A 55,683-nucleotide genomic window follows, 5' to 3' on the forward strand; every position below is an offset into this window, starting at 1 on the left:
TTCGGGGTGTTCGCGGCGGTCGGCGCGGCGGGGTCGGCGGTCGGGCTGATCGCGGGCGGGCTGCTGACCGAGTACGTCGGCTGGCGGTGGTGCCTGTACGTCAACGTGCCCGTGGCGGTCCTCGCGGTGTGCGGGGCGGCGCTGGTGCCGGCGGACCGTCCGGTGGCCCGGGGGCGGCTGGACGCGGCGGGCGCGCTGCTCAGCCTCGCGGGGTTCGCCGCGGTGGTGTACGCGTTCGACCGGGCCGAGCCGTTCGGGTGGGGGTCGTCGGAGGTGCTCGCGCCGCTGGCGGGCGGGGTGCTGCTGCTGGCGGCGTTCGTCGCGGTCGAGGTGCGCGCGCCCGAGCCGCTGCTGCCGATGCGGGTGCTCGTCCACCGGGTGCGGGCGGGCGCGTTCCTGGCGATCACCCTGATGTTCGTGGCGGTGTTCGGGTTCTACCTGTTCATGAGCTACTACGCGCAAGGCGTGCTCGGCTACTCGCCCGTCGAGACCGGGCTGACGCTGATCATCAACGCGCTGGCGGCGCTGGCCGGGTCGATGCTGGTCGCGGGGAGGCTGCACGGGCGGGTCGCGCCGGGGGTGCTGATCGTGCCGGGCCTGCTGGCGGCGGCGGCCGGGATGCTCCTGCTGACGGGCCTGACGGCGGGCACCGCGGACGTCTTCGTCCGGTACCTGGTGCCGTCGATGGTCCTGACCGGGCTGGGGCTCGGGTGCGTCATCACGCCGACCGCCGCGCTGGCGACCGAGGGGATGCGGGGGCACGACGTCGGGGCCGCGTCGGCGGCGTACAACGCGGCCCAGCAGCTGGGGGCCGCGCTGGGGACGGCGCTGCTGAACACGCTGGCGGCGAGCGCCGGGGCGGCGTACCGCGCCGCGCACCGGGGCGCCGTGCCGGACGCGGCGGTGGTGCACGGCTACACGACGGCGCTGGCCGTCGCGGGGGGTGTGCTGCTGGCCGCGGCGTGCCTGAGCGTGCCGCTCGTCCGGCGCTGATCAGGGGCGGAGGCCCGCGAGGCCGAAGTCCAGGAGGCGTGCGGCCTGGGCGGGGGTGCTCTGCTCGCCCGCCCAGGCCGCCGCCGTCACGAGCGCGAACACGTCCTCGGCGGTGACGTCCGGACGGACGGCGCCGGACGCGCGGGCCCGCGCGACGAGCTCGTCGCCGGCGGCGAGGACGGCCTTGCAGGCGGCGTGCAGCTCGGACGTCTCGTCCTCGACGGCTTCCATGAGGGACGCGCCGAGCCCCCGGTAGCTGGCCGCGTGGTCCATGGCCGCGCGCGCCCAGGCGGCGAGGCCCTCGAAGGGCGGGGCGGCGAGCTGGTCGGCGCCGGTGGCGGCGAGGGCCCGCATCCGGTCGCCCATGAGCGCCTCCAGGAGCGCCCGGCGGTTGGGGAAGTGGCCGTAGAGGGTGCCGTTGGCGACCCCGGCCCGGCGGGCGATCTCCTCCAGGGAGAAGTCGGCCCCGTGCTCGGCGAACGCCGCCCGCGCCTCGGCGAGGAGGCGTTCGCGGTTGCGGCGCGCGTCCGCGCGCATGCGGCGGGGCGGTGGGGCGTGCGCGGTCATGGTCGAAGCCTACGGGTAGCGAAGTCGAGACTGTCTCGATATGTTTCTCGAGACAGTCTCATCTTATGGAGGTGCCATGTCGGCGACACTCGGACCCGTGCTGGTGATCGGGGCCACCGGACGGCAGGGCGGTGCCGCCGCGCGGCACCTGCTGGCCGACGGCCGGGCGGTGCGCGTGCTGGTGCGCGATCCCGCCTCGGCCGCCGCCCGCGCGCTGGCCGCGGCGGGCGCCGAACCGGTCCGGGGCGACCTGGACGACCCGGCGAGCCTCGCGGCGGCGATGGCGGGCGCGCACGGCGCGTTCGTCGTCACGCCGGACGACCGGGACGGCGGGCGCGAGATCCGGCGGGGCCGCGCGGCGGTGGACGCGGCCGCCGAGGCGGGCGTGTCCCACCTGGTGTTCGCATCCGTGGGCGGCGCCGAGCGGAGCACCGGCATCCCCTACTGGGAGAGCAAGTGGGCCATCGAGCAGCACATCGCCGAGGTCGGGACGCCCGCGACCGTCCTGCGGCCCGTACGGTTCATGGAGAACCACACGATCCCCGGGCTGCCGGTCGGCGGCATCACCCCCGGCGGCGTCCTGCGCCACCTGTTCGACCCGGACGTGCCCGTGCAGCTCATCGCCGTGACCGACATCGGCGCCTTCGCCGCCCTCGCGTTCGCCGACCCGGACGAGTACGCCGGCCGGGCCCTCGAACTGGCGGGCGACGAGCTGACGGCCGCGGAGACCGTGGAGCTGATCGGCGAGCGGCTCGGACGCGCGATCACCTACGAGCAGGTCGCGGACGTGGAGAAGGAGCTGGGCCCGGACGCCGTGAAGGCGTTCTCCGCCCAGCGCGGCATCTGGCGGGCGGACATCGCCGACCTGCGGCGGCGCCGCCCCGCCCTGCTGGACTTCCCGGCCTGGCTGGACGGCGGCGGCGCCGAGGCCGTCGCGGCCGTCCTCGACCCCGTGTAGCGCGGAAAGGCTGACGCAGGCTGTCAGGTTTCCAGGGAAGCATGAAGGCATGCGCGAAACGCAAGAAGAACTCGACGGGCTGCAGGCACTGCTCGACTCCTCGCTCTCCCGCTCCACCTCGCACCTCCGCTCAATCGTCGCCGAGCGGACGATGTCCGCGGAGCGGCTCACGCGGGTGCTCACCGGGATGTGCACGCTCGCGCTGTCCACCGTGACCGCGAAGGGCGAACCGCGGATCAGCGCGGTGGACGGGCATTTCCTGCACGGCCGGTGGCACTTCGGGACGGCGCGGGACGCCGCGAAGGCCCGCCACCTCCGGGATCGTCCGGCGGCCAGCGCGGCGCACATGCGCGGTGAGGACCTCGGCGTGTTCACGCACGGCACCGTGGAAATCCTCAACCCGCTGGGCGAGGAGCCCCCGGCGGACTGGCCCTACCTCCTGGCGTACTTCAAGGAGACGTACGGCGACGACGCCTTCGACTGGGAGAACGAGGTCGTCTACTACCGGCTGCACCCGCACTGGATGACCGTCTACGCGCCCGACCCCGCCAAGCTCACCGAAGGGTGACCGGACGCGGACGCGGCCGCGGGGGCGAACCCCGCGGCCGCGTCCGGTCGCCGTGCGTCAGTCCTGGCCCGGCGGGAAGCCCGGGATGCTCGGGCCGCCCGGGGTGGGCTGCGAGGGAGTCGGGTCCGGCTCCTTCGCGATGAAGATCGTGACCGTGTCGCCGGGGGCCACGGTCGCGTTCGCGCCGGGCGACTGCTGGTAGACGAACCCGACCGAGACGGGCTTGTCCGGCGGCGCCACGCCCTCCTGGACCTCGACCTTCAGCCCCAGCTCCTCGAGCTTGGCCTCGGCGGCGCGCTTGCTGCTGTTGAAGAGGTCCGGCATCTTGATCGTGCTCGGGCCGTTCGACACGTACACCGTGACGTCCGACTTCACCGGCGCCTGCGCGCCGGCGGCCGGGTCGGTGCGGATGACGTTGCCGCGCGGCACGTCGTCGCTGTTGGCGACCCGCCGCTCGGGGTCGAGCTGGAGGTCCTTGAGCGCGCTCTCCGCCGCCGACGCCGGCTGCCCGGCCAGGTCGGGGATCGTGACCTGCTTCGGCGGCTCCTTGCCGTCGGAGATGACGAGGTTGACCGTGGAGCCCTCCTCGACCTGCGTGCCGGGCTTCGGGTCCGTCGCCATGACGGCGCCCTTGTCGACGTCGTCGCTGAACTCCTTGGTCGTCTCGCCGACCTTCAGGTTCGCCTTGGTGAGAGCGGCCTGGGCGTCCTCGGCGGACATCCCGACGATGCTCTGCGGCACCGCGACCTGGACCGGCTCCTCCTCGCCGCCACCGCTCATGAACCAGCCGATGAGGGCCGCGCCGCCGATGAACACGACGGCGAGCGCCGCCCACAGGGCGACCTTCTTGCCGGTGCCGCCCCGCTCGCCCCGGTCGTCGTCGTAGTGGACGGGCGGGAGGTACGGGTCGCCGTACCCGTCGTCCACCGGCCGCTGCATCTGGGTGTGCGGCGGACCGGGCGGGTAGGCGCCCATCACCTGGGTGCCCTGCGGCGGCTGCGCCCCCATCATCATGGTGGACGCCGCCGTCGACGCGACGGGCTGACCCTGCAGGACCCGCTGGAGCTCCTGCCGGAACTCCGTCGCGTTCTGGTACCGGTTGTCCGCCTCCTTCGCCATCGCCTTCAGAACGATCGCGTCGGCCCACTGCGGGATCTGCGGGTCGATCTGGGACGGCGGGACGGGCTCCTCCCGCACGTGCTGGTAGGCGATCGCGACCGGGGAGTCGCCGGTGAACGGCGGCCGTCCGGTCAGCAGCTCGTACAGCACGCAGCCGGTGGAGTAGATGTCGCTGCGGGTGTCGACGCGCTCGCCGCGGGCCTGCTCGGGCGACAGGTACTGGGCGGTGCCGATCACCTGGGCGGTCTGCGTCATGGTGGCCGCGGAGTCGGCCATCGCGCGGGCGATGCCGAAGTCCATGACCTTGACCTCGTGGCTGCGGGTCAGCATCACGTTGGCCGGCTTGATGTCGCGGTGCACGATCCCGCCGCGGTGGCTGTAGTCCAGCGCGCGAAGGATCCCGTCGGTCACTTCGAGGGCCTTCTCCGGCACGAGCGCCGTGTTCTCCCGCAGGAGGTCGCGCAGGGTGCTTCCGTCCACGTACTCCATGACGATGTACGGGATCGGGGTGTCGCCGATGACGTCCTCGCCCGTGTCGTACACGGCGATGACCGAGGGGTGGTTCAGGGACGCGGCGGACTGCGCCTCGCGCCGGAACCGGGCCTGGAACGTGGGGTCGCGCGCCAGGTCGGACCGGAGGGTCTTCACGGCGACGGTGCGGTCGAGACGCAGGTCCCGGGCACGGTAGACCTCGGCCATACCGCCACGCCCGATCACCGAATCGAGTTCGTAGCGGCCGCCGAGCAGCCGAGGTTGACTCATATGTGCACTTTCCCTCGTACGTCTACACCTTAGTTCCCCGAACCTAGCCCGCCGCTCTGGGTGGCGGAGGGATCTGGGGTCGGAGTTGACGGACTCGTGGTGACGTCCGTCGGCGACGGTGTCGGCTCGGTGTCGGTGGGAGTCGCACCGGGCGTCGTGGTGGTCGGCTTGCTGGTCGGTGACGCGCCGCCCGCGCCCGGGGTCGACCGGGACGGCGCAGGCGTCGTCGGACGGATCCTATGCGTCTCGTGTCGGTTCGTGACAGTGGGCACGGGTCTGCGGTCCTCGGTCGTCGGCTGGGGGGTCGTCGGCGTCGGGACGGCGGACGGTTCGACCTCGTCCTCGCCGGCCGGGACGAACGTCGACGTCTCGGACGGGGAGCGCCCGTCCCCGGCGGAGTCGGCGCCGCGGCCGATCCAGAACGTGCCGAGCACGACGGCGCCGACGAGGAGCACGGCGGCGATCGAGCTGAACGCCAGTGCCGTGCGACGCTGCCCGGGCACTGTCCCGTCGGAGAGGTTATCTGGACCACCGCGAGGGTCAAATCCCGACATAGGTGCCGTATGGCGCTTCGGGGTCGCGGTCGGGCGCCCGCGTGCGGGGCCTCCGCGCCGCGCACGGGCCGGTCCGCGCGCGCGGGAGCCGCGCCGCTTCCCGCCCGTCCGGGACGCCCTGCGCCCGCCGGACGCCACGGGGGTCTCGGGCGTCCCGCGGTTCCCGGGCGCCGCGGACGCGGCGGACGCGGCGGACGTCCGGGCGGCCGGGGCCGTGCCGAACACGCTGGTGGCGCCGTCGGGGCGGGGAGCGCCGGCCGCCCCCGCCGTCCTGGTCGCCCCGGTCGCCCCGGTCGTCCCGGGCGTCGCGGGGGCGCCCGGCATTCCGGGCAGGTCGGTGCGGAGGGTCCGCCCGGTGCTGAGCGACGCCCGGATCCGCAGCGCCCGGTCCGCGACCGCCGTCGCGCTCGGCGGCCGCTCCTCCGGGTGCTTCGCCAGCATCTCCATGATGAGCGCGCGCGCCGGCTCCGGGACGCGCGCGGGCAGCGGCCGGGGCGCGTCCCGGACGTGCTTCAGCGCGACCTCGACCGGCGTGGCGCCGTCGAACGGCGGCGCCCCCACCAGGCACTCGTACGCCACCACGCCCAGCGAGTACAGGTCGGCGGCCGGGGTCAGCTCGCCCGCCGACGCCTGCTCCGGCGAGATGTAGTGCGCGGTGCCCATGACCATGCCGGTCTGCGTCTGCGACGCCTCCGCGAGCCGCCGCGCGATCCCGAAGTCGGTCAGCTTCAGCTCCCCGCGCGGGGAGACCATCAGGTTCGCCGGCTTCACGTCGCGGTGCACGATGTCCGCGTCGTGCGCCGCCGCGAGCGCCCGTCCCGCCTGCACCAGCAGGTCGAGGACGGCCTCCAGCGGGAGCCCGCCGTCCCGGGCGAGGATCTCGTCGAGCGGCTCGCCCTGCACCAGCTCCATCACCAGGTACGTGCGGCCGTGCTGGTGGCCGAAGTCGAACGCCTGCGCGATCCCGTCGTGCCGCAGCGCCGCGGCGAACCGCCCCTCGGCCTCGAACCGCCACCGGGCCCGCGCGTCGTCGTCCAGCTCGACGCGCAGCAGCTTCACCGCGACGTCCCGGCCGAGCTGCTCGTCCCGGGCGCGCCAGACCTCGCCCATCCCGCCGGTCGCCAGCCGCTCCAGCAGCCGGTACCGGTCGTTCAGGACGAGGCCCGCGCTCACTGCTTCAGCACCTGCGCCATGATCTGCGCGGCGATCGGCCCGGCGGCGGTGCCGCCGGAGCCGGCGCCCTCGGTCATGACGGCGAACGCGTACTTCGGGTCCTCCATGGGGCTGAACCCGACGAACCAGCGGGCGTTGGGGAAGGGGGTCTGCTCGGCGGTACCGGTCTTACCGGCGATGTTGCGGCCCTGCAGGTTCGTCGCGGTGCCCTCGGTGACGACGCCGCGCATCCAGTCCTGCAGCTCCTTCGCGTCGTCCTTCGACATCGGCTTCTTGTACTCCTGCGGGTCGGCGCTGTAGACCTCGCTCTGGTCCTGCGCGCGGCCCTTCTCCACCAGGTACGGCTTCATGATGACGCCGTCGTTGGCGACCGCGGCCGCGACCATCGCCATCTGCAGCGGCGTGGACCGCACGTTCTCCTGCCCGATGCCGGAGCGGGCCGTCGCGTCCTGCCCGGTCTTGATGACGTTGCCCTCGGCGTCGGTGACCTCCACCGGGACCGAGCTCTCGGCGGCGAAGAAGTTCGGCTCGACCTCGACCCGGTCGCCGAACCCGAACTTCTCGCTGCCGTCGTGCAGCTTCTGGATGGTGAGCTCCATCGCCATCCGGCCGAACGAGCTGTTGCAGGACTCGACGAACGCGGCCCGCAGCGGCGCGCGGCCGCCGCAGGCGCCGTGCTCGTGGGAGTCCGGCAGCGGGATGTTCGACTCCGGCAGGATCAGGTCGCTCGTGTCGACGGGGGTGTTCCTGTCCATCCCGTCCGCCAGGCCCAGCGCCGCCATCAGGACCTTGAACGACGAACCGGGCGGGAACGTCTGGCTGATCGCGTTGTCGACCAGCGGCCGCTGGACGCCCTCGCCCTTCGCGAGCTGCTCCAGCCGCTTCGCGCCCTCGTCCGAGCGCGGGTCGTTCGCCACCTCGTTCGGGTCGAACGACGGGAACGACGCCGCCACCTTGATCGCGCCCGTCTCCACGTCCATGACGACCGCGCCGCCGCGGCGGCCCGGCGCCGTCGCCCGCTTCAGCTGCTCGTAGGCGGTGCGCTGCGCCCGCGGGTCGATCGACAGCTCCAGGTCGGCGCCCTCGGCCTCCTTGCCGATGAACGTGTCGAACCAGCGCTGGTTCGTGATCCTGCTGTCGTCGCCGGACAGCAGCGCCGAGTACGCGTTCTCCACCCCCGTGGCGCCGCCGCGGAAGTAGCCGGTGACCGGCGCGAAGATGGCCCCGTCCTTGTAGACGCGGCCGTACTCCTCCTCGTCGATCTCCTTGGACGACACCAGCACCTCGCCGCCCGCGCTGATCTGCCCGCGCGGCGTCTTGAAGATGTCGGAGTACAGGCGCGGGTTGTTCGCGTCGGTGCGCAGATCCTCGGCCTGGCTGCCCTGCATGTAGTTGACCTGCGCCATCAGGCCGAAGATCAGCAGCAACGCGAAGATCGCCACGCGCCGGATCGGCTTGTCCATGTTCATGGGAGGCGGATCACCTCGTGCTCACGATCTGGGTCATGCCCTCGTCCTGGATCGCCTGCGGGGCGGGCTTGCGGGCGTCATGGCTCATCCGTACCAGGATCGCGATCAGGATCCAGTTCGCCATCAGCGACGAACCGCCCTGCGACAGGAACGGCGTCGTCAGACCCGTCAGCGGGATCAGCTTCGTGACACCCCCGACGATGACGAACACCTGGAGCGCGAGGACGAACGACACGCCGCCCGCGAACATCTTCAGGTACGGGTCCCGCGCCGCGACGGCCGTCTTCATGCCGCGCTGCACGATCAACCCGTAGATGAGCAGGATCGCCATCAGCCCCGTCAGGCCCAGCTCCTCGCCGAGCGAGTCGATGATGAAGTCGCTGAACGACAGCGGCGTCCGCCACGGCTCGCCCTGGCCGAGGCCCGTGCCGAGCACGCCGCCCTCGCCGAGCGCGAACAGGCCCATCATCAGCTGCCGGCTGTCGGCGTAGGCGCCGCCCAGCTCGCCGCAGGCGGCGAAGCCCGGCGAGACGGCGCCCTCGGTCTTGAACTTCTGGTAGATCTCGGTGTTCGGGTTGACCGGGACGACCTCGCCGCTGTCCAGCATGCAGCCGCCGTCGAAGTACGGCTGCGGGTTCTGCCAGATGCTGATGCGCTGGTCGACGTGGCCCATGAACGGCAGCTGCATCGCGACGAACACGCCGACCACCAGCAGCCCGACACCGATCACGATCCACGAGAACCGCTGCGTCGCGATGTACAGCATCGACACGAACAGGCCGAAGTACAGCAGCGCGGTGCCGAGGTCCTTCTGCAGGAACAGGACGCCCAGGCAGAAGAACCAGATCACCATGACCGGCCCGAGGTCGCGGGCGCGGGGCAGGCTGAACGGGCCGATCTTCTTGCCGATCAGCGACATCGCCTGCCGCTTGTTCACCAGGTAGCCCGCGAAGAACGCCACCAGCATCAGCTTCGCGAACTCGCCCGGCTGGACCGACATCGGCCCGACCTTGATCCACACCCGGGCGCCGTTGAGCTCCATGCCCAGGCCCGGCATGATCGGCAGAAGCAGCAGGATGATCGCGCCGAGGCCGATCAGGTACGTGTAGCGCTGCGCCGTCTTCGGCGTGAACGACAGCGGGGCGTCCGACTTCTGCGTGTCCCGCATGATGAGGATCGCCGCGACGAACATCGCGATCCCGACGAACGTCCACATCAGCTGGCCGGGCGCGTCGGCCTCGTCCTTCAGCACCTCGCCGCCGGCCCGCGCCGCGGCCTTCCAGTCGGCGCTGGTCTCCAGGTCGAGCCGGTAGATCATCGCGAGGCCGAGGCCGTTCAGCGCCACCGCCAGCGGCAGCAGCAGCGGGTCGGCGTACGGCGCGAACTTCATCTGCACGAAGTACGCCGCGACCGCCAGCACCGCGAGCCCGCCGCCGTACCCGAACAGCCCCGCCGGGATGCTGCCGTCCCGCGCGAGGCCGACCTCCGCGAACGCCGACAGCGTCAGGACCATCGCGAAGACGAGCAGCACCAGGGACGCGGCGTTCCGCCGCTGGTACGGCAGCCGCGCCCTGATCTGCTCCCCGAGCGAACTCACCTGGGCGTCCCCCCATCGGACGGACAGCCCTCGATGTTCGAGTCGCCCGCCTTGCAGGCGTCCCGGTTGTCGCCCAGCTCCTGGAGCTTCGCCTGCGCCTCCTGCCGGCCGGCGAACACCAGCTTGTTCTCGGTCACCGCCGCGGCGTCCTCCATGGGGAGCTCGCTCACCCGGATCTCACTGCCGGTGATCTTCGTCTGCTCGCAGTTCTGCTGGCCGGCGCCCTTCACGATGACGACGTTGCCCTTCTCCGCGGTCACCACGTACTTGCAGACGCTCTGCTGGAGCTTCTCCAGGGCCGCCGGGCCCTCCACGGTGTAGGTCTCCTCCACCTGCTGGCGCTGCGCCTGCGGCAGGTCCTCCAGCAGGATCGGCGGGTTCGGCTGCTCTTTCGCGGCGGCCTTGCGCGACAGGTCGAGCCCCGGCACGTCCTGCGGCGTGCCCCGGAACAGGACGACCCGTCCGTTCTCGGCGCCGATGTAGTAGCCGCTCTTCACGTTCTGCAGCAGCACGAAGCCGCCGGCGCCGATCCCGAGGACCACGACGCCCGCGACCACCAGCAGCCACGCCCACTTGCGGACGCCGCCGCCCTTCCGCTCCTTCGCCGGAGCGGGCTGCGGCATCCCGCCCGGGGGCGGCATCTGGTCGGGCCTGTGGTCGGGCAGGGGCTCGCCGGCCGGCTCGGCCGCCGCCATCGGCGGCGGCATCTCGTCCACCGCCACCGGCGGCTGCGGCCGCGTGTCGCGGAGCTGCGCGGCCCGCCCCGCGGGCGTGTCCGCGGGCCCCGCCGGCATCGTCGTCCCCGGGCCGCCGGGCGGCTCCGGCGGCGACGCGGTCGCCGCCGCCCCGACCGCCTGCCCGGGCCCGCCCGTCGGGGGCTGCCGGTCCAGGTCGACGACGTCCGCCACCACGCACGTGATGTTGTCCGGGCCGCCGCCCCGGTTCGCGAGGTCGATGAGTTGCCGGACGGCCTGCTCCGGCTCGTCCACGTCCGTCAGGACCTGGAAGATGGTCTCCGCGGTCACGACGCCCGACAGGCCGTCCGAGCACAGCAGGTACCGGTCGCCGACCTGCGCCTCGCGCAGCGACAGGTCCGGGTCGACCTCGCCGCGCCCGTCCAGCGCGCGCAGCAGCAGCGACCGCTGCGGGTGCGACGCGGCCTCGTCCGGGCTGATGCGCCCCTCGTCCACCAGGGACTGGACGAGCGTGTGGTCGTGCGTGATCTGGAACAGGCTGCCGTCGCGCAGCAGGTAGGCCCGCGAGTCGCCGATGTGGACGAGCGCCACCTGGTCGCCCGCCCACAGCATCGCCGTCAGCGTCGTGCCCATGCCCTGCAGCGCGGGATCGGATTCCACGATCCGGTGCAGGTTGTCGTTCGCGGCTTTGACCGTGTGCTCGAGCGCCGCCAGCAGCTCGTTCGCCGGCAGGTCCTTGTCGAGTCGGCGCAGCGCCTCGATGGCCGCGGCGCTGGCGATCTCCCCGCCGACGTGCCCGCCCATCCCGTCGGCCACGGCGAGCAGGTGCGCGCCCGCGTACGCCGAGTCCTCGTTGCCCTCGCGCAGCATGCCGACGTCGGAGCGCGCGGCGTAGCGGATTCCCAGAGTCATTTGCGCAGCTCGATCACGGTCTTGCCGATACGGACCGGAACGCCCGGCGGCACCGGCATGGGCCGGCTCACCTTCGTGCGTCCGAGGTAAGTCCCATTGGTCGAACCGAGATCTTCCACGATCCACTGACCGTCCTGGGCGTAAATCCGTGCATGTCGGCTCGAAGCGTAGTCGTCGGTCACGACCAGTGTGGAGTCATTCGCCCGGCCGATGGTGATGGGCACCCCGGTGAGGTCGATGACGGTGCCCGCCCGTTCGCCCTGCACGACGACGAGCTTCGTCGGCGCGCCCTGCTGGGCGCCGCCGGGCGCCGGCGGCGGCTGCGGTGCGCGCGGCGGGCGCGCCGCCGCCTTCTGCGGTCGCGGCGCCGACGCGCGCGAGGCCGCGCGTGTCGCGGCCTTCGAGCCGAACAGGTCGGCCCTGATCACACCGACGGCCGCGATGACGAAGAGCCAGAGCACCGCGAGGAACGCCAGCTTGATCAGCGTGAGGGTGAATGGGGACATCGGAGTCGGGGTTACTCCCTATCGCGGCGGAACACGAGTGTGGTCCGGCCCATCGTGACCCGGGACCCGTCGACCAGCGTCACCCGCCGGATCGGCTGGCCGTTCACGAAAGAGCCGTTGGTCGACCCTAGATCCACGAGCACGATTTCGGGACCTTCTACGCGGATCTCGGCATGGTGCCGTGATACGCCCGGATCGACAAGGCGCAGATCGCAGTCGGTGCCACGGCCGAGCAGGGTCACGGGCGTGTTGATCTCGTACGTCCGCTGGGTGGCGTCGGCCCCCTCCACCGCCGTCGTCACCAGCAGCCGCGGGTGCCCGCCGAAGGCCCCGCCGCCGCTCTGCGGCATATTGCTCGCCGAAGGGCGGATCTCCCCGCCCTCGACGGTCGAGCCCCTGATCACGCCCGACCTGATCCGGAACATGCCCGTGGCCAGATCGTCAGTGTTCTCGAACCGGACGCGCACCGGACCCACGAAGGAGTACCCCTGCTCCTTCGCGTACTCCCGGGCCAGGTTCGCCAGCTCCTGGCTCAGACTGTCCGCGTAGACCTGCAGCCGCTGCCCGTCCTGCTGAGAGATATCGACGACGAAGTCGTTCGGAACCAGCGTGCGGCCCTGTGCCACGATCGCCGCCCGATCGTCCATCTCGCGCTGCACAGCACTGGCCACCTCGACCGGCTGCAGCTCAGACTTGAAGGCACGGGCGAAGGCCCCTTCGACCATGCCCTCGAGCCGTCGCTCGAAGCGCTGAATGACGCCCACGGGCACCTCCCTTCCCCACTGGTAGACGATCGTATCGGTGCAAAGGTTCGTTCGAAGTATCGAGTTGCCGGACCACTGCTCCGTACGTGCTAGCCTTTTCGAGCACCCGGAGACGGGACGACACTCGCGGGCGAGTGGCGGAACGGCAGACGCGCACGGTTCAGGTCCGTGTGTCCGAGAGGATGTGAGGGTTCAAATCCCTCCTCGCCCACTCGAAGACTGGAAGCAGTGTGGTTGAGGGCCTTCGGCCCTCTTCCCCACTGCTTCTCGTCATTTTACCCGGGGGGCGACCCCCGGACCCCCGATGTGGGGGGCTTCGCCCCCCACGCCCCCCGGCACTCGTTGGGTGCGGGAATCGGAGATCGCGCCGGGTGCGGGGGTCGGGGATCGCGTTGGGGCGTTCGGGTCAGGACATCGCGGCGGTCAGTTCGGCGAGCACCTCCGATGCGGTGGCCGGGTCGAGGTCGCCGAAGGGGTGCTCGACGTACGGAATCGCCCTGGAGTCGTTCGGCGTGTGGTCGTCCAGCCAGATCTCCTTCGTGAACGCGTCGAATTCGTCGATGGCGATCGGGGGGTTCAGGCTGATGTTGAGGGAACGGCCGCCCGGGACCGCTCGATAGAAGGCGTGCTGGAGTCCCGCGTCCATGGGAGCGGTGCGATGCCAGCCGAGCCGGTCCAGCGTGCGCGTGGCGAACGTCCTGCCCTGGAAGCGCTCCAGGCGGCGTGCGGCGCGCTCGGCGTCGGTCAGGGTGTGGACGGTGCGCTCCAGCTGCGGGAACGGTTGCAGGATCTCGTACTCGGAGAAGAGCGCCGACCACGCCTCCAGTGACCCGTCCAGGTCGACGGGGTGCGGGATGCCGATGGCGGCGGAATCCGGGACGGTCAGGACGTCGTCGGCGGCGTCGGCGAACGTGCCGTCCTCGGCGACGCGGAACGCGGCGGCCTTGCCCCCGTCCTCGGCGACCCAGACCAGCCGCCGCACGATGTGGCCGATCAGGGGGTGCTCGACGAGCAGGCGCCGGAAGTCGCCGACCGGCCAGCGGCGCCGCGTGAGCATCGACCTCTCCAGGCGGTGGATCTGGTCGGCGGCCACCATCCGCACGTCCTTCTTCAGGGCGGCGAACCGCTTGTAGGCGGCGGGCGCCATCTCGGGGTCGTCCTTGGCGCCCGGTTTGGGGAGGGCCTTGCGGGCGGCGCCGTCCTCGTCCCGCACCAGCGGCCGGAGGTTCTCGTCGAAGCCGACGTGGAAGCGGCGCCGCCCGTAGTCCAGGACGAGCCCGCCGGAGGCGTCCAGGCCGAAGTCGGGGACGAGCCGGTCGGCCAGTTGCTCGGAGGTGAGCCCCAGCCCGTCCGCGACCTTCCTGATCTTGTCTCGGGCGTGGTCCCGGAGAGCCTCGAACTTCACCTTCTGCGCGATGCCGTGCAGGTGCATCAGCGCGACGTCCGTGCCGATCCCCGCCAGGATCTCCAGCCCGGCCACGGCCTTGTGGTGACCGTTCCGGCCCGGCCAGGCGCGGATGACCGGGGTGAGCCTGCGGACCGTCTCGTCGTCGCCGAGCCAGGCGAGCTGCGCCAGCGCCCAGTTGTCCTTGGCGGGTGCCCCGCTCTGCTCCCACAACTGGAACAGCGCCCACCCGAACTCGGCCAGCGACCCCGGATCGCACAGCTCCCGGACCACGTCCACGCCCGCGTAGACCGCCCCGGGTGCGGACATGGCCAGCATCGTCAGCACGTGGCCCGCCGCGTCGGCCGGGAGCGCATCCCGCCTGCCGCGCAACCGGATCTGCGGCAGCGAGTGCGGACTCGCCCACGTGCCCACGGACGGCATGCGGGCCGGCAGCCGCTCCAGTCCGTCCACCGTCACCAGCGCCTCGACGGCACGCGCGGCCTCGTCACCGTGTGCCCGCGCCGCCGCATCGGCGATCTCTTCGACCGGGTACTTGCGGGCCAGCAGCCGCAGCGCTTCCTCGGCGTCCCCCCGCCGCGCGCCGGGACGACCCACCGCATCCGGGACCAGCAGCGGCACCGCATCCAGGCCATGCCGGTCGAACCAGGCCAGCGCCGCCTCCCGCCGCTCCTCGCTCGGCCGGGGCAGGTACCCGGCCATCAACCGCGCCGCGCCGACGTCCAGGAACGGCATCAGCACATCGGCGTACTCGACCGGATCGAACTTGGTCGCCGCCATCGCGGTGGGCAGCGCCTCAAGCCCGAACCGCGCCGCCAACTGCCGTACACAGCTGATCGCGGCACGTCCCTTCGGCTCCCGCATGGCCGGCAGCGACCGGACCTTGTCCTCGGAGCAGTGGATGACCACGGCTTGCAACGGGGAGTACAAGATGTACCCCTTGGCGATCGCATCGTCGGCGAGCTCGTCCCAGCTCCACCCTTCCGGCTTGTGATCCGACTGGGGCTGCGCCCAGCGGTCCCGCTCGCCGGGCGCCCAGCGCATCGCGGGCCCGGCCGGGGTGAGCCTCGGCACCACGTCCGGCTTGGTGGTGCGCGCCCACGGCGGGTCGACCAGGAGCGGCGGCAGCGCGTCCGCCGGGGCGTCCGGCAGCCTGTCGTCGCCGTCGAGCAGCCCGTCGATGACCGCGCGTACCTCGGGCGCCAGGCCGGGCAGGGCCTCGGCCGCCAGGTCGCGGTTGGCCTCGACGTGCTCGGCGAGCAGCCTGCCGAGCTGCGGCGAACCGGACGCGGCCGGTGCCAGCAGGCGCAGCGCTCGGACGGGGAAGCGCCGCACCGCGTCGAGCAGCGCGGGCAGAACGATCTTGCGTCCGGTATGGTCCACCAGGTCGGCACGCTCCACCAGACCCTGGAACGCCGCCTCGCCCGGCAGGACCGCCAGCATCTCCGGGACGCTCTTGCGGACGGTGTCCTTGCCGGGGTCGAGGTCGAGCGCCTCGAGGAACAGCGGCGTGATGGCGTCCCCGGCCCCGTCCACCATGGTGATCACGACCGACCGGTCCCAGGACCACAGCAGGCTCCTGTCCGCCTGGATCGCCCCCACGGCCATATCGACGTGCCGGGACGACCCCAGCGACGCGAAGAGCATCCTCCAGAAGCCCCAGCCGCCGTCGTAATGCCGGGTCGCCGCGAAGCAGTCCTCCACCCAGTCGTGCCGGTCGGGCACCATGAAGGAGACCGCCACCCGCTTCGTCGGGGCACGGCGATGCTCCGCCAGACGCTCCACCGCCTCCCGGTACTCCTCGTCGGAGGCGACCGCCAGCAGGCCGCGCAGCCGCGCACCGGTCTGCGGCAGCCCGGTCGACCCGACCGTGCGACTGCCGACCTCCATCCGGTCATCGATGGAGGCGATCCCGTGGTCGCCCCAGTGAAGCCCGCTGAGCTCGGCGAACGCGCAGGCGGCGAAGGCCGGCCCGTGCTCGCTCACCCAGGCGTCCGCCAGCGGCTTCGCGATCGTTCCCCCGGCCAGGTGGGAAGTCCCGCCCGTCGCGTGGGTCAGCAGGGCGGCGACCTGGGTGCGGAGCTTCGGGAGCAGCGCGTACAGGACGTCGCCGGGGCAGGCGGTCGCGTTGAAGTCGCGGTGGCCGACGATCGCGGTGTGCGGGTCGAGTCCGTAGACGTCGCACAGCCACGCGCACGTCTCGACGAGCCGGGCCCACAGGGCGTCGGTGGGCTCGGCGGTCATGTAGGTGCCCTCGTTCTCGATGCCGATCGTGTGCTCGTTGTGGCCGAGGGTGTGGGCGCCCATCACGTGCTTGCGGGCCCGGATCGCGTCGAGGCTGCGGTTGCGGCCCTCCATGAGGTGGCCGCCGCGGCCGATGGTGAGCTGCTGGCCGGTGTCGTCCCAGCCGTTGGAGTCCATGTGGAAGTCCTGGATGGACCGGGACAGCGCGAACGCGTGCTCCAGCGAGTGGTCCGCGGAGTTCGGCGTGGCGGTGTGGTGGACGACGATGCGGTCGGGGGCGCGGTCGAGGACGGTCGCGGCGGTCTTGGGAGCGCGGGCCCGCCAGTCGGCGCGGGTGTAGAGGCGGGGGGCGGTCCGAGCCGACGCGGACGGGAGCGGGCCGAGCAGTGCGCCGCCCATCGCCGCCGCGGTGCCGCCGATGAGGCGGCGGCGGGTGAGGTGGTGCGAGGACATGGTTTCCCTCCGGTGTGATCACGTCGGACGATAACGGGAAACGCCCTCCGTTTCACGGGTGCGCGTAGGCGCCGGCGGCGGCGGCGCGGGCGGCGGCGTCCGCGCTCCGGTCGGCGACGGCGTCGTCGAGCGGGTCGCCGGTGACGAGGAAGCGGTAGTACAGCGGGGCGGAGACGGCGCGGACGACCTCGGCGGCGTCGGTGCCCGCGGGGACCTCGCCGCGCGCGGCGGCCTGCTCGACGACCGGGGCCCATTCGGCGATGCGGGCGGCGTAGAAGCGGTGCAGGGCCTCGGCGGTGCGCTCGTCGTGGGTCGCGGCGGCGATCACCGCCTTGAACAGCGCGCCCTGGCGGGGGTCGGTGAGGGTGCCCGCGACGAGCCGGGCGTTGGCGCGCAGGTCGTCCGCGAGGGCGCCGGTCTCGGTGCGCGGGACGGACTGCTCGGCCATGTCGGCGAGGAGGTCGGCGACCAGGTTCTGCGGGGTGCCCCAGCGGCGGTAGACGGTCGTCTTGCCGACGTCGGCGCGGCGGGCGATGTCGGCGAGGTCCACGCCCGCGAAACCGCATTCGATCAGCGCGTCCTCGGCGGCGCGGAGGACGGCGGCGCGGATGCGGGCGGTGCGCCCGCCGGGGCGGACGGTGCCGGGACTCCCATCGGTCATAACGGAACTCCAGTTTCATTAGTGGCGATGCCCGTGTTACGGTCACCCTCATCTTAACGGGACTCCAGACCCGTTAGCTTGTGAAGGGGATTGCTCATGACCGCGTTCGCCACGGCCGCACCGGAGGACGTCCCGTCCCGGTCGCGGATGACCGGCCGGGAACGGCTGCTGCTCACACTCCTGCTCGGCGCCCAGTTCATGGTCGCCGTGGACTTCTCGATCCTGAACGTCGCGCTGCCCGAGGTCGGCGCGGGCCTCGGGTTCTCGCTCGCGAACCTCCCGTGGATCGCCACCACGTTCGCGCTCGCCGCCGCCGGGTTCACGCTGCTGTTCGGCCGGGTGGCCGACCTCGTGGGACGCAAGCGGCTGTTCGTCGGCGGCATGGCCGTGCTCGGCGCGGCCTCGCTGCTGGGCGGGCTGGCGACCGGCCCGGAGGTCCTGCTGGCCGCCCGGGTGCTGCAAGGGCTGGCGACCGCCGCGGTCACCCCGGCCGGGCTCGCGCTGCTGACGACCGCGTTCCGGGAGGGGCCGCTGCGCGAGCGGGCGCTGGGCCTCAACGGGGCGCTGATGTCGGCCGGGTTCACCGCGGGCGCGATCTTGGGCGGCCTGCTGACGAGCCTGCTGTCGTGGCGCTGGGCGTTCCTGATCAACGTGCCGGTCGCGGCCCTGGTCGTCGCGCTGGCGCCGCGGGTGATCGGCGAGGACCGGCCCGGCGCGCGGCCCCGGCTGGACGTGCCGGGCGCCGTGACCGTCACGGGCGGGCTGCTGCTGGTGGTGTTCGGCCTCACCCGCGCCGGCGAGCACGGCTGGACGGCTCCGGCGACGCCGCTCGCGCTGGCCGCCGGGGCCCTGCTGCTCGCCGCGTTCTGGTTCGTCGAGCGCCGCGCGGCCGAACCGCTCGTCCCGACGAGCCTGCTGAAGCGCCGCAGCGTCGTGTGGGGCAACGTCGCGGGGCTGGTCGCGTTCGTCACCGAGACGTCGCTGGTCTTCCTCCTCACCCTCTACCTGCAGAAGGTCCTGGACTACTCGCCGCTGGCCACCGGCCTGGCGTTCGGGGTGCTGGGGCTCGGCACCGTGCTGGGCGGGACGCTCGGCGGCCGGGCGGTCGGACGGTTCGGCGCCCGCGCGACCATCGCGGGCGGCGGGCTCGTGCAGGCGGCGGCGACGCTGGCGCTCGTCGCGCTGGGCGCGTCCGGCGGCTGGATCTGGCTGCTGCTCGCCGGCACGTTCGTCGGCGGGGTCGGCAACATGCTGGTGATCGTCGCTTTCATGGTGACGGCGACGTCCGGGCTGCCGGACGCCGAGCAGGGGCGGGCCACCGGCATCGCCACGATGAGCCAGCAGATCGGCATCACCATGGGCACCCCGGTGATGGGCGCGGTCGCGGCGGCCGCGATGGCCGGGGGCGCCGGGGCGGACGCGGTGCTGTCGGGGGTGCGGGTCGCGATCGGCGTCAACGCCGCCCTGGTGGTCGCCGGGTCGCTCCTGGCCGCGGCCTTCCTCGGACGCGCCCGCGGGCCCGCGCGGGGATCCGCCGGCTGACCGCGGCGGGGTGGCCACGAGCGGCCGCTCCGTGGTGCGGGGCCCGCGCGGAACATACGATCGCCGCGTGCGGGGCGCGTTCGCCAGGGAAGCGGCCCACTTCGGGCGCCGCCACCGCGCCCTGCTCGCGGTGTTCGCGGTGGTCCTCGCCGGCACGGTGGCGTACCGGATCGCGAGCGGGCCGAACGAGGTCGACTGGCTCCCGGCGGACGCCGGCCGGGACTGGTTCGCGGTGTGCGAGGGCACGGCGTTCACCCGGGCGGCCCCCTACGCGGGCCCGGGCCCGCACCCGGTCAAGATCTTCGGCGCGCCGAGTCCGGGGAGCGGCGGCGAGCAGGACCCGGACAAGCCGCCCGCGTCGTGGGATCCCCGGCGCGCCGACCAGGTGCAGCTCGTCGCGTGCGCCGAGCTCGTCGAGGGCGGGACCGAGGGCAGGGTCGAGTGCCCCCGGTACGCCGAACGGTACCCGCTCGACCCCAGCGGCTCGCCCCCGGAACCGGCCGGTTACGTCAGCCTCATGGAGAAGCGGTACGAGGTGCGCCTCTACGAGGCCCGGACGGGCGAGGAGGTCGCGTCGTGGGAGGTCCTCGGCGAGGACCGGTCCTGCCCGGTGTCGGCGTACGGCGCCGTGCTGTTCTCGGGCATCCTGCCGTCGCAGTGGAAGCGCCTCCTGCACGAGCATGTCGAGGGACGCGCGGACTGAGCCGTCCGCTCAGCGCGTCCAGTCGCGGGGGCGGCGCGGCGCCCGGACGGCGCGCCGGAGCAGGACGGCCGCGGCGGCGAGCACGCACCCCGCGGGCACCCAGCCGACCGGGGTGCCGGTGACGGCGAACTTGACGAAGACGAGCGCCGCCGTGCCGAGCGCGGCGAGGGCGGTCGCCCACCAGACCCGCCGGTCGCGCCGGACGAGCCGGGCCAGCACCAGCGCGGTCACCGCGGTGAGCCCGAGCGCCCGCATCAGGGCGGGCAGCGTCAGGGCGTGGTCGCCGGGCGCACCCCAGACCAGGGCGGTCACGGCGAGCATGGCGCCGAGCGCGGCGGCGAGGGCGAGCAGGGCGCGGACCGGGCTCAACACGTCCCCTCGATGAGGCACGGCGGCAGGCTGAACGTGGGGACCGGCGGGGTGAACGAGAACACCGGCCCGGGCCACCGGGAGGGCGCCGCGGGCGCGGGCGGGACGGACGGCACCGGGGCGGACGCCGCCGGGGTCGGGCGGGGCGCGCTCGGCGGCACCGCCTCCGGGCCCGTCCCGCAGCCGCGCACCTGGCTGAGCGGCAGCGCCACGCACAGCGCCGCGATGCCGAGCGCGGCGGGCCGGTGCCAGCGCGGCGGCTCGCGCTCGGCGGCGTCCAGGACGTCCGGGGAGGCGAGCAGCTCCTCGGCCCGGTCCGCGCGGAGCCGCCGGGCCGGGTCCTTCTCCAGCAGCCCCATGACGACGCCGGCGAGCCCGGGCGGGCCGGGCGGCGGGTCCGGCCGGTCGGTGAGGACGGCGCCGAACGAGGCCATCGCGCTCTCCCGCCGGAACGGCGCCCGGCCGGTCAGCGCGGCGTACAGGGTGACGCCGAGGGAGAACAGGTCGGAGGCGGGCGCGGCGCGGCCGTGCCCGCGCATGCGCTCGGGCGCGACGTAGCCGGGCGTGCCGATGGGCAGGCCGGTGCGGGTCAGCCGCTCCGCGTCGTCCGTGCCGGCGATACCGAAGTCGGCCAGCACGACCCGTCCGTCATCGCACAGGAACACGTTCGCGGGCTTGACGTCGCGGTGCACCACGCCCTGTGCGTGGGCGGCGCGGAGGGCCCGCAGGACCGCCAGGGACACCTCCCGGACGCGCTCGGGCGGCAGCGGGCCGCGGTCGCGGATCTCCCGGTCGAGGGCCCGGCCGGACAGCAGCTCCATCACGATCCACGGTCGGCCGTCCTCGGTCAGGACGTCGTGGACGCGGACGATCCCGGGGTGCCGCAGCCGCGCCGCCGCGCGCGCCTCGCGCACCGCGCGCTCGACGAGCCGGCGGCGCCGGGCGTCGTCCGCGCCGTCCGGCAGCAGCAGCTCCTTCACCGCGACGTCGCGGCGCATCGTCTCGTCGCGGGCCCGCCAGACCGCGCCCATGCCGCCCCGGCCGAGTTCGGCGGTGAGCCGGTAGCGGCCGCGCAGCAGCGTCATCGCCGCCTCCGCAGCTCGGCGAGCACCGCGCGGGCGGCGTCCTCGGCCGCGCGCCGGGCGTCCGGCGCCCCGGCCCCGCCCCGGTGCAGGACGCCGACCACCAGGTTGGCGTCCCGCATGATGACCTCCGCCTCGTCCACCTCGTCCGCCCCGCCCGTGCCGGCCGCGCGCACCTCGCGGACGAACGCGTCGTCGGCGAGGCCGCCGAGGGGGCGGGGGCGGCGGGCGCGGTACCGGTCGGTGACGAGGGACGGCCGGTCCGCGTCGGCCTCCGTGATGTCGAACGGGTAGCGCTCGTCCTCCTCGACGTTGTGGACGCTCAGGAAGCGCAGCCACCGGTGCGCCTCCCGGACGGACGCGTGCCGCGGCCCGACCGGGCGGCCGTAGGCGCCGACGTAGCCCTCGAACCAGCGCAGGACGACGTCGCCGCCGTCGCATTCGCGCAGGTCCTCGTTGTCGAGGGCGGGCTGGGCCGCCGCGAAGCGCAGCGCCCCGGCCTGCATCGGGCACGGCCGGAAGCCGGGCGGGTAGCGCGCCTCGCCGCGCGGCCCGGTGACGTACGCGGGCAGCAGGAAGACCGCCGCGGGCACGGCGACGGCCGCCAGCCACGACACCTCCAGGACGGGGGCGCCGCGCCCCGGGCGCCGCTTCCGGCCGGCGGCGACCGCGCGCAGCGCCGCCGCGGCCCGCTCGGCGTCCGGCCGGGCGGCCGGGTCCTTGCGCAGCAGCCCGGCGAGCAGCGGCCGCAGCGGGCCCGCGCGGCGCGGGCGCGGCGGCGGCTCGGTGAGGGTGGCCGCGACCGTGGCGGCGTCCGACGGACGGCCGAACGCGGACCGGCCCTCGACCGCCGTGTACAGGGTCGCGCCGAGCGAGAACAGGTCGGAGCGCCCGTCGGCGCCGCGGCCGTCCAGCCGTTCGGGGGCGATGTAGCCGGGCGAGCCGACGACGGTCCCGGTGCGGGTGAGCGCCGGGTCCCCGTCGAGGTCGGCGATCCCGAAGTCGGTCAGCACGACGCGCCCGTCGTCGCCGAGGAGCACGTTGCCGGGCGTCACGTCCCGGTGCAGGACGCCCGCGCGGTGGGCCGCCAGCAGCGCGTCGAGGACGGCCGCGCCGATCCGCGCGGCCTCGCGCGGCGGGACCGGCAGCGCCTCCCGCAGCGACCGGCCCGCCACCGCCTCCATGACGATCCAGGGCCGGTCGTCCTCGAGGAACACGTCGTGGACGGTGATGATCGACGGGTGGTCGAGCCTCCCGGCGGCGCGGGCCTCCCGGACGGCCCGGCGGCACAGCCGGCCGCGCTCGCGGGCGTCGAGGCCGGCGGGGAGAAGGACCTCCTTGACGGCGACGCGCCTGCGCAGCAGCGTGTCGTCGGCCTCCCAGACCCGGCCCATGCCGCCGCGGCCGAGCTCGCGCACGAGCCGGTACCGCCCCGCGACCACGGTCATGGACCGCATGATCCCCGCCCGCCCGTCCGCTGTAAACGGTGTTCGCGGCCGACCCGGTTTTGCATGTTCATGCAGTGTCGTGCATACTTGTGCTCATGTCCAAGGTGCTCACCTCTCTGCCTGTCGGCGAACGTGTCGGAATCGCCTTCTCCGGCGGCCTCGACACCTCGGTCGCGGTCGCGTGGATGCGCGAGAAGGGTGCCGTGCCGTGCACCTACACCGCCGACATCGGCCAGTACGACGAACCCGACATCGGGTCCGTGCCGGGACGGGCGTCCGACTACGGCGCGGAGGTCGCGCGGCTGGTCGACTGCCGCGCCGCGCTCGTCGAGGAGGGCCTCGCCGCGCTCGCCTGCGGCGCCTTCCACATCCGCTCCGGCGGGCGCGCGTACTTCAACACGACCCCGCTCGGCCGCGCCGTCACGGGGACGCTGCTGGTGCGCGCGATGCTCGAGGACGACGTCCAGATCTGGGGCGACGGGTCCACCTTCAAGGGCAACGACATCGAGCGGTTCTACCGGTACGGGCTGCTCGCGAACCCCGCGCTGCGCATCTACAAGCCGTGGCTGGACGCCGACTTCGTGAGCGAGCTCGGGGGCCGCACGGAGATGTCGGAGTGGCTCCAGGCGCGCGACCTGCCCTACCGGGACAGCACCGAGAAGGCGTACTCGACGGACGCCAACATCTGGGGCGCGACGCACGAGGCGAAGGCGCTCGAGCACCTCGACGCGGGCATCGAGATCGTCGACCCGATCATGGGCGTCCGGTTCTGGGACCCCGCGGTCGAGATCGCGGCCGAGGACGTCACGGTCGGCTTCGAGCTCGGCCGTCCGGTCACGATCAACGGCAAGGAGTTCGCCTCCCCGGTGGACCTCGTGCTGGAGGCCAACGCGATCGGCGGCCGGCACGGCATGGGCATGTCGGACCAGATCGAGAACCGGGTCATCGAGGCCAAGAGCCGCGGCATCTACGAGGCGCCCGGGATGGCGCTGCTGCACGCGGCCTACGAGCGGCTCGTCAACGCGATCCACAACGAGGACACGCTCGCCGCGTACCACAACGAGGGCCGCCGCCTCGGCCGGCTCATGTACGAGGGCCGCTGGCTCGACCCGCAGGCGCTCATGCTGCGCGAGTCGCTGCAGCGCTGGGTCGGCACCGCGGTCACCGGCGAGGTGACGCTGCGGCTGCGGCGCGGCGAGGACTACTCGATCCTCGACACGTCCGGCCCGGCGTTCAGCTACCACCCGGACAAGCTGTCGATGGAACGTACCGAGGACTCGGCGTTCGGCCCCGTCGACCGCATCGGCCAGCTCACCATGCGCAACCTGGACATCGCCGACTCCCGCGCCCGGCTGGAGCAGTACGCCGGGATCGGCATCGTCGGCAGCTCGCAGCCGACGCTCGTCGGCGCCGCGCAGGCGGCCTCGACCGGGCTGATCGGCGCGATGCCCGCGGGCGGCGCCGAGGCGATCGCCTCCCGCGGCGAGGTCGACGGCGAGGAACTGCTCGACCGCGCCGCGATGGAGTCCGGCACCGACTAGCGCCAGGGATCGAGGGCGTGCTTGCCGCGGGTAGTGCCGGCTTCGAGTTGCCGTAGCACCTTCGGCCCTTCGACCAAGGGGTGAACCTGAGGAGTGCCCGGCGGGTAGACACCGTCGGCGACGAGCGCCTCGATCTCGGTGAGCAGCGACCGGTAGACGGACGGGGCCTCTCTCGCGAGCGCACCGATGTGCAGGCCCTTGATCGCCGCATGGTGGGTGAAGACCAGGTCGTGCGTGGTGACGGCGGCATCGCCCGAGGCGGCGCCGAAGACGACGATGCGGCCGGTGAAGGGTTTGGCGACCGCCAGGCTGGCGGCGAACGTGGCCTTGCCCACCGATTCCAGGACCAGGTCGACCCCGGCCCCGCCGGTCAGCCGGGTGATCTCGGCGACCAGTCCGGGATGGCGGCCGTCCAGGACCTCGTCGGCACCGAGCGCTTCGACGGCGGCGTGCTTGGCCGGGGAGGCCGTGGCGATCACGCGGGCGCCGTAGTGGCGGGCGAGGCGGACCGCGGCCTGTCCCACGCCTCCGGCCGCGGCATGGACGAGCACCGCATCGCCGGTCTCGATCCCACCCAGCGGCTTGAGCGCCGCCAGCGCGGTGGTCCAGTTCAGCACCATTCCGAGCGCTTCGGCGTCGCTCCAGCCGGTCGGCACGGGCAGGACACCGGCGGCCGGCATCGTCATGTACTGCGCGAAGGAGCCCGGACCGGTTCCGATGACGTGGGTGCCGAGCGGCAGTGGACTCTCGACGTCCGCGCCGATCCCCACGATCTCGCCGGCGGCCTCGAAGCCCGCCACGTAGGGTGCCCGCGGCCCTCCGGCGTACGTTCCATGGGTCTGCATGACATCGGCGAAGTTGACCCCGGCGGCGCCGACGCGGATCAGGTAGTCGCCGGGCCCCGGGGTGGGACGACGGTGACCAGTGGCGACGGCCAGGTCCTTCGGTCCCCGGTGCGAGTGCTGGATCAGTGCTCGTATCGTCTGGTCAGCGGTCCGCCGCGGCTTGTTGGTCTCCATGCACCAGAACGTAGGAACCTGACACTTGCGTCAAGGTCAAGCAGTTCTCAGCGATCGGTGCGGCGGGCCTCCCGAAGGTAGGCGTCCAGGGCCGTCTGCTGATCGTTGAGAATGGCGATGCGTGCAGCGAGCCGATCGCGATAGCTCTGCACCTCGTGCAGAAACTCCGCGCACACCGCCTCGGTCCCGGCATCGGTTCCGTCGGTGAGGCCAGGCAGGATTTCCCTGATCAACCGCACCGGCAGCCCGGACTCCAGCAAGGAGCGGATGACGAGCACCCGGTCGATCGTGGACTGGCAGTAGTCGCGGAACCCGTTGCCGAAGCGGCCCGGGACGATCAGGCCCTCATCCTCGTAGTGCCGCAAGGATCGTGCACTCACACCGCTGACCCGGGCGGCTTCGCCGATCTTCACATCTGAAGGCAACGTCCGAGATCACCGAGATCTTCCAGCACCGAGCGTGCCGCGGCGATGTGAAAACCTGCTCACGCGCCGACAACGTCATGTTCCGCACCGGCTAGCTCCAAAACTGCCGGATGTGGCCGTTTGGCTCTGCCGGAGGGCCGCGTCCAGTGGTCGGCGGCTAGCCTTGGAACATGCCTCTCCCGGCCTGGTTGTCCATCGGACCTCCCGCTGTTGGTAAGGCTCTCGATGAGTTGAGCCGGCAGTCCACCCTGGGCTCGAGCAGGTTCATACCTCGAAACTTTCTGCTGGAGGAGCGGCCGTCCGATCCGAGGACCGCGCGGTACCTCGAGGCCGCCTCGCAGCACATCGACGGAACCGCTCCGGTGGAGACGCTGGATCAGATCACGGCCTTTCACAACGAGTACGTGGTCAACTTCCTCCAGCAGGGGACGCGCGCCGATTTTTTCAGCCAGGAGGCGGACGAGTGTCCCGAGACATTTCGGGACCATGCGGTAGAACCGGGGTCCGGGTTCTCGAACCACAGCATCGAGCTCGGCACCGTGGAGTTGCAAGACCCGATCGCCTGGCAGTCCACCGAGCCTCTGGAGAGGGTGCGCGCGCTGATCTCCAGCGTTGCCAACGGACGACGGTCCGGACTTGTCGCGAAAAATGTCCAAAAAGACCTCGACTACCTACTGCAGAGCTGGCAGCAGACCGCGCACAACGGGCCGATGCGAGCTTTCTTGTGGGAGGATCTGGAACCGGTCCTGACGAGGCTGGACGGCGGTTGGCCCGATGAGGTCCGGGACAGGCTGGGCATGGTCGACCTCGATCCGACATTGCTCTATCCGGGGGCGGGAATCGATATCTGCGTCTTCAGGTACTCGATCAAACGGGTGCCGAAAGAGGATTCGGGGAATCGCCTCGCGCTGCGTCCGACCGTCTTCGACGACCGTCTCGCCGAGAACTTCTGCACGTCACAGCCGGCCCTGGGTTTCGGGCATTCGGTCGACCTCACGAAAAGTGAGAAGCTGGTGCGCGAGGTCGTCCATCCGGCGATCAAACTCCGTGCGGACGAGCTCTGGGCCGCGGGCACCGTGCGGGCACAGCCCGACGCGGACCTGACGGAGGCCAGGACCTATCACCTCCTGAAGCTGAGCCAGTTCTGCGATGCGAACTTCCAGGCGGCTTTCGAAGCGACGGACGAGGACCTCTTCCGGTGACCAGCAGAGTGGATGTTCTGAGCAGCAGGATCGAGGAGGTCTTCACCAGCGGCGTCCCCCCGTGGCTTCTGTTCTTCACCAGGGACCCCCAGGCCGCCCTCGACGCCCTTTTCAAGATGACCTATTACCACGGTCGTCTGAACACGATGGACCCCGACCTGCTGCTGATCAACTGGGCGTCCGCCGTCAAGGCCCCCGAGTTCCACGCGGAACTCGATCGGGCGCTGTCGGACTGGATCACCGCCGAGTGGGAGCACCGGGGCCCGACGACAGGGGTGACCGACGCGACCTGGCAGTACGCGCTGCGCACGATCGCCAGCCTGGAACAGGCGCCGGTGGCCACCCTCGCCGCCTTGAGGTCGCGATTCGAGGAGGCGCCGGGCCGGATCGGGATGATGACCCGGAACAGGGCCCATGACCCCATCGGTTGGTACTGGGCCGCGCTGTCCCGTGCGCAGACCGATGACTGGCTGGTTCCCCACTGGTTTCGCCTGTGCAACCTGGTTCCCGGTACGCCGCTGTTCCACGGAAGGTGGGGGCTGCTGGGATTGCGGCGCGCACCGAACCCGAGCGGTGACGGCCCCCCGGCCATCGCCGTATCGGGTCTGCGAGAGTTCCTTTCGGCGCTCAACGCTCAGGTCGAGCAGCACCACATCCGGGCGGGCGGGGCGCGGATGCTGGCGATCACCGAATGCCAGGCCGTACTGCGCGCCAACCCCACCAACGCATGGCGGCGGGAGATGTGGGCCCATCTCGCTGACCTCACCGCTCCGGCCGCGGACTGGCTGCCCTCCGTCTTGGGTCCCCGCCCCGCACACATCGCACGAACGCCGAACCGGGTGGTGCCCAGAGCCGACTGGGCGGCGCGAGCCAAAGACATAAGCGGCCAACTGGCGACCCAAGGAAGTCGAGCGCTTCAACCGGCTCTCCGCCTGCTCGACGAGCAGCGCGAATATAATGCCAAAACAGGAGCGACGTACAACTTGGTGCGTTCCCTTTGTGTGTTCAGTCATACGATCGTCACCAGGCAGCCCGGGCAGGCGATGCTCGCGGTCCGATGGGCTGATGAGGCTCGCGCCCTCGAGCCATGGAATGCATACACCTGGACGATCTCCTCCCGTGCCCGGGTCGCTGCCGGTGATGACGATATGGCGATTTCGATCGCCTACGAGTCGCTCGATCGCTTTCCGGAAGATGTCATCGTTCGCTGCAGCTTGGCCGAGGTGCTCAAAGCCGCGGGCCGTCTCGATGAGTCCGAGTCGGTCTACCGGGAAACGCAGGCGCGCTTTCCGGGCGAGCCTAATGTCCGCAATGGCCTGGCTGAAGCACTGAAAGCCGCGGGCCGTCTCGATGAGGCCGAGTCGGTCTACCGGGAAACGCTGACGCGCTTTCCGGACGAAATCAAGGCCCGCAACGGCCTGGCCGAGGTGCTCAAAGCGGTGCACCGCCTCGATGAGGCTGAGGCGATGTATCGGGAAACCGTCGCCCGCTTCCCGAGGAATGAGTTCGCCCTCAACGGTCTGGCCGGTGTGCTCAAGGAGGCGCACCGGTTGGAAGAGGCCGAGACGGTCTATCGTCAGAGTGTCAGCCTTTTCCCGGATAACAGCACCGCTCGGAATGGCCTGGCCGAGGTGCTCAAAGCGGTGCACCGCCTCGATGAGGCTGAGGCGATGTATCGGGAAACCGTCGCCCGCTTCCCGAGGAATGAGTTCGCTCGTAACGGTCTGGCCGGTGTGCTCAAGGCGGCGAACCGGTTGGAAGAGGCCGAGGCGGTCTATCGGGAGAGCCTCAGCATTTTTCCGGGGAACAACACCGTTCGTAACGGTCTGGCCGGTGTGCTCAAGGCGGCGAACCGGCTGGAAGAGGCCGAGGCGATGTATCGGGAGAGCCTCACCCGCCATCGCGGGGATGCGTTCGCTCGTAGCGGTCTGGCGGGGGTTCTCAAGGCCACCGGACGATCGGCTGAGGCGGCGACGGTGTACCGAGAGCAAGACGACGTCTCTTCACCATCCGAGCCGGACGTTGGATCAGGGTCTACCGAGCCCGAGCCCGAGCCCGAGCCAACGGCGGACAGGATGGCGGAAGAGGACGCGACCGCGCTTCCCCCCAAGCCTGCCGAACCGTCGCTGCGCACCCTGATCAGGAGAGCCGTCAATCTCCGGGGCGAGGAGCGCCGACGACGGCTGGAGGAAGTGCTCCGGGTCGTCGAGGCCAGACTGGCCGGTTCGCCCACGGACGGCGCGGCCCTGTACGCGAAGCTCGAAGCTCTGCTCGCGCTGGAACGCGTTGATGAAGTGGAATCCTTGCTCGCCGTCCTTCCTCCCTACCTTTCGAGGCGTCCGGAGTTCCTCGCCATGAAGGGACGGGCGGCGCTGGCGAGGCTGAATGCGCAGGAGCCCACCGTGTTCTCCGACTCGGTGGTCGACTCGGTCGTCGAGCCGTGGGAGGCGGCAAGTCGTATCGCCAGGGAGTTGCGTCACGTTCCGGCTCTGCAGAAGCTGCGGGTCGGGACGGCCATGTTCGACGGAGCCGATCTCAAGCAGTTCCGTGACGCGGCCACCCAGGATTTGAGCGCGACGATGCTCTACGGGCAGAAAAGCGCCCCGAGCAAGAACCCGTCGCGTCAGGACACGCTGGCGTCATGGTCGTTGGACTGCATCCGCAACGCTCTGGATTACGATTCGGCGGCGGGCACCGACCAGTCTTTCGAGGAGTTGGCCGGTCTGTTGAAGGAGCGGTCGGACTTCTTCGACTCGCTGGAGGACGAACTGGTCAGCGCGGTTCGCCATCTCTTCGCCCCGCGGTGATCTGCGGGGGCGCCGTCCAGGGGGCGCTGGTGCCTCCTCCGGGGGCGATGCCATATCTGCGCAGTCGCTCGGCTTCGGTTCGGCGGCCCGTGTCCGACAGCAGCTGCTCCAGATCGGTCATGGCGTTCGGTACACCGCACTCGATCGCTCGGCGCAGCGAGCGCTCGCACTCGTCCCTTCGTCCGGGGAGGCCCAGCAGTTCCCGTACCGCGAGGATGCTTCCCTGTTCTGCGGAGTGCTCCAGCCATGAGCGGGCCTCGCCCGTCCGGCCGGAGCGGACGAATCGCTGCACGCGTTCGCGCAGGGAGTCGGCGTCGCCCGCTTCCGCGGCGCGACGGAGCCAGTCGTCGATGACCTCGGCCCGCGTCGCGCGCAGGGCCAGCATGCGCATCGCGGCCGGACGTCCGGACTCCGCGAGGCGGCGGAGGCAGTCATCGGCTTCGTCCCGCCGCCCGGCTCGATCGAGGCGCATCACCAGCAGCGTCAGGCTGTGGTCGTCCCCCGCGGCCATCCCGCGGTAAAGCAAGGCTTCGGCCTCGCCCTCGCGGGCGGTGTCATCCAGCAGGGCGACAAGGCGCAGGACGGCCAAGGCGTTGCCCATGGCGGCCCGAGCGGCCAAGTAGTCTTCGAGTTCGGTGATGCGCTCTTCTCGCCTGAGGGCGTCCGCCAGGGGGAGGCTCGTCTCGGCGCCGCCGACGTCACACGCCAGCTCCAGCGCCTCGTCAGTGCGGCCCGCTCTGACCAGGCGATCGATCAGCACGGGCGACGCCTTGCCGTCCAGCGACGCGCGCAGATGGCGGTCGGCCTCATCGCCGCGGCCGGACCGATCGAGGAGCAGGACGAGGTGTTCGAGGGCGGGACGGTCGCCCGATCTGGCGCCGATCTTGAGCCATCTCTCGACGCCGGGCTCGTCCTTGTCTTCATGCAGGATCTGGATGAGCCTGTGCCGTGCTTCGTGATCGCCGCTCCGGGCGCCCTCCAGCCAGAGTTCTTTGAGCAGGGCGAAGTCGCCGGCCTCGGCGTACTGCGCGGCCGCGTGGACGCGAGCGGTGGCGTCGCCGGCCGCGGCCGCCCGGCGCCAGACGCCGTCGGCTTCGTCGCTCTCCCCGCGCCGGGCGAGCCATTCCGCGTAGCAGCGCAGTACCCGGGGGTCGCCCGCGTCGGCCGAGGCCGCGAGCATCTCGCCCGCCTCGTCCGCGAAACCCGCTCGTTCCAGCCACGGAGCGAGCAGGACCGTGGCGGCGTCGCGGCCTTCGGCGGCGAGCGGAGCCGCGAGGTGCGCCGCGTGGCGGTGAAGTCCGCGCCGGTGAGCCTCGCGCGCGATCCGGAGGGCGTCCTCCGCCGGGAGGGTGTGTTGCAGGAGCCGGTCCCATACCCCGGGAGGGACGACGGCTCCCTGGCGGCTCGATCTTCCGTACTGCTCCACGGACGTGTGCAGGACGTAGCCGTCGTGGGGCGTGCCGGGGAGCCGTTCGAGTGGGCTGACGCCGTGGACCGGGCGCAGCGCCGCCAGCAGACCCTGCCGGAACCAGTCGGCGTGCGGCTTCGCCGCGGCGTACTCCTCGGCGGCGGCGGCCAGCAGGTCTTCGCGGAGGGGCGACGCCACCCCGAGGCGCCGGAGATCGATCGCGGTCGTGATGACGGTCTGCTCGTACGTTCCGGAGGGGCCGACCGGTGACGTGTAGCGCTCGATGAGCGCCGTCATCCCGGTGAGCGCCTGGACGATCCCGCCCGCGGCGCCCGCGCTCGTGCAGGCGAGGGTCAGCCGGGGATCGTCCAGGTCGGGCCTGCACCACGCGTCGCGTTCGGACACCGGGACCGTGCTCGGCACGGTGAGCACATGCGCGCTTCGCAGGAGGGCGCGGAGATGGACGTGCTCTTCCGGTGCTTCCTCGGTCCATGCCTTGAGGTCTTCCGGGGAGGCGGTGCCGACGATCGTGACCGGCGTGGCATTCGCCTCGGTCAGCAGGCGCCGCAGCAGAGACGCCACCTCCTCGTTGCCGCCGAGGTACAGCTCCAATCGGTCCAGCCAGAGGACGGTCTCCGGTGCGATGTCCCGCGCGTCGATCGTCTCGATGAGGTGGGCCGCGTCGACGGGGTGCACCAGCGTCCAGTCGGACAGGTGGTTCCGTGCCGCCTCCAGAGCGGCGCGGGTCTTGCCCGTCGCCGGGTCCCCGACCATAACGATCATGACTCCGCGGTTCTGCCGCAGGACATCGCGCAGGAGTCCGTCGTGGTGACGCTCGATGTAAGAGGTCAGCGGGGGGACGGGCGGACCGACCACCGTGATCGGGCGATGGACGCCGAGTTGGAAGGGGTCGCAATCGGCTGGTCGGGCCCCTTGCGCCGACGCCGAAGAATTCTGCGACGCGTCGAGAAAGGTGAGGAACCGTTCGCGGTAAGCCGCCCTGGTCGGATCGTTCGCGGCCTCTTCGACGAGCCGGCGGAGCTTCCTCTGCCCGGCGGCCTCGCCCAGGATGAAGAACCAGCCGTTTTTCATCCCCTCTGTCCAGGAGAGACCGGAGGGGTCCATCCCTGCGCCGGAGATGAGGATCTTTGAATCCGTCACCTCCGAATACGCTTCGGTCAGCGTCGACCAGAGGTCTTTGGCTTCCTTGGTGTCGAGATGAAAAGAGCGCCGGTCAAGCAAGCCCATGGCCGATACAATACCCCGCACGGGTGTGTTCCGGCAGAGCGGAGAAAGATCACTCCGATGACTTACCTTGATGACGTACCTCAGGACTGGACGCGGCCCGAGTATTCCGCTCTGCGGGATGTTCTCGTCCATGCGTACCCGCGGCGCGCGGATGCCGCCGCTCTGGCGGAGGCGGCCGGTCTCGTTCCCGGAACATTTCCCGAGCGCGACGACATGCGGGCGACGTGGACGGCGCTGATCCGCGTGCTCGGCGACCAGGGCAGGCTCGCGGCCCTGGTGGAGAACGCCATGCGGGATCCGGCGAGGGCCGCCTACAAGGAGCGGCTGGGCGAACTGCTTTCCGGTGCCCCGGTGCTTGCTCCACCCCAAAAGGCGTCCGGCGACGGCGACTGGTGGCGCGGCGCCGACCGGACGGCCGGAGCCGAGGCCCGGCTGCGCCGCGAGCGCCTGATGCATCCGCGCAGCCGGCTGATGGAGGTCGAACTCGCGGCGGAAGTGGTGAGCGCGGCGCGGAGCGTCGCGAGGCTGTCGCTGCGGTTCGGTGACGAGCGCGGGCACGGAACCGGGTTCCTGATCGCCGCCGGCCTGCTGCTCACCAATTTCCATAACGTGGTTCACGAGAAATTCGGGCCGGCGACGTCGGTCGTCGCGGAGTTCGACCACGATCAAGGGAAGCACGAGACGCCCTTGGTGCGCCGGGTGAACGTGGAACCGTGCCTTTCCAGTCCGGACGGCGATTGGGCGGTCCTGATGCTGGAGTCGCCGGTCGATCGCGTGCCGTTGAGACTCGGGACGCCGTTCGACATCGGCGTGGACGACCTCGTCGTCATCATCCAGCACCCGCACGGAGCGTTCAAGCAGTTCGCTCTCGAGCCCTTGGCGATCCGTTACGTGGACGAACTCAGAATCCAGTACGTGGCGGACACCCAGCAGGGCTCCTCGGGTTCGCCGGTTTTCAACGAGAAGATGCACGTGATAGCGCTGCATCAGGCCGAGGCGCCCACCGCCGCGGTCGATGGTTCCGGAAGGCTCTGGTACAACCAGGGCCGCCGGATCGAGCCGATAATGCAAGAGCTGGCGAGCCGGAACATCCAGTTCGGCCCGGACGTCTAGGAGAATCGTGAGCAACCCCCACGGCTTGTGCGTCGACGTCTACCCGCCCGGCGAAAGCTACGTCCCCCCGGAAGCCGATGACGTGCAGGATCGCACGGTCGCTTCTCGCAATGAGCTCGCCGTCGCGAGGATGCGGAAATGGCAGGCGGGGCAGGAGTTGCGGATCGGCTTCCTCGATGGCGGTCCGGGAGTCCGGCGGAGGATCCAGCAGCATGCGGAGAAGTGGCTGGAGTTCGCTAACGTGAAATTCAGCTTCGGCAACTTCGCCAGGGCGGAGATTCGTATCTCCTGCCAAGGGAACGGCTACTGGTCGTACGTGGGCACGGACGCACTCCGGGTGCCTCCTGGCGAACCGACGATGGTGCTGGACGGCTTCGACGACGCGACCGACGAAAGCGAACTGCGGCGCGTGGTGCTGCACGAGTTCGGCCATGCCCTCGGCTGCGTGCACGAGCAGGCCAGTCCCGCGGTGCAGATCCCGTGGGACGTCGACAAGGTCTACGAGCACTACCGGCGCTGGCAGGGCTGGGACCGATCGACGACCTTCGCGAACGTGCTCCGCCGGTATTCCGGCGGCGACGTCGAGCACAGTTCGTACGACCCCGACTCGATCATGCAGTACCCGGTTCCGGCCGAGCTGACGCTCGGCGGTTTCAGCATCGGCTGGAACCGGGACCTGTCCGCCGGTGACCGCGCGTTCATCGCCGAGATGTATCCCGGCCGCGCCCCGCAGGGGACCCCTCCGGTCGCCTAGAAGGCGAGGGGGGTGCTCAGCCGGAGGTCGTCGAGGGAGCGGCCGGTGTCGAGGCGGTACGCGCCGGGGACGCGCGCGACCAGCTCGTCCTGGCGGCCGGGGAGGCGCAGCGACGTGCGGTCGAAGCCCTCGCTCTCGACCTCGGCGGACGTGCCCACGACGACCACGGCGACGTCGGCGGCCGCGGCGGCGGCGACGGCCCGCTCCATCGGCTCGTCCGCCGGGGCGGTCGGCTCCCGGTGCGCGAGGGTGAAGCTCGCGGCGGGGAACGGGCCCCGCGGCCCGTCCAGCGTGTGGGTGCGCGCCCTGTGAGGGTTTCGGACACCCGGGGTTACTCGCCATAATCACTCCGGACCGGACCAGGCGGGGAGATCCAGATGAGTGCGGAGAAGTTGCTGAGGCCGGTGGTGGATCCGTCCCTGCCGCCCGGCGACCGGGACATGCTGGCGGAGAGCGCGGACGGGCTGACCGCGGCGGGCGACGAACCGCCGAAGTCCGGCGGGCGCACCTCCGCCGACCGGTGGTGGGCGCTCGGCGTCGCCACCGCGTGCGGGTTCGCGCCGGCCGCGACGCTGCCGTGGCTGCTCGGCGGGATCGGGGCGCTGCTCGGCGTCCTGGCGCAGGTCGGGACGGCGCTGCTGTGGTGGCGGTTCGGGTTCGGCGCGTTCCTCGGCGGCGGGACCGCCCTGCAGGTCGTGTCGTGGCTCGTGCTGTACGCGTGCTGCGGCGACGGCGAGCGGGAGCGGCTCGGCCGCGTCCACCACGGCCGGTACTTCCTGACCGACGACCTCGGCGGGGCCGTGCCGGACGTCGTGCGGGCGCAGCGCGCCGCCGAGACCGTCCTGGGGTCGGGCCTCCACAAGGCGGGACTGCTGGACGGCGACGGCGTCGACGTCCGGGCGATCGAGTGGGAGATCGCGGTCGGCTGCCGGGAGGTGACCGTGGAGAAGCGGGCGCTGCGCAGGCTCGCCAAGGAGAACCGGGGCGACGACGCCCTGCGGCTGGCGCTCAAACCGCGCTGGCGCGAAGTCAACGAGGCGCGCAATCGGATGAGGGAGCGGGTGGCGGCGCTGAACGCCTACGGGAGCACGGTCCAGGCCGCCGACCACGTCTACTGGGCGCTGCAGAAGGGCGCGGGCACCGACGAGCAGCTCCAGGAGCGGCTGGCGGAGGTCCGGGAGGCCGGGGCGGCGCTGGCCGCCGCCCCCGCGGGTGGGGAGGCGCGCAAGTGAGCGCGATGTCGCCCCGCGCGCAGCGGATCAGCAAGAACCTCCCCGAGTGGGTGGTCGTCGTGGGCGTGTGCCTCCTCCTGAGCCAGGGCATCGCGGCGATCGTGTGGGCGTCGAACACGATCGGCGACCCCAAGAAGGTCACGTATCTGGTGACCGGCGAGAGCTCCGACGCGATGCTGACCTACTACACGCCGGACACCATCGAGAGGGACACCGTCGCCGGGACGCTGCTGCCGTTCCGGATGGACTTCCAGGCGGACGGCGACGAGTACCTGCGGATCGCCGCGCGGAACGACGAGGACGGCACCCCCGGCGCGCTCACCTGCACGATCATGGTGGACGGCAGGATCGTCGAGCAGGACCGGGCGAGCGGGACGAGCGAGGCATCGTGCAGCGGCACGGCGAAGCGGCTGCGGCCGATCGCCGGCGCGAAGCTGCCGCCGCTGACCGGGGCGGTCGCCCCGGAGGTGCGGCGGCTGGAGAAGACGGTCGAGATGAAGCGCTACCCGGGGGCCGGGGCGCGGGTCGTCGGGCGGGTCACCGACCCCGAGGCGCGGCTGTCGTACGCGGAGCTGGGACGGCCGTGGGAGCCGTTCAGCACCGAGCCGTACGGTCCGTACACGGGGAGCCAGAAGTTCGAGACCGAGGCCGAGTGGCAGGCGATGCTCGGGTCGCGGGTCGTGGACGACGGCGTCATGGGCTCCTACAGCGGCCCGAACCGGCTGCGGGACGTCGCCGCGGCGATCCAGGACGCCCGCCAGTTCGACAACTTCCGCGACGGGACGACCGGGCGGGACGTCGCGTCCCAGCCGTTCGAGGTGAGCGGCCGTCCGGCGTGGGTGCTGGTGCGCGAGCTGCACTTCCGGCAGCCGGACCTGCGGGCGACGATGGACCTGTCGGTGGTCGTGGTCGTCGACACCGGCCAGGTGCGCCCGTCCAGCGTGTGGATCGACATCCCGAACACGCACCAGCGGTACTGGTCGGACGTCAACAAGATCGTCCGTTCGCTGCAGGTCGTGTCCTGACCCGTTCCCGGGGGTTCCGGGCGTCAGGCGCGGCCGGTCGCGCGCAGGAGGAGTTCGCGGAGCGTCCGCTGCTCCTCCTGCGTGAGCCGGGTGACCGGCGAGTTCTCCGTGAGCATCGCGAGCAGCCGCGCGCGGACGTCCGTCCCGCGCGGCGTCAGCGCGAGGATCTTGGCGCGGCGGTCGGTGGGGTGGGGGCGGCGCTCGACGAGCCCGAGCCGTTCCAGCCGGTCGACGATGAACGTCGCGTTGGACGGCTCGCAGCTCATCCGGTCGGCGAGGTCGCGCATGGTCATGGGGCCGGCCAGCTCGCGCAGCGCGGTCGCCTGCGGGGCGGTCAGGTCGAGGTTGACCGCGCGCTCGCGGACGTGCACTTCGAGCTGCGTCGCGAGGCCCTTGACCAGCCCGCAGATCTCCTGCTCGGCCACGGCGTGCGGTTCCGCGTGCGCTTCCACCCGGCCAGTGTACGCACCCGACAAAGGTTGCAGCTTTAATAGTTTCAGTTGTAACGTCCTGGCGTGCTGGGGCCGCGGCGTGCGGCCCCCCGATCACCGTGGAGGCATGCCATGGGCAGGTGGAACACCGAAGCCGGAATCCGCACCGTCGAGATCGGCGAGCTGCGCGCCAGCTACGTCCCCGACGGCGTCGGGTGGCTGCGCTCGCGCGGCTGGTTCCCCGACACGACCGACGCCGACTGGACGCGCCACCAGGACGTCCTCGGCCCCTCGGGCGGCCTCGCGGCGAGCATGGGCGGCCTCCTCGTCGAGCGCGGCGACCGCGCCCTGCTGATCGACGCGGGCATCGGACCCGTCCGGCAGCCCGACGACCCCGCGAACCCGCACGTCGGCGCGATCCGCGGCGGCGCCCTCCTCGACGGCCTCGCCGCGCTCGGGCGCACCCCCGACCGGATCGAGGCCGTCGCCTACACCCACCTGCACCCCGACCACATCGGCTGGTCCGACCGGTTCGCCCGCCACCTCGTCGCCGCGCCCGAATGGGAGCACCGCGACGGCGAACTCGACGCCGTCGCCGACCGCGTCGAGACCGTCGCCGACGGCGACGAGATCTTCCCCGGCGTCCGCGTCCTCGCCACCCCCGGCCACACCCCCGGCCACACCGCCTACGTCCTGGAGTCGGGCGGCGCGCGGCTCCTCGCCCTCGGCGACTCCTTCCACTCGCCCGTCCAGATCGAGCACCCCGGCTGGAGGGTCGCCGTCGACGCCGACCCGGAGCAGGCCGCCGCGCTGCGCCGCCGCCTCGCGGACGAACTCGGCGACGGCCGCACCCTCGCGTTCGGCATCCACTTCGCGGACGTCCAGTTCGGCCGCGTCCACGAGACCGCGGGCACCCCCACCTGGCACCCCGAGCACTGACGCCGGACTCGAGAAGTTCTCGGCGGTGTTCGTGTTCCGGTGCAACCGGACGTCCGGTCGCGGGGTTCGTTCAGATGCCGCACGCCCGGAGGGGGCGTGCGCACCGACGATTGGACCCTCATGGATCTGCAGCTCACCGGCCGCGTCGCGCTCGTCACGGGCGCGTCGAAGGGGATCGGGCTCGCCGTCGTCCGGACCCTGCTGGACGAGGGCGCCCGCGTCGCCGCCGTCTCCCGGAAGTCCGGTGCGGACCTCGACGCGCTCGCCGGCCCGAACCTCCTGCACGTCCCGGCCGACCTCACGGACCCGGCCGCCCCCGCCGAGGCCGTCCGCCGGACGGTCGAGGAGTTCGGCGGGCTGGACGTGCTGGTGAACAACGCGGGCGGCCCGCCGCCCGGGGCGTCGCTGCCGCGGTTCGGGTTCCTCACCCCGTCGGACGACGACTGGCACGCGATGTTCGAGTTCAACCTGTTCGCGCTCGTCCGGACGGTGCGGGCGGCGATCCCGCACCTGCTGGACTCCGAGGCGGCGGCGATCGTGAACGTGTCGTCGGGGAACGCGCGGCGGCCGGGGCCGATGAACTTCGACTACAACGCCGCGAAGGCCGCCGTGAACAACCTGGCGAAGGGGCTGTCGGAGGAGTACGGGCCGCAGGGCATCCGGGTGAACACCGTGTCGCCGGGCCCGGTCCGGACCGCGTGGTGGACGGAGGAGGGCGGGGCCGCCGACATCCTGGCGGGCGCGACCGGCGCCGACCGCGACGCGATCCTCGACGGCGGCGCCGCCGAGATGATGAACCTGGTCACCGGATGCCTCGTCGACCCGCAGGAGGTCGCGGACGCCGTCGCCCTGCTGGCCTCGCCCCGGTCGGCGAGCACGGCGGGCGCCGAGCTCGCCGTCGACGGCGGGTTCCTCAAGGAGATCTGACCGCCGCGCCGTCCCCGGCCGCGCCGGCCGGGGGCGTCCGGGGTCACTCCCGGTCCGCGGGGCGGCGGCGCGGGAGGAGCAGGGCGGGGACGAGCGCCAGCGCGATCAGCGCGACCGCGAACAGGTAGGTGTGCTGGAAGGCGCCGGCGAGCGGCCCGGCGAGCGCCGCGCGGGCGCCCGCGTCCAGCCCGTGGACGGCCTGGAGCGCGCCGCCCTCGCCCGCCGCGGGCACGAGGTCGTCCATCCGCGTCGCGAGGACGACCGACGCGAGCGCCGTCCCGATCGCCCCGGCGGTCGTGTTGACCAGGCTGACGGTGGTGCTCGCGGCGGGGGCCTGCTCGTGCGACATGCCGCGCGTCGCCGCCGTGATCGCGGGCATCATGGTGGCGCCGCCGCCCGCGCCCATCACCACCATCGTGGCGCACAGCGCCCAGTAGGGCGCGTCCGCGTCGAGCTGCAGGGCGAACAGCGCGAACCCGGTGAGTCCGGTCGCGACCGACACCGGGACGAGCCGGCCCGGCGGCACCCGGTCGGCGATCCGGCCCGCGATCTGCATCGCGACGCCGGAGCCGAGCGCGAACGGGATGCCGAGCGCCCCCGCGACCGTCGCCGACTCGCCCCGCACCACCTGGAGGTAGAGGGGGAGCAGCAGCATCGACCCGAAGTAGCCGGTGGCGAACAGCGTCAGCGTCGCGGTCGCGGTCGCGAACGTCCGGTCGCGGAACGGGCGCAGGTCGATCAGCGGGTGCGCGGCGGTCCGCGCCCGCACCACGAACCCCGCGACGAGCGCCGCGCCCGCCAGCAGCGGCACCAGGACGGCCGGCGCCGCGACGTCGCCGCGTTCGCCGCCGCTCGTCACCCCGTACAGCAGCGCCGCGAGGCCCGGGGAGAGCAGCAGCAGGCCGACGGCGTCGAGCGGGCGCCGCTCCCCGGGAGCGTCCCGGGGGAACAGCCGCGCGGCGAGCAGCGCCACCGCGACCGTGATCGGCGCGTTGACGAAGAACATCCACCGCCACGACACCTCGTCGATGAGCCAGCCGCCGAGGACGGGCCCCGCGAGCGGCCCGACGAGGATGGCGAGGCCCATCGTGCTCATCGCCCTGCCCAGCTCGTCGCGGCTCGCGCTGCGCAGCAGGATCGTCATGCCGACGGGCATCACGAGGCCGCCGCTGATCCCCTGCAGCACCCGGAACGCGATCAGCGACTCGATGTTCCAGGCGAGCCCGGCCAGCACGGACGTGCCGCCGAACGCGGCGATCGCGACGAGGTACAGCCGCCGGGCGCCGAACCGGCCGACGGCCCACGCGGTCGTCGGCATGACGGCGCCGAGCGCCAGCGAGTACCCCGTCGCGACCCACTGGATGGTGGCGAGCGGGGCGGTGAACTCCTGCGACAGCCGGCTGACGGCGACGTTGACCACCGTCATGTCCAGGCTGATCATGATCGAGCCGAGGACGAGCACCAGCGCGATCGTCATCGGCCCGGGGCCGTCCCGGTCGCGGGGACGGCCCTGGGGGCGGTCGTGGTCGCCATCTCATCCCCCGTACGGCCGGGCCGCGCGGGCGTCGCGCAGCGCGTGCCCCCACCAGGCGAGCTGGTCGAGCATGACCTTCGCGGCGCCCGCGGCCCCTTCGGCGTCGACCGGCCGGCCGTCCTCGTCGAACCAGTTCCACGGGCCGTGGAAGCTCACCGTGTCGCGCACCGTCACGGCGTGCAGTTCGGCGAAGACGCCGCGCAGGTGCTCGACGGCGAGCTTGCCGCCGGTGAGCCCGCCGTACGACACGAACCCGACGGGCTTCGCGCGCCACTCGTGGAAGTGGTGGTCGATCATGTTCTTCAGGGTGCCGGGGTAGCTGTGGTTGTACTCGCAGGTCACGACGGTGTACGCGTCGGCGGCGGCGAGCACCTCGGTCGCGCGGGCGAAGCCGTCGGACGGGGGCGTGCCGAGCGACGACGGCGGTTCGGCGGCCGCGACGTCGAGCACGTCCACGACCAGGTCGTCGCGCTGCCGGGCCTGCTCGGCGAACCAGCCGCCGACCGTGGGCCCGAACCGGCCCTCCCGGGTGCTGCCGATGACGATCGCGAGGCGGAGCGGCGTGTCGGTCATCTTCTCTCCTTGAGCGGGGCGCTGCGTGATGTCCTCGAAGCTACGGAGACCCGCCATGGCCGGGAATCCGTCAGATGACTGGGCCGGACGACCGGCCCGCACCCCACTCTGAGACCTCAACATTGATTGAGGTCAAGGCCCCGCGCGTGCGCTCAGCCGCGCGTGCGCGCCGCGATCCCGTCGAGCACGATGTCGAGGCCCCGCCGGAACCCCGCGTCGAAGTCGGCGTCCTCCGGCCGGGAGTGCTCCGCCAGCACCGGGTACGCGTCCGCCCGCGGGGCGACGTACTCGGACGTGCCGCGGCGCAGGTCCGCCTCGTCCGCCGGGTCGCGCATCCGCGCGCGCCACATGTTCTCCGTGACGGCGAACCCCGTGACGTAACTCGACACCGCGCTCGCCGCCGCCGTCAGCTCGTCCCCGGCGAGCCCGGCCCCCGCGAGGATCCCGAACACCCGCTCGGACCCCGCGAGCGCGTTCGGCCCGAGCAGCGGCCGCGTCCCGACCAGCGCCGGGACCCACGGGTGCGCGCGCATCACCCGCCTGCTCTGCTCCACGTGCCGGACGAGCGCGCCCCGCCACGCCCCGGCGTCCGGGCCGGAGCCGCCCGCGCCCGGGTCGATCTCGCCCAGGACGGCGTCGAGGGCGAGGTCGAGCACGTCCTCCTTCGCCGCCACGTACTCGTACAGCGACATCGTCCCGGCGTCCAGCCGGGCGGCGAGGCGCCGCATCGAGAAGCCGTCCACGCCCTCGGCGTCGAGCAGCCCGACGGCCGCCGCGACGATCCGCTCCAGCGACAGCCGCGGCCGGCGGGGGCGCGGCTCGCCGCGCAGCCACACCGGGCGATCCGGCATCGGCATCCCTTCCGTGCGGTGTACGGAAAACCGTACACGTAGCTTGGCCGCGTCTCCCCGCCCGTACGCACGGAAGGACCCCCCATGCAAGAGGACGAATGGCAAGAGGACGAATGGCAGCACGCCTACGCGGCCCTGGCCCTCCGCCTCGACCGCCTGGTGCGGGACACCTGGAGCGGCACCCTGCTCATCTACCGGGGCCCCGCCGAGTGGAGCGCCGCCGTCGACCGGGAGGAGCCGCCGCCCCCCGCCCGCCTCGCGGACGACGCCGACCGGCTCCTGGACGGCCTCCCGTTCGGCGACCGGGCCCGCGCCGGCTACCTCGCCGCGCACGTCCGGGCCCTGCGGGCCGTCGCCCGCCGCCTCGCCGGGGACCGGACGCCGCTGCCCGAGTACGCCCGCGCATGCCTCGGCGTCGACGCGTCCCCGGTGCCCGAGTCGTCCTTCGCGGAGGCGCACGACCTGCTGGACGCGGCGCTGCCCGCCCGGCCCGGGAGCCTCGCCGACCGCCTGCACGCCTGGCGGGCCGCGCACGCGCTGCCGTCCGACCGGACGCACCTGCTGCCCGGACTCGTGCTGCGGGCCGACGCCGAATGCCGCGCCCGCACCGCCGCGCTCGTCCCGCTGCCGCCCGAGGAGGTCGACTGCCGGCTCGCGTCGGGCGTCCGCTACCGGGCCGCCGGGCACCACGACGGCGGGCCGCGGTCGACGATCTTCGTGAACCGCGACCTGCCGTTCAACCTCGCGGACCTGCTCTACGTCGTCGCCCACGAGGGCCACCCGGGGCACATCGCCGAGTCGCTGCTGAAGGAGGTCCACCTCATCGGCGGCGGCCGGCCCGAGCAGCGCGTCCGGTTCATGATCGCGCCGTCGTTCGTCGTCAGCGAGGGCCTCGGGCTGCACGCCCAGGAGGTGGTCTTCCCCGGCGGGGCGGCGCAGGCGTGGCTGGAGGAGCACGTCCTCGCGGCCCTCGGAATCCGGCCCGACGGCAGCGACTTCGCCGCCGTCCACCGCGCGGTGAACCTGCTGTGGGGCGCGTGGGCGAACGCGGCCCTCCTCGCCGACGAGGGACGCCCGGACGCGGAGACCGCCGCCTACCTGTCCCGATGGGCCCTGCTCGACGACGCCGAGACGGCCGCGCTCGTCCCGTCCCTGCACGCGCCCGCGATGGGCGTCTACGTCCTCGGCTACCACCACGGCCACCGGATCCTGGACGGCGTGCTCACCGGTCCCGACCGGCGCGACCGGCTCCGCCGCCTCCTCACCGAGCAGGTGCTGCCCGGAACCGTCGCGGGCTAGGCCCCGGGCGGCGGGCCGTTTCCGGTCCGCCGCCCGGGGCCGCTCAGCTCGGCGCCGTCACACGCCGAACGGCGGCGCGTACGCGATGACGCCGGCCGGCACCGGACGGGACGCGTCCAGCGCGAGCGCCATCATCGCCTCGTCCGGCACCTCGAACGGGGCGCGGATCCCGAAGCCCGACGCGGGCTCGAAGCCGAACCGGGGGTAGTACTCGGGATGCCCGAGCACCAGCACCAGGTTCTCGCCCCGCGCCCGCGCCGCCTCCAGCCCCGCCCGGACGGCGGCCGCGCCGGCGCCCGTCCGCTGCAGGTCCGGCCGCACCGCGACCGGCCCGAGCGCCAGCGCGGGCTCCCCGCCGACGCGGCACCGCGTCAGCAGCGAGTACCCGGCCAGGCGGCCGTCCGGCGTCTCGGCGACCAGCGACAGCCCGGGGATCCACGCCGGGTCGGCGCGCAGCGCGTCCACCAGGTCGGCCTCCTCCGGCGTGGGGAACGCCGCGAGCAGGACCTCCCGGATGCCCGCCGTGTCGGCGGGCGCCTCCGCGCGGATCGTCCAGGCGGGCGCCCCGGCGGGCTCGCCGGGGACGGGCCGCAGGACGTACCCGGCGTACCGGTAGTCGCCGCCGTGCGCCCTGCGCAGCGCGATCTCCTCCCGGGCGGCCGCCGCCGCCTCGGCCATGCCGGGCCGGTCCGGATCGGCGGCCGCGAGCCGCTCCTCCAGCGGCGTGTAGTACTCGTCCCACCAGTCGGCGTCCGGCAGCGGCAGGTGCGCGACGACCTCGTACCCGGCGGCCCGCGCCGCAGCGGCGTTCTCCGCCGGGGTGCGGACCGGGTACACCCGGTCCCAGAAGGCGCGGGCCTCCTCCGACGGCGACGCGGTGGCCCATTCGATCTCGGTGAGGACCAGGACGCCGCCCGGCGCGAGCAGCCGCCGCCACCCGCGCAGCCCGGCGTCCAGGCCGATGTTGTAGACCGCGCCCTCGCTCCAGACCAGGTCGTAGGTCCGGTCGGGGAACGGGAGCCGGTCCATGGAGCAGCGCATCGCGCGGATCCGGTCGTGCAGGCCGCGCCGCCGCGCGGCGGCGAGCAGCTCCGCGAGGAACGGCTCGTGCAGGTCGACGGCGTCGACCCGCGCGCCCGCCTCCGCCGCCAGCAGCAGCGCGGACCGGCCGGGGCCGCTGCCCGCGTCGAGCGCGCGCGGCGCGTCCGGCAGCGGACCGGCCAGGGCCAGCAGCCGGCGGGTGGTGGCGTCGGAACCGGGGCCCTGCCTGGGCAGCCCGTGATGCAAGGCGAACGCCGCCTCGATGATGTGGTGCGAAGACAACTGGAAAACCTCGAAAGGAAAGGGGGCCGGGCGGCCTGCGTCAGGCCGCGGCCCGGGAAGTGAGGACGACTCGGAAGCCGCGCACGGCGGCACGCACGACGGTCATCGACTCACCTCCTCCTTTCGCCGGGCCCGACGCTAGCAGGACCGTCCTTGCCCGCGCCTCCCCCTTTTTCAGCCGGACGCCTCCACCGCGCCGAGCAGGCGGCGGATCAGCGCGCGTTCGGCGTCGGTCTCGCACAGGCCGAGGGCCTCCCGGTAGGCGGCGGCGGCCTCCGGCAGGCGGCCCAGGCGGCGGAGCAGGTCGGCGCGGGCCGCCGCGTACGGGTGGTAGCCGCGCAGCCGCGGTTCCCCGGCCAGCCCGTCCAGCAGCGCCAGCCCCTCCGCCGGGCCGTCCCGCATCGCCACCGCCGCCGCCCGGTTCAGCGCGACCACCGGCGACGGCGTCAGCGCGAGCAGGACGTCGTACAGCGCGACGATCTGCGGCCAGTCGGTCGACGCGACGTCCGGGGCCTCGTCGTGCAGCGCGGCGATCGCCGCCTGCACCCCGTAGGGGCCGGGCGGCCCGCCGGTCAGCGCGGCCTCCGCCAGGCCGCGGCCCTCCTCGATCAGCGCGCGGTCCCAGCGGGAGCGGTCCTGCTCGTCCAGCAGGAGCAGGCCGCCGTCGGCGCCGACCCGCGCGTCCCGCCGCGCGTGCGTGAGCAGGACGAGCGCGAGCAGCCCCGCGGTCTCGCGCTCGTCCGGCAGCAGCCGCCGCAGGATGCGGGCCAGCCGCACCGCCTCCGCCGCGAGGTCGTACCGGGCGGCGGCGTACCCCTCGGTGTAGATCGAGTAGACGACCTGGAGGACGCCCGGGAGCCGCGCGGGCAGCTCGTCCGGGCCGGGGACGCGGAACGGGATGCGGGCCTCGCGGATCCGGTGCTTCGCCCGGACGATCCGCTTCGCCATCGTCGCCGTCGGGACGAGGAACGCCCGCGCGACCTCGGGGGTCGTGAAGCCCGCGAGGCAGCGCAGGGTGAGCGCCGTCCGGTCCTCGGCGGCCAGCGCCGGGTGCGCGCAGGTGAAGAACAGCTGGAGCCGCTCGTCGGGGAGCCCGCCGTCCGGGGCCGGCGGCGGAGCGGGCGCGGCCCGCTCCGCCTCGACCTGCATGACCGCGAGCCGCGCCGCGTACGCCTGGTCCCGCCGCAGCCGGTCCACGGCCTTGCGGCGCGCCGTCGTCATCAGCCACGCGCCCGGGCTCGGCGGCACCCCGTGCACCGGCCAGTGGACGAGCGCCGCCTCGATCGCCTCCGAGGTGACCTCCTCGGCCAGGTCGAGGTCGCCGAACCGCCGGACGAGCGCGGCCAGCAGCAGGCCGCGCTCCTCCCGGAAGACCGCCTCCACCGAGGCCCGGGCGTCCGGTTCGGACATGTCAGTACTCGTCGGTGACCGGACGGACGACGATGGAGCCGTCGCGGGCCCCGGGGCAGCGGGCGGCCCAGTCGAGGGCCGCGTCCAGGTCGGGGACGTCGATGACGTAGTACCCGCCGAGCACCTCGCGCGCCTCGGCGAACGGCCCGTCCGTGGTGATGACCCGCTCGCCGTCGGCGGTGACCCGCACCTTCGTGGCGGTGGTCATGTCGGCGAGGGCGTGCGAGGCGACGACGACGCCGGCGCCCTGGATCTGCTCGTCGAACTTCTGCCAGTCGGAGAACTCGCAGACGGCCTGCGCCTCCGCCTCCTCCGCGCTGTCCGCCGGACCCGCGTTGATCAGCAGCATGTACTTCATGGTGTTCGCTCCCGTGTCGTTGTTGCCCAACGTCTTATCTACGAACGGGACCTCGCCCCATGGACACCTTCCCCAAAACTTTTTTCGTCAGTTGCGGGAGTGGCTCGGCGCCCGGTCCTGCCGCCCGCCGCCGCTCTGGGCGGGCGGGCCCTGCCGGGGCTTGCCGCCCTGCGCCTCCTGCCCCCGCGGGTTCGCGTTCTCGGGCCGCCCCGTCGGCAGGTCCTTCGGACGGCCGGGCGAGGACGGCGCGGACGGCACGGACTGCTCGGGCCGGCCCGGCGTCGCGGACGGCCGCGCCGACGGCCGCGCGCTCGCCGACCGCCCGCCCTCGGGCGTCCGTCCGGCGGACCGCCGCGGCGTCGCCGGCGGGGACGTGCGCGCGTTCGGGCTCGACAGCGCGGGCGGGGCGGCCGGGTGCGGGTGCCGTCCGGGCATCGCCGGTTCGGTGCGCGCGGGCCTCGGCGCCGGCGACGGGTCGGCGCCCTCGTCCTGGCCGGGCAGGTTGCCGGTGCCGGCGGCGATCGCGGCGCCGCCGCACACGGCGATCGTCACGGCGACCAGCACGGCCTTGACCGTCACGAACCGGCGCAGGACGGGATGCCGCGGCCGTTCGGCGGCGGGCCGCGCCCGCACGGCGGCGGTGAACGCGGCCGCGGCGGCGTCCTCGCCGGCCGGATCGGCGGGACGGGCGGGCGCCGCGGCGGCGTCCAGGAGTTCGCGCAGTGCGGTGTGCTCACCGGCCGGGGCGGACCCGGACAAAAGGAGGTCGGCGGTCCGGCGGTTCGGCCGCCCGGACCTGCGGTCGTCGTTCATCTCACCCCTTCAGCGCCGGTACCGCCGCTTTTGTCACTCTGCAGGAGGGGGAGCGGTTCCGTGCGCGGACGAGCGGGTGCGCCGGCCCCGGAGCCGGCCTCGGCGCCGGTGTCCGTGCCGGCGTCGGCGGCGAGCCGGTCGGCGAGCCGCCGCAGCCCCCGGTACGCGGCCGTCCGGACCGCCCCGGGGCGCTTGCCGACGACCTTGCCCGCCGTCTTGGCGTCCAGCCCCACCACCACCCGCAGCAGCACCGCCTCGGCCTGGTCGGGGGGCAGCTCGGCGATCAGCCGCAGCGCGTCCCGGGTGGCGAGGCCGTCCAGCGCGTCCGCCTCGGTGTCGCCGTCGGACGTCAGCGCGGCCAGGACGTCGTCGGACAGTTCGGTGGCGGGCCGCCGGGAGGTGCGGCGGAGCTGGTCGAGGGCGCGGTGCCGGGTGATCGTCGCGGTCCAGCCGCGGAAGCCGTCCAGGTCGCCGCGGAAGCCGGGCAGGTCGCGCGCGATCTGCAGCCACGCCTCGGACGTCACGTCCTCGGCGTCGGCGCCGACCATGGCGGCGGCGAACCGGAGCAGCCGGGGCTGCACGTCGCGGTACAGCAGCCGGAAGGAGGACTCGTCGCCGTCCTGAGCGGCGCGCAGGGCGCGGCTCAGCTCGGCGTCGCGCTCCGTGGGCACCGCCCGCGACTTCCTTGTCACCCGCAGCATTGTGCAGGTATTTCCCCTGCGCCGCCGGGCCTTCGGCGATCCGCCGGGACGGATCCGGGTGACCGGCCGGTCCCGGCGGCGCGGGAAAAGCCGGTGACCTCGCAGGACCAATCACGCGTAGACCGCCGGACGCCGGGAACAATCCGGGGTGTCCCGTCGGTTGTACGGGACAGCCGATGTGCCTGGTGTCCCCGGGCCTCACCTAACGCCTTCACGGAATACCGTTCGGCTGGAGCCGTGTTGCGCATATCGCCGAGAGGCGACCCGCACATCGGCGCACGATCAGGGCCCCACCGGGCCGCACCGCCCGGCCGGGGCCCTGGTCTTTACTTCCTGCGCCGCCCTCCCCCCGCCGGAGCGGACCGAGAACACTGCGATTGCGTCCGAAGGCAGGTGCGAGCGGAGCGAGAACCTGATCGCGCAGCGAGCCCCCTGGGCGAGTCGGAGCGATGCAGCAATCGCATGCATTGCCCGTTGAAGGAAGGCGGTCTACCGCCTGACGCCGAGGGCAATGCGCGACAATACGTGCATGAGTCTTGCGGCGCACTTGGAGGAGCTCGGCCGGCCGCTGGTCGAGGAGCAGCTTCGGCACCCGACCGTCGCGGGGATCGCCCGCGGCGACCTCGACGAGGCGGTGTTCCGCTCCTGGCTGGAGCAGGACTACCTCTACCTGCTCGACTACACGCGCGTCTTCGCCCGGCTCGCGTGGCAGGCCCCGGACGCGCACCTGGGCGACCTCGTCGACCTCGCGCACTCCACCCTGCACGAGGAGCTGGCGCTGCACCGGTCGCTGTCCAGCGAGTTCGGCGCCGACCTCGACGGGGCGGAGAAGGGCCCCGCCTGCGCCGCCTACACCGCGTTCCTGCTGGAGAGCGCCGCCTCCTACACCGATGGCCTCGCCGCCCTGTACCCGTGCATGTGGGGGTACTCGACGCTCGGCCTGCGCCTCGCGGAGGACCCGCCCGCCGAGCCCCGCTACCGCCGCTGGGTCGACACTTACGCCGACCCCGGCTTCGCCGCCCTGACCCGCCGCTGCGCCCAGATGATCGACGAGTCCGGCACCGACCGCGAGCGCGCCGAGCGGTTCTTCCTCGAAGGCATGCGCCACGAGCTGGCGTTCTGGGACGTCCCCGCCTGACCGGCCGGACGCGCGCCCCGAGTTGATCAGCGGGCGCGGAACGCTTCGAGCATCCGCGCGAGCGCGTCCCACGCGTCGTCCAGGTCGCGGTCGCGGCGCGCCGAGCCGGCGAGCCACAGGGCGGCCTCGTTCATCGCGCCCGACAGCAGGCGCGCGAGCGGCTCGACGGGCCGCGGCGCGATCGTCCCGAGCTCCATCAGGCCGGTCAGCGCGTCCGTGAGGTGCCGCGCGGACGCGGCCTCGTCCATCGCGCGCCACTCCGTCCAGCCGAGCACCGCCGGGCCGTCCACGAGCATGACGCGCTGGACGTCCGGGGCGGTGCTCGCGGCCAGGAACGCGCGGCACCCGGCGAGCAGCCGGTCCCACGGGTCCGCTTCGGCGTCGGCCGCGGCCGCGACGCGCGCCGCGACCTCGTCCTGCACCTCCCGCAGCACCTCCCGGAACAGGGCGCCCTTGCTCTCGAAGTGGTGGTAGAGCGCGCCCTTGGTCACGTCGGCGGCGGCGACGATCTCCGCGAGCCCGACCGCCCCGTAGCCCCGTTCGGTGAAGAGGCGCCTGCCCTCGCGCAGCAGCGCCCGCCGGGTCTGCTCGCGCCGCCTGCTCCGGACGCCGTCCATCGCGCTCCCTCGTTGACATACCGACGGTACGTGAATAGCGTACTTCACATACCGACGGTATGTGAAAGGGAACGCCATGCGCCTGACCAGCTTCTATCCGGTGATCTGCACCTCCCGCATCGCCGAGTCGCGCGACTTCTACACCCGGCTGTTCGGCTTCGAGGCGACCTTCGAGGCCGACTGGTACGTCAGCCTCCGCCGGCCCGGCCCGCTCCCGTACGAGCTGGCGCTCCTCGACCACGCGCACCCGACGCTGCCCGAGGCGTACCGCGCGCCCGTCCGGGGCCTGCTGCTCAACTTCGAGGTGGAGGACGTCGACGCCGAGTGGGACCGGCTCGTCGTCCGGGGCGGACTGTCGCCCGAGCTGCCGCTGCGCGACGAGGACTTCGGGCAGCGCCACTTCATCGTGGCCGACCCGGACGGCGTCCTGATCGACGTCATCACGCCGATCGCCCCGACGGGCGCGTTCGCCGATCAGTACGTCGGCGCCAGCGCCGGGTAGTCGGTGTAGCCCTCCGCGCCGCCCCCGTAGATCAGCCGGGGGTCGTACTGCGCGAGCGGGGCGTCCGCGGCGAAGCGCCGCGGCAGGTCGGGGTTCGCGATGAACAGGCGGCCGAACGAGAAGACGTCCGCGAGGCCGGCCGCGAGCGCCTCCTCCCCGGCCCGCCGCGCGGTCGGCTCCGGCCCGTTGTAGTTGCCGATCAGCGTGCCCGACCAGCGCGGCCGCAGGTCGGCGAGCGCCCCGTACGCCCCGCGCTCGATGACGTGCAGGTACGCGAGGCCGCGCGGCTCCAGGGCGTCCACGAGCGCCCGGTACGTCGCCTGCGGGTCCTCCTCGGCGATCTCGTTCTCCGGGTTGCCGGGCGAGATCCGCAGGCCCGTGCGCTCCGGGCCGACCGCGTCCGCGACGGCCTCGACGACGTCGAGCGCGAACCGCAGCCGTCCGGACGCCGAGCCGCCGAACCGGTCGGTCCGCCGGTTCGTGTTCTCGGCGAGGAACTGCTGGATCAGGTACCCGTTCGCGCCGTGCACTTCGACGCCGTCGAACCCGGCACGGATCGCCGCCCGCGCCTCGTCCGCGAAGTCCGCGATCGTCGCCTCCGCCTCGGCGGTCGTCAGCGGGCGCGGCACCACATGCTCGACCATGCCCTCGCGGGTGAAGATCGGATCCGACTCGATCCGGACGGCCGACGGCGCGACGGGCGGCGCGCCGTCCGGGAGCGTCAGCGGGTGCGTCATCCGCCCGACGTGCCAGAGCTGCGCGAAGATCCGCCCGCCCGCCGCGTGCACGGCGCCGGTCACCGCGCGCCACCCCTCGACCTGGGCGTCCGTCGCCAGGCCGGGGATGCCGGGCCCGCCCTTGCCGAACGGGTTCGGCCAGATGCCCTCGGACACGATGAGCCCGGCCCCGGCCCGCTGCGCGTAGTACTCGGCGGCCAGCGGGTTCGGGACGCCGGTCGCGTCGTCCGCCCGGCCGCGCGTCATCGGCGCCATCGCGATCCGGTTGGGAAGGTCGAGGTGCGGGCCCGCGTAGGGGCGCAGGAGGTCGCTCATGGTCTCTGTCCTCTTCCGTGGTGGGGGCGTTCAGCGGGCGACGGCCGTGGCTTCGACCTCGATGCGCCAGTCCGGCTGCGCGAGCGAGGAGACCTCCAGGAGCGTGTCGGCGGGGTAGGGCTCGCTGAGGAACTCCGCGCGGAGCTTGATGACGTCGTCCAGGTCGGCGGCCATGTCCCGCACGAAGATCCCGATCTTGACGACGTCGGTGAGGTCGGCCCCGGCCTCGTTCAGCACCCGCCGCACGTTCCGGAACGCCTGCCGCCCCTGCTCGAGGAAGCCGCCGGGGACCGTCCGGCCCCGCTCGTCGATGCCGGCCTGGCCGGAGACGTGGATGAAGCCGTTCGCCCGGATCGCCTGGGAGATCTTGTACGGCTCGTACCAGTCCGGCGCGGTGGCGATGCGCTCGATCACGTCGCCCTCCTTAGATGTATGTACTTGCATGTTCTGTATGTGCATGCATATTGGTTGCGGCGGTACGCTGTTGTCAAGACGGGAAAGACCGGGGTGGCGAAACAATGCGGACGGACGACCAGTGCTGGGACGACGTCGTGACCCTCTACGGACGCATCGAGCACCGGCTCGCCAAGGCACTGCAGCGGCACGGCATCGGGCTCTCCGAGTACTGGGCCCTCTGCCGCCTCGCCCTCGCCGAGGACGGTGAGCTGCGCATGCAGGAACTCGCCGACCTCATCGGCCTCAACCAGAGCTCGGTCAGCCGCCTCGTCACCCGCCTCGAGAAGGCCGGGCTGACCCGCCGCGACCACTGCCCGGACGACCGCCGCGGCGTCTACACGGTGATCACCGACGAGGGCCGGGCGCTGCACGACAAGGCGACCCCCGCCTACCGGGCCGAACTCAGCGCCGCGCTCGACGAGGCCGGCGCCGACCCGGCGCTCGCCCCGCTCGTCCACCGGCTGCGCGCCCGCTGAACGCGCGAACGCGCGGCCCCCGCGAGGGGACCGCGCGCTCCCGCGTGCCGTGCGCTCAGCTCGCCGCCGGGATCTTCGGCCGCTCCGGCGCCGCGGACGCCGGCACCGCCCCGGCGTCGTCGGCGAGCGCCCGGAACCGGCGCAGCCGCAGGCTGTTGCTCACCACGAACACCGAGGAGAACGCCATCGCCCCGCCCGCGATCATCGGGCTGAGCAGGCCCGCCGCCGCCAGCGGCAGCGCCGCCACGTTGTAGGCGAACGCCCAGAACAGGTTCCCCTTGATCGTCCGCAGCGTGCGCCGCGACAGCCGGATCGCGTCCGCCGCCGCCCGCAGGTCGCCGCGCACCAGCGTCAGGTCCGACGCCTCGATCGCCACGTCCGTCCCGGTGCCCATCGCCAGGCCCAGATCGGCCTGCGCGAGCGCCGCCGCGTCGTTCACGCCGTCCCCGACCATCGCGACCGTCCGGCCCTCGCCCTGCAGCCGCTTCACGACGTCGACCTTGTCCTTCGGCAGGACGTCCGCGATGACCTCGTCGATCCCGACGGCGTCCGCCACCGTGCGCGCCACGGCCGCGTTGTCGCCCGTCAGCAGCACCGGCCGCAGCCCCAGGTCGCGGAACCGCCGCACCGCCTCCGCCGACGTCGGCTTCACCTCGTCCGCGACCGTCAGGACCGCGCGCGCCGCGCCGTCCCAGCCGACCGCGACCGCCGTGTGCCCGAGCGCCCGCGCGTCCGCCATCGCCCGCTCCAGCTCCGGCGTCAGGTGCTGCGACCACTCCTCCAGCAGCCGCGGCCGCCCGACGAGCACGCCGCGCCCGTCCACCACGCCCTGGACGCCCAGGCCCTCGACGTTCGCGAAGTCCTCGACCGTCCCGAGCGCGCCGGCCCGCTCTCGCGCGCCCCGCGCGATCGCCTGCGCGATCGGGTGCTCCGACGCGTCCTCCAGCGCCCCCGCCAGCCGGAGCGCCTCGTCCGCCGCGACGCCCTCCGCCGTGACGACGTCCACCAGCGCCATCTTCCCGGTCGTGACCGTGCCCGTCTTGTCGAGGACGACCGTGTCGATCGTCCGCGTCGACTCCAGCACCTCCGGACCCTTGATCAGGATCCCGAGCTGCGCGCCGCGCCCCGTCCCGACCATCAGCGCCGTCGGCGTCGCGAGCCCCAGCGCGCACGGGCAGGCGATGATCAGCACCGCGACCCCCGCGGTGAACGCGGCCGCCGCGCCGACGCCCGTCCCGATCCAGAAGCCCAGCGTCGCGACCGCCAGCGCGATCACGATCGGGACGAAGATGCCCGAGATCCGGTCGGCGAGCCGCTGCACCTGCGCCTTGCCGGTCTGCGCGTCCTCCACGAGCCGCGCCATCTGCGCGAGCTGCGTGTCCGCGCCGACCCGCGACGCCCGCACCAGCAGCCGCCCGCCCGCGTTCACCGTCGCGCCCGTCACCGCGTCGCCCGGCGCCACCTCCACCGGCACCGACTCCCCGGTCAGCAGCGACGCGTCCACCGCGGACGAGCCCTCCTCGACCGTCCCGTCCGTCGCGATCTTCTCGCCCGGACGGACGACGAACAGGTCGCCGACCGCCAGGTCCTCGACCGGGATCCGCTCCTCCCGGCCGTCCCGGACGACCGACACCTCCTTCGCGCCGAGCTCCAGCAGCGCCCGCAGCGCCGCGCCCGCCCGCCGCTTGGACCGCGCCTCGAAGTACCGGCCCGCGAGGATGAACGCGATGACGCCCGCGGCCGCCTCGAGGTAGATGTTCATCGAGCCGTCCGAGCGGGTCATCGAGAACTCGAACCCGTGCTTGACGCCCGGCTCCCCGGCCGTCCCGAAGAACAGCGCCCACAGCGACCAGCCGAACGCGGCGAGCGTCCCCATCGAGACGAGCGTGTCCATGGTCGCCGCGCCGTGCCGCAGGTTCGTCCACGCGGCCTTGTGGAACGGCCACCCCGCGTACACGACCACCGGCGCGGCCAGCGTCAGCGACAGCCACTGCCAGTACTCGAACTGCAGCGCCGGGACCATCGCCATCGCGATCACCGGCACGGCCAGCACCACCGAGGTGACCAGCCGCTGCCGCAGCGGCGCCAGCTCGTCGGCGGGCTCCGCCGCCTCCGGGGCCGCCCCCGCGGCCTTCGGCGGCGGCGGTAGCTCCGCCGTGTACCCGGTCTTCACCACCGTCGCGATCAGGTCGTCCGGGGTGACGTCCCCGGTGAATTCGACCTTCGCCTTCTCGGTGGCGTAGTTGACGGTCGCGGTCACCCCGTCCATCCGGTTGAGCTTCTTCTCGATGCGGGCGGCGCACGAGGCGCACGTCATCCCGCCGATCGCCAGCTCGACGCGTCCGGAATCTGCGCCGGTCGTCATCGCCCCTCCCTCGCTCGTGTCTCGTGTCGCTAGTGGGTGTGGCCGTGGCCGTCGTCGGGCTCGCCGCCCTCGCGGGGCCCGGCCGGCCCGTCGGCGGGGAGCGCCGCGTTGCCCGCGTGCACGGTGAACTCGGCCGTCCGGACCTTGTCGCCGTGCTTGAAGTCCAGGTAGAGCCGGTACGCGCCCGCGCTCGGCGCCTCCGCGAAGAACGTGATCTCCGGCCCCGGCCGCGTCGTCCCGTCGCCGGGCTCGCCGTCCGGGTGGACGTGCAGGTAGGCGAGGTCGCCCGACCGCAGCGCGACCAGGTGCCCGTACGCCTCCAGGTACGGCTGGAGGTCGTCGACCGGCCGTCCGTCCTTGCTGACGGTCAGCGTCAGCTCGCTGCTCTTCCCGGGGACGAGCCCGCCGGTGAGCCGCACCTCGTAGCCGTCCGCCTTCGCCGTCTGCGCGGGCTCCGGCAGCGGGACGGGCCGCAGGTCGCCGGGGGCGGTGATGTCGGTGCCCAGCGTGTACTGGCGCGCCGCCCCGGTGGGCTTGAAGTCGGTGAAGAACCGGTAGACGCCCGCGTCCGGCAGGGTCAGCGGCACCGTCCAGACGCCGTTCGCCAGCGTCGGGTGCAGGTGCTGGAACCCCGACAGGTCGCGGCGCGCGACGATCAGGTGCAGCCGCTCGCCGTGCAGCGGTTCGAACCCGGTGACGGGCCGGCCGTCCGGTCCGTTGATCGTGAAGGAGAAGTCCGTCTTCTCCCCGGCCTCGACGGTCGTCCGCCGGGGCGCCAGGGTGTAGCCGTCCTCGGACACCTGGAGCCCGCCCGGCGCCGCCGCGCCGGCCGCGTGCCCGCCGTGGCCGCCCTGCTCTCCGTGTCCGTGGCTCTCCGTCTCCGGGGCCGCGCCCACGGGACCGGTCACGTTGCCGGCCCCGAGGGCGCCGCCGAAGACGGCGGCCAGGCCCAGGGCGTACGCCCCCAGCTTGGTCGCGGTGTTCATACCGTTCAACTCCGCTCGCTGATCGCGGCCGCGGCCGCTTACGCCTTCAGTTCGTAGCCGGCCTCGTCCACGGCGGCCCGGATGAGCTCGACGTCGACGGGGGCCTCGCTCGTCACGGTCACCGTGCCGGCCTTCAGGTCGACGTCCACGTTCGTGACGCCCGCGACCTGGCCGACCTCCTCGGTGACCGCGCTGACGCAGTGCCCGCAGGTCATCCCGGCGACGGTGTAGGTGCTCGTGCTCATCTCGGGTTCCTCCCTCACTTGTACCCCCTGGGGGTATCTCGCTGTCGTCATGCTGCCATAACCGGACACCCCTGGCAACCCGTACCCCCTAGGGGTTATTTCGAGATCCCCGTCACACCCTCCGCCGTGCAAGACGACACTCTGCGCGCGCGCCGAAAAGAGGGCTCCCTGTACGAAAGTTATCCACAGCCTGTGCGTCGAAGTGACTAGTCATTCCCCCGCGATATGTCGGCGTTTGTGGACGTATCGCCGCCGAAGGGGCCCCACCCGCCCGGTTGTGCACAGAGTTATCCACAGCTTTCCACGGGGGTGTGGACAGTCGTCCCCATCACCGATACTGGTCCCATGCCCGAGTTGCCAGAGGTCGAG

51 protein-coding genes, 1 tRNA gene and 2 pseudogenes (1 of these 54 only partly in view) are annotated in these 55,683 nt (G+C 73.0%); 20 read left to right on the top strand and 34 right to left on the bottom strand.

What is annotated here, in order from left to right; all coding sequences use genetic code 11:
- Positions 1-993 (top strand): MFS transporter (locus DMH08_RS05670; RefSeq protein WP_125612161.1); only part of this gene is annotated, 993 nt, incomplete at its 5' end.
- Here DMH08_RS05670 and DMH08_RS05675 read toward each other — a convergent pair.
- A complete protein-coding gene (locus DMH08_RS05675; protein ID WP_125612163.1) occupies positions 994-1,560 on the bottom strand; it encodes a TetR/AcrR family transcriptional regulator in 567 nt (188 codons plus the stop codon).
- A 76-nt stretch (positions 1,561-1,636) separates the two neighbouring features.
- Between DMH08_RS05675 and DMH08_RS05680 the strand changes: the two genes are divergently transcribed.
- Entirely contained in the window at positions 1,637-2,518 is an 882-nt protein-coding gene (locus DMH08_RS05680; RefSeq protein WP_125612165.1) for an NmrA family NAD(P)-binding protein, read from the top strand.
- A gap of 49 nt (positions 2,519-2,567) precedes the next feature.
- Positions 2,568-3,086, top strand: coding sequence for a pyridoxamine 5'-phosphate oxidase family protein (locus DMH08_RS05685; protein WP_026404712.1), 519 nt, complete (start codon positions 2,568-2,570; stop codon positions 3,084-3,086).
- A 57-nt stretch (positions 3,087-3,143) separates the two neighbouring features.
- On the opposite strand, the gene pknB is transcribed toward DMH08_RS05685, so the two are convergent.
- The 7 genes from pknB to DMH08_RS05720 are packed head-to-tail and all read right to left on the bottom strand — an operon-like array spanning position 3,144 to position 12,637.
- On the bottom strand, positions 3,144-4,967 hold the full coding sequence (gene pknB / locus DMH08_RS05690) for a Stk1 family PASTA domain-containing Ser/Thr kinase (protein WP_026404713.1): 1,824 nt from the start codon (positions 4,965-4,967) through the stop codon (positions 3,144-3,146).
- Between the two features lie 29 nt (positions 4,968-4,996).
- Positions 4,997-6,694: a serine/threonine-protein kinase gene (locus DMH08_RS05695; protein WP_125612167.1), complete on the bottom strand. Its 1,698-nt coding sequence runs from the start codon at positions 6,692-6,694 to the stop codon at positions 4,997-4,999.
- A complete protein-coding gene (locus DMH08_RS05700; protein ID WP_125612169.1) occupies positions 6,691-8,163 on the bottom strand; it encodes a penicillin-binding transpeptidase domain-containing protein in 1,473 nt (490 codons plus the stop codon). The genes DMH08_RS05695 and DMH08_RS05700 overlap by 4 nt, the downstream gene beginning before the upstream one ends.
- Before the next feature lie 10 nt (positions 8,164-8,173).
- A complete protein-coding gene (locus tag DMH08_RS05705) occupies positions 8,174-9,760 on the bottom strand; it encodes an FtsW/RodA/SpoVE family cell cycle protein (RefSeq protein WP_026404716.1) in 1,587 nt (528 codons plus the stop codon).
- The gene (locus tag DMH08_RS05710; RefSeq protein WP_125612171.1) at positions 9,757-11,367 is read right to left on the bottom strand and encodes a Stp1/IreP family PP2C-type Ser/Thr phosphatase; all 1,611 of its coding nucleotides are present in this window, start codon (positions 11,365-11,367) and stop codon (positions 9,757-9,759) included. Before DMH08_RS05710 ends, DMH08_RS05705 begins: the two co-directional genes overlap by 4 nt.
- Positions 11,364-11,873 carry an FHA domain-containing protein FhaB/FipA gene (locus DMH08_RS05715; protein ID WP_026404718.1) on the bottom strand — a complete coding sequence of 170 codons (510 nt, stop codon included), beginning with the start codon at positions 11,871-11,873 and terminating at the stop codon, positions 11,364-11,366. The genes DMH08_RS05710 and DMH08_RS05715 overlap by 4 nt, the downstream gene beginning before the upstream one ends.
- An 11-nt stretch (positions 11,874-11,884) precedes the next feature.
- On the bottom strand, positions 11,885-12,637 hold the full coding sequence (locus DMH08_RS05720) for an FhaA domain-containing protein (RefSeq protein WP_026404719.1): 753 nt from the start codon (positions 12,635-12,637) through the stop codon (positions 11,885-11,887).
- A gap of 128 nt (positions 12,638-12,765) precedes the next feature.
- Between DMH08_RS05720 and DMH08_RS05725 the strand changes: the two genes are divergently transcribed.
- Positions 12,766-12,848: transfer RNA gene (locus tag DMH08_RS05725), tRNA-Leu, on the top strand.
- 195 nt (positions 12,849-13,043) lie between these two features.
- On the opposite strand, the gene DMH08_RS42590 is transcribed toward DMH08_RS05725, so the two are convergent.
- The 3 genes and pseudogenes from DMH08_RS42590 to DMH08_RS05735 form a co-directional block, all read right to left on the bottom strand.
- Positions 13,044-15,932, bottom strand: a complete 2,889-nt coding sequence (locus DMH08_RS42590; RefSeq protein WP_325052909.1) for a DUF4132 domain-containing protein — start codon at positions 15,930-15,932, stop codon at positions 13,044-13,046.
- A 156-nt stretch (positions 15,933-16,088) separates the two neighbouring features.
- Positions 16,089-16,739 (bottom strand): annotated as a pseudogene (locus DMH08_RS41455) (peptidoglycan recognition protein family protein); the annotation flags it as partial.
- A 52-nt stretch (positions 16,740-16,791) separates the two neighbouring features.
- Entirely contained in the window at positions 16,792-17,400 is a 609-nt protein-coding gene (locus tag DMH08_RS05735; RefSeq protein WP_026404721.1) for a TetR/AcrR family transcriptional regulator, read from the bottom strand.
- 96 nt (positions 17,401-17,496) lie between these two features.
- On the opposite strand from DMH08_RS05735, the gene DMH08_RS05740 reads away from it, so the two are divergent.
- Positions 17,497-18,942 (top strand): MFS transporter, encoded by a 1,446-nt coding sequence (locus DMH08_RS05740; protein ID WP_125612175.1) that lies wholly within the window; start codon positions 17,497-17,499, stop codon positions 18,940-18,942.
- A 67-nt stretch (positions 18,943-19,009) separates the two neighbouring features.
- Complete coding sequence (locus DMH08_RS05745) at positions 19,010-19,645, top strand: hypothetical protein (protein WP_125612177.1); 636 nt, start codon at positions 19,010-19,012, stop codon at positions 19,643-19,645.
- A 9-nt stretch (positions 19,646-19,654) separates the two neighbouring features.
- On the opposite strand, the gene DMH08_RS05750 is transcribed toward DMH08_RS05745, so the two are convergent.
- From DMH08_RS05750 to DMH08_RS40880, 3 genes are read right to left on the bottom strand one after another with little or no spacing between them, the layout of a single operon-like run.
- Positions 19,655-20,014 carry a hypothetical protein gene (locus DMH08_RS05750; protein WP_125612179.1) on the bottom strand — a complete coding sequence of 120 codons (360 nt, stop codon included), beginning with the start codon at positions 20,012-20,014 and terminating at the stop codon, positions 19,655-19,657.
- Positions 20,011-21,099, bottom strand: a complete 1,089-nt coding sequence (locus tag DMH08_RS40875; RefSeq protein WP_199747635.1) for a serine/threonine-protein kinase — start codon at positions 21,097-21,099, stop codon at positions 20,011-20,013. Before DMH08_RS40875 ends, DMH08_RS05750 begins: the two co-directional genes overlap by 4 nt.
- Positions 21,096-22,544 (bottom strand): serine/threonine-protein kinase, encoded by a 1,449-nt coding sequence (locus DMH08_RS40880; protein WP_199747636.1) that lies wholly within the window; start codon positions 22,542-22,544, stop codon positions 21,096-21,098. Before DMH08_RS40880 ends, DMH08_RS40875 begins: the two co-directional genes overlap by 4 nt.
- 95 nt (positions 22,545-22,639) lie before the next feature.
- On the opposite strand from DMH08_RS40880, the gene argG reads away from it, so the two are divergent.
- A complete protein-coding gene (gene argG / locus DMH08_RS05765; protein ID WP_026404725.1) occupies positions 22,640-24,085 on the top strand; it encodes an argininosuccinate synthase in 1,446 nt (481 codons plus the stop codon).
- Here the strand turns inward: argG and DMH08_RS05770 are convergent.
- Both DMH08_RS05770 and DMH08_RS05775 read right to left on the bottom strand, forming a co-directional pair.
- Positions 24,082-25,104, bottom strand: a complete 1,023-nt coding sequence (locus DMH08_RS05770; protein WP_125612181.1) for a zinc-binding dehydrogenase — start codon at positions 25,102-25,104, stop codon at positions 24,082-24,084. The two genes, argG and DMH08_RS05770, sit on opposite strands and share 4 nt — an antisense overlap.
- 47 nt (positions 25,105-25,151) lie before the next feature.
- Positions 25,152-25,517: a MerR family transcriptional regulator gene (locus DMH08_RS05775; protein ID WP_026404727.1), complete on the bottom strand. Its 366-nt coding sequence runs from the start codon at positions 25,515-25,517 to the stop codon at positions 25,152-25,154.
- Between the two features lie 374 nt (positions 25,518-25,891).
- Between DMH08_RS05775 and DMH08_RS05780 the strand changes: the two genes are divergently transcribed.
- Both DMH08_RS05780 and DMH08_RS05785 read left to right on the top strand, forming a co-directional pair.
- A complete protein-coding gene (locus tag DMH08_RS05780; protein WP_125612183.1) occupies positions 25,892-26,731 on the top strand; it encodes a hypothetical protein in 840 nt (279 codons plus the stop codon).
- Positions 26,728-29,538 carry a tetratricopeptide repeat protein gene (locus DMH08_RS05785; protein ID WP_125612185.1) on the top strand — a complete coding sequence of 937 codons (2,811 nt, stop codon included), beginning with the start codon at positions 26,728-26,730 and terminating at the stop codon, positions 29,536-29,538. Before DMH08_RS05780 ends, DMH08_RS05785 begins: the two co-directional genes overlap by 4 nt.
- Here the strand turns inward: DMH08_RS05785 and DMH08_RS05790 are convergent.
- The gene (locus DMH08_RS05790) at positions 29,504-32,194 is read right to left on the bottom strand and encodes a hypothetical protein (RefSeq protein ID WP_125612187.1); all 2,691 of its coding nucleotides are present in this window, start codon (positions 32,192-32,194) and stop codon (positions 29,504-29,506) included. The genes DMH08_RS05785 and DMH08_RS05790 overlap by 35 nt on opposite strands.
- A 57-nt stretch (positions 32,195-32,251) precedes the next feature.
- Between DMH08_RS05790 and DMH08_RS05795 the strand changes: the two genes are divergently transcribed.
- Positions 32,252-33,307 (top strand): trypsin-like peptidase domain-containing protein, encoded by a 1,056-nt coding sequence (locus tag DMH08_RS05795; RefSeq protein ID WP_158642256.1) that lies wholly within the window; start codon positions 32,252-32,254, stop codon positions 33,305-33,307.
- 7 nt (positions 33,308-33,314) lie between these two features.
- Complete coding sequence (locus tag DMH08_RS05800) at positions 33,315-34,061, top strand: Tolloid-like protein 1 (protein ID WP_125612191.1); 747 nt, start codon at positions 33,315-33,317, stop codon at positions 34,059-34,061.
- On the opposite strand, the gene DMH08_RS42760 is transcribed toward DMH08_RS05800, so the two are convergent.
- The gene (locus DMH08_RS42760) at positions 34,058-34,351 is read right to left on the bottom strand and encodes a glycoside hydrolase family 3 C-terminal domain-containing protein (protein ID WP_442778629.1); all 294 of its coding nucleotides are present in this window, start codon (positions 34,349-34,351) and stop codon (positions 34,058-34,060) included. The genes DMH08_RS05800 and DMH08_RS42760 overlap by 4 nt on opposite strands.
- Positions 34,352-34,438: 87 nt before the next feature.
- On the opposite strand from DMH08_RS42760, the gene DMH08_RS05810 reads away from it, so the two are divergent.
- Positions 34,439-35,293, top strand: coding sequence for a hypothetical protein (locus DMH08_RS05810; RefSeq protein WP_125612193.1), 855 nt, complete (start codon positions 34,439-34,441; stop codon positions 35,291-35,293).
- Complete coding sequence (locus DMH08_RS05815; RefSeq protein WP_026404890.1) at positions 35,290-36,318, top strand: hypothetical protein; 1,029 nt, start codon at positions 35,290-35,292, stop codon at positions 36,316-36,318. Before DMH08_RS05810 ends, DMH08_RS05815 begins: the two co-directional genes overlap by 4 nt.
- Before the next feature lie 23 nt (positions 36,319-36,341).
- Here DMH08_RS05815 and DMH08_RS05820 read toward each other — a convergent pair whose 3' ends face one another.
- The gene (locus DMH08_RS05820) at positions 36,342-36,770 is read right to left on the bottom strand and encodes a MarR family winged helix-turn-helix transcriptional regulator (RefSeq protein WP_125612195.1); all 429 of its coding nucleotides are present in this window, start codon (positions 36,768-36,770) and stop codon (positions 36,342-36,344) included.
- A 111-nt stretch (positions 36,771-36,881) separates the two neighbouring features.
- On the opposite strand from DMH08_RS05820, the gene DMH08_RS05825 reads away from it, so the two are divergent.
- Positions 36,882-37,688: an MBL fold metallo-hydrolase gene (locus DMH08_RS05825; RefSeq protein WP_034520465.1), complete on the top strand. Its 807-nt coding sequence runs from the start codon at positions 36,882-36,884 to the stop codon at positions 37,686-37,688.
- Between the two features lie 96 nt (positions 37,689-37,784).
- Positions 37,785-38,615 carry an SDR family NAD(P)-dependent oxidoreductase gene (locus DMH08_RS05830; protein ID WP_233617418.1) on the top strand — a complete coding sequence of 277 codons (831 nt, stop codon included), beginning with the start codon at positions 37,785-37,787 and terminating at the stop codon, positions 38,613-38,615.
- A 43-nt stretch (positions 38,616-38,658) separates the two neighbouring features.
- Here the strand turns inward: DMH08_RS05830 and DMH08_RS05835 are convergent, their stop codons facing one another.
- From DMH08_RS05835 to DMH08_RS05845, 3 genes are all read right to left on the bottom strand, one after another.
- Entirely contained in the window at positions 38,659-40,092 is a 1,434-nt protein-coding gene (locus DMH08_RS05835) for a DHA2 family efflux MFS transporter permease subunit (protein WP_125612197.1), read from the bottom strand.
- 57 nt (positions 40,093-40,149) lie between these two features.
- Positions 40,150-40,722, bottom strand: coding sequence for an NADPH-dependent FMN reductase (locus DMH08_RS05840; protein ID WP_125612199.1), 573 nt, complete (start codon positions 40,720-40,722; stop codon positions 40,150-40,152).
- Between the two features lie 152 nt (positions 40,723-40,874).
- Positions 40,875-41,573: a TetR/AcrR family transcriptional regulator C-terminal domain-containing protein gene (locus DMH08_RS05845; RefSeq protein WP_125612201.1), complete on the bottom strand. Its 699-nt coding sequence runs from the start codon at positions 41,571-41,573 to the stop codon at positions 40,875-40,877.
- A gap of 84 nt (positions 41,574-41,657) precedes the next feature.
- Here DMH08_RS05845 and DMH08_RS05850 point away from each other — a divergent pair, with 84 nt between their 5' ends.
- Positions 41,658-42,872, top strand: coding sequence for a hypothetical protein (locus DMH08_RS05850; RefSeq protein WP_125612203.1), 1,215 nt, complete (start codon positions 41,658-41,660; stop codon positions 42,870-42,872).
- Positions 42,873-42,929: 57 nt separating this feature from the next.
- On the opposite strand, the gene DMH08_RS41460 is transcribed toward DMH08_RS05850, so the two are convergent.
- The 6 genes and pseudogenes from DMH08_RS41460 to DMH08_RS05875 all read right to left on the bottom strand — a co-directional run bounded on the left by DMH08_RS41460 (position 42,930) and on the right by DMH08_RS05875 (position 47,468).
- Positions 42,930-43,550: a GNAT family N-acetyltransferase gene (locus tag DMH08_RS41460; RefSeq protein WP_233617423.1), complete on the bottom strand. Its 621-nt coding sequence runs from the start codon at positions 43,548-43,550 to the stop codon at positions 42,930-42,932.
- Between the two features lie 48 nt (positions 43,551-43,598).
- Positions 43,599-44,288: pseudogene (locus DMH08_RS41465) on the bottom strand (class I SAM-dependent methyltransferase); the annotation flags it as partial.
- Positions 44,289-44,369: 81 nt separating this feature from the next.
- Positions 44,370-45,605 carry an RNA polymerase sigma factor gene (locus DMH08_RS05860; protein WP_125612205.1) on the bottom strand — a complete coding sequence of 412 codons (1,236 nt, stop codon included), beginning with the start codon at positions 45,603-45,605 and terminating at the stop codon, positions 44,370-44,372.
- Between the two features lies 1 nt (position 45,606).
- Positions 45,607-45,963 (bottom strand): YciI family protein, encoded by a 357-nt coding sequence (locus tag DMH08_RS05865; protein WP_026404881.1) that lies wholly within the window; start codon positions 45,961-45,963, stop codon positions 45,607-45,609.
- Between the two features lie 87 nt (positions 45,964-46,050).
- Complete coding sequence (locus tag DMH08_RS05870) at positions 46,051-46,776, bottom strand: hypothetical protein (RefSeq protein WP_026404880.1); 726 nt, start codon at positions 46,774-46,776, stop codon at positions 46,051-46,053.
- The gene (locus DMH08_RS05875; protein ID WP_233617419.1) at positions 46,773-47,468 is read right to left on the bottom strand and encodes an RNA polymerase sigma factor; all 696 of its coding nucleotides are present in this window, start codon (positions 47,466-47,468) and stop codon (positions 46,773-46,775) included. The genes DMH08_RS05870 and DMH08_RS05875 overlap by 4 nt, the downstream gene beginning before the upstream one ends.
- Before the next feature lie 538 nt (positions 47,469-48,006).
- Here DMH08_RS05875 and DMH08_RS05880 point away from each other — a divergent pair.
- On the top strand, positions 48,007-48,615 hold the full coding sequence (locus DMH08_RS05880) for a TenA family protein (RefSeq protein WP_026404879.1): 609 nt from the start codon (positions 48,007-48,009) through the stop codon (positions 48,613-48,615).
- 26 nt (positions 48,616-48,641) lie between these two features.
- On the opposite strand, the gene DMH08_RS05885 is transcribed toward DMH08_RS05880, so the two are convergent.
- On the bottom strand, positions 48,642-49,232 hold the full coding sequence (locus tag DMH08_RS05885) for a TetR/AcrR family transcriptional regulator (RefSeq protein WP_199747638.1): 591 nt from the start codon (positions 49,230-49,232) through the stop codon (positions 48,642-48,644).
- Between the two features lie 76 nt (positions 49,233-49,308).
- On the opposite strand from DMH08_RS05885, the gene DMH08_RS05890 reads away from it, so the two are divergent.
- A complete protein-coding gene (locus tag DMH08_RS05890) occupies positions 49,309-49,734 on the top strand; it encodes a VOC family protein (protein WP_026404877.1) in 426 nt (141 codons plus the stop codon).
- Here DMH08_RS05890 and DMH08_RS05895 read toward each other — a convergent pair.
- Complete coding sequence (locus DMH08_RS05895) at positions 49,707-50,786, bottom strand: alkene reductase (RefSeq protein WP_125612211.1); 1,080 nt, start codon at positions 50,784-50,786, stop codon at positions 49,707-49,709. The two genes, DMH08_RS05890 and DMH08_RS05895, sit on opposite strands and share 28 nt — an antisense overlap.
- 30 nt (positions 50,787-50,816) lie before the next feature.
- Positions 50,817-51,200: a RidA family protein gene (locus DMH08_RS05900; protein WP_233617420.1), complete on the bottom strand. Its 384-nt coding sequence runs from the start codon at positions 51,198-51,200 to the stop codon at positions 50,817-50,819.
- A 104-nt stretch (positions 51,201-51,304) separates the two neighbouring features.
- On the opposite strand from DMH08_RS05900, the gene DMH08_RS05905 reads away from it, so the two are divergent.
- Complete coding sequence (locus tag DMH08_RS05905; protein WP_026404874.1) at positions 51,305-51,718, top strand: MarR family winged helix-turn-helix transcriptional regulator; 414 nt, start codon at positions 51,305-51,307, stop codon at positions 51,716-51,718.
- A 55-nt stretch (positions 51,719-51,773) separates the two neighbouring features.
- On the opposite strand, the gene DMH08_RS05910 is transcribed toward DMH08_RS05905, so the two are convergent.
- From DMH08_RS05910 to DMH08_RS05920, 3 genes are read right to left on the bottom strand one after another with little or no spacing between them, the layout of a single operon-like run.
- On the bottom strand, positions 51,774-54,083 hold the full coding sequence (locus tag DMH08_RS05910) for a heavy metal translocating P-type ATPase (protein WP_125612213.1): 2,310 nt from the start codon (positions 54,081-54,083) through the stop codon (positions 51,774-51,776).
- A gap of 29 nt (positions 54,084-54,112) precedes the next feature.
- Positions 54,113-55,069, bottom strand: a complete 957-nt coding sequence (locus tag DMH08_RS05915) for a hypothetical protein (protein ID WP_125612215.1) — start codon at positions 55,067-55,069, stop codon at positions 54,113-54,115.
- 38 nt (positions 55,070-55,107) lie between these two features.
- A complete protein-coding gene (locus DMH08_RS05920; RefSeq protein ID WP_026404872.1) occupies positions 55,108-55,314 on the bottom strand; it encodes a heavy-metal-associated domain-containing protein in 207 nt (68 codons plus the stop codon).
- Positions 55,315-55,659: 345 nt separating this feature from the next.
- Between DMH08_RS05920 and DMH08_RS05925 the strand changes: the two genes are divergently transcribed.
- Positions 55,660-55,683, top strand: partial view of an Fpg/Nei family DNA glycosylase gene (locus tag DMH08_RS05925; RefSeq protein ID WP_125612217.1) — the 5' end (the start) only. Its footprint extends 840 nt past the window's final position; 24 of the gene's 864 nt are visible here — the first part of the coding sequence; it begins with the start codon at positions 55,660-55,662; its stop codon lies off the right edge, out of view.

It is taken from the genome of Actinomadura sp. WAC 06369 (assembly GCF_003947565.1).
In the GTDB taxonomy this organism is placed as follows: Bacteria; Actinomycetota; Actinomycetes; order Streptosporangiales; family Streptosporangiaceae; genus Spirillospora; species Spirillospora rifamycini.

Bases quoted from the DNA above. Each gene is read 5' to 3' on its own strand.
- DMH08_RS05885 (WP_199747638.1), bottom strand. From the start codon at position 49,232: ATGGACGGCGTCCGGAGCAGGCGGCGCGAGCAGACCCGGCGGGCGCTG.
- DMH08_RS40875 (WP_199747635.1), bottom strand. From the start codon at position 21,099: ATGACGCTGCTGCGCGGCCGCTACCGGCTCACCGCCGAACTCGGCCGG.
- DMH08_RS05735 (WP_026404721.1), bottom strand. From the start codon at position 17,400: ATGACCGATGGGAGTCCCGGCACCGTCCGCCCCGGCGGGCGCACCGCC.
- DMH08_RS41460 (WP_233617423.1), bottom strand. From the start codon at position 43,550: ATGGCCGAGGCGGCGGCGGCCGCCCGGGAGGAGATCGCGCTGCGCAGG.
- DMH08_RS05675 (WP_125612163.1), bottom strand. From the start codon at position 1,560: ATGACCGCGCACGCCCCACCGCCCCGCCGCATGCGCGCGGACGCGCGC.
- DMH08_RS05910 (WP_125612213.1), bottom strand. From the start codon at position 54,083: ATGACGACCGGCGCAGATTCCGGACGCGTCGAGCTGGCGATCGGCGGG.
- DMH08_RS05740 (WP_125612175.1), top strand. From the start codon at position 17,497: ATGACCGCGTTCGCCACGGCCGCACCGGAGGACGTCCCGTCCCGGTCG.
- argG (WP_026404725.1), top strand. From the start codon at position 22,640: ATGTCCAAGGTGCTCACCTCTCTGCCTGTCGGCGAACGTGTCGGAATC.
- DMH08_RS05905 (WP_026404874.1), top strand. From the start codon at position 51,305: ATGCGGACGGACGACCAGTGCTGGGACGACGTCGTGACCCTCTACGGA.
- DMH08_RS05870 (WP_026404880.1), bottom strand. From the start codon at position 46,776: ATGAACGACGACCGCAGGTCCGGGCGGCCGAACCGCCGGACCGCCGAC.
- DMH08_RS05850 (WP_125612203.1), top strand. From the start codon at position 41,658: ATGCAAGAGGACGAATGGCAAGAGGACGAATGGCAGCACGCCTACGCG.
- DMH08_RS05890 (WP_026404877.1), top strand. From the start codon at position 49,309: ATGCGCCTGACCAGCTTCTATCCGGTGATCTGCACCTCCCGCATCGCC.
- DMH08_RS05860 (WP_125612205.1), bottom strand. From the start codon at position 45,605: ATGTCCGAACCGGACGCCCGGGCCTCGGTGGAGGCGGTCTTCCGGGAG.
- DMH08_RS05770 (WP_125612181.1), bottom strand. From the start codon at position 25,104: ATGGAGACCAACAAGCCGCGGCGGACCGCTGACCAGACGATACGAGCA.
- DMH08_RS05895 (WP_125612211.1), bottom strand. From the start codon at position 50,786: ATGAGCGACCTCCTGCGCCCCTACGCGGGCCCGCACCTCGACCTTCCC.
- DMH08_RS05715 (WP_026404718.1), bottom strand. From the start codon at position 11,873: ATGTCCCCATTCACCCTCACGCTGATCAAGCTGGCGTTCCTCGCGGTG.
- DMH08_RS05865 (WP_026404881.1), bottom strand. From the start codon at position 45,963: ATGAAGTACATGCTGCTGATCAACGCGGGTCCGGCGGACAGCGCGGAG.
- DMH08_RS05710 (WP_125612171.1), bottom strand. From the start codon at position 11,367: ATGACTCTGGGAATCCGCTACGCCGCGCGCTCCGACGTCGGCATGCTG.
- DMH08_RS05835 (WP_125612197.1), bottom strand. From the start codon at position 40,092: ATGACGATCGCGCTGGTGCTCGTCCTCGGCTCGATCATGATCAGCCTG.
- DMH08_RS05840 (WP_125612199.1), bottom strand. From the start codon at position 40,722: ATGACCGACACGCCGCTCCGCCTCGCGATCGTCATCGGCAGCACCCGG.
- DMH08_RS05825 (WP_034520465.1), top strand. From the start codon at position 36,882: ATGGGCAGGTGGAACACCGAAGCCGGAATCCGCACCGTCGAGATCGGC.
- DMH08_RS05795 (WP_158642256.1), top strand. From the start codon at position 32,252: ATGACTTACCTTGATGACGTACCTCAGGACTGGACGCGGCCCGAGTAT.
- DMH08_RS05810 (WP_125612193.1), top strand. From the start codon at position 34,439: ATGAGTGCGGAGAAGTTGCTGAGGCCGGTGGTGGATCCGTCCCTGCCG.
- DMH08_RS05845 (WP_125612201.1), bottom strand. From the start codon at position 41,573: ATGCCGGATCGCCCGGTGTGGCTGCGCGGCGAGCCGCGCCCCCGCCGG.
- DMH08_RS40880 (WP_199747636.1), bottom strand. From the start codon at position 22,544: ATGACCGTGGTCGCGGGGCGGTACCGGCTCGTGCGCGAGCTCGGCCGC.
- DMH08_RS05880 (WP_026404879.1), top strand. From the start codon at position 48,007: ATGAGTCTTGCGGCGCACTTGGAGGAGCTCGGCCGGCCGCTGGTCGAG.
- DMH08_RS05920 (WP_026404872.1), bottom strand. From the start codon at position 55,314: ATGAGCACGAGCACCTACACCGTCGCCGGGATGACCTGCGGGCACTGC.
- DMH08_RS05685 (WP_026404712.1), top strand. From the start codon at position 2,568: ATGCGCGAAACGCAAGAAGAACTCGACGGGCTGCAGGCACTGCTCGAC.
- DMH08_RS05680 (WP_125612165.1), top strand. From the start codon at position 1,637: ATGTCGGCGACACTCGGACCCGTGCTGGTGATCGGGGCCACCGGACGG.
- DMH08_RS05790 (WP_125612187.1), bottom strand. From the start codon at position 32,194: ATGGGCTTGCTTGACCGGCGCTCTTTTCATCTCGACACCAAGGAAGCC.
- DMH08_RS05700 (WP_125612169.1), bottom strand. From the start codon at position 8,163: ATGAACATGGACAAGCCGATCCGGCGCGTGGCGATCTTCGCGTTGCTG.
- DMH08_RS05915 (WP_125612215.1), bottom strand. From the start codon at position 55,069: ATGAACACCGCGACCAAGCTGGGGGCGTACGCCCTGGGCCTGGCCGCC.
- pknB (WP_026404713.1), bottom strand. From the start codon at position 4,967: ATGAGTCAACCTCGGCTGCTCGGCGGCCGCTACGAACTCGATTCGGTG.
- DMH08_RS42590 (WP_325052909.1), bottom strand. From the start codon at position 15,932: ATGGAGGTCGGCAGTCGCACGGTCGGGTCGACCGGGCTGCCGCAGACC.